At 68.1% G+C, this 53,501-nt stretch carries 63 protein-coding genes and 1 pseudogene (1 of these 64 cut by a window edge); 37 read left to right on the top strand and 27 right to left on the bottom strand.

Annotated features, from left to right (window positions below):
* The 3 genes in view from QFW77_RS02720 to QFW77_RS02710 are tightly spaced (at most 2 nt apart) and all read right to left on the bottom strand, a layout consistent with a single transcriptional unit that may run on beyond the window.
* A protein-coding gene (locus QFW77_RS02720; protein ID WP_280572714.1) for a hypothetical protein crosses the window boundary here: on the bottom strand, window positions 1-332 show its 5' portion. The gene continues 4 nt to the left of window position 1, outside the view; only the first 332 of its 336 coding nucleotides appear in the window; it begins with the start codon at window positions 330-332; the stop codon falls past the left edge of the window.
* Complete coding sequence (locus tag QFW77_RS02715) at window positions 332-802, bottom strand: DUF4123 domain-containing protein (RefSeq protein WP_280572712.1); 471 nt, start codon at window positions 800-802, stop codon at window positions 332-334. Before QFW77_RS02715 ends, QFW77_RS02720 begins: the two co-directional genes overlap by 1 nt.
* A gap of 2 nt (window positions 803-804) precedes the next feature.
* A complete protein-coding gene (locus tag QFW77_RS02710) occupies window positions 805-1,272 on the bottom strand; it encodes a PAAR domain-containing protein (protein WP_280572710.1) in 468 nt (155 codons plus the stop codon).
* A gap of 1,733 nt (window positions 1,273-3,005) precedes the next feature.
* Between QFW77_RS02710 and QFW77_RS02705 the strand changes: the two genes are divergently transcribed.
* The 3 genes from QFW77_RS02705 (at window position 3,006) to QFW77_RS02695 (ending at window position 4,957) form a co-directional block, all read left to right on the top strand.
* Window positions 3,006-3,335 carry a hypothetical protein gene (locus QFW77_RS02705; RefSeq protein ID WP_280572709.1) on the top strand — a complete coding sequence of 110 codons (330 nt, stop codon included), beginning with the start codon at window positions 3,006-3,008 and terminating at the stop codon, window positions 3,333-3,335.
* A gap of 348 nt (window positions 3,336-3,683) precedes the next feature.
* A complete protein-coding gene (locus QFW77_RS02700; protein ID WP_280572708.1) occupies window positions 3,684-4,601 on the top strand; it encodes an RHS repeat-associated core domain-containing protein in 918 nt (305 codons plus the stop codon).
* Entirely contained in the window at window positions 4,601-4,957 is a 357-nt protein-coding gene (locus tag QFW77_RS02695) for a hypothetical protein (RefSeq protein WP_280572706.1), read from the top strand. Before QFW77_RS02700 ends, QFW77_RS02695 begins: the two co-directional genes overlap by 1 nt.
* Before the next feature lie 50 nt (window positions 4,958-5,007).
* Here QFW77_RS02695 and QFW77_RS02690 read toward each other — a convergent pair whose 3' ends face one another.
* On the bottom strand, window positions 5,008-5,208 hold the full coding sequence (locus QFW77_RS02690; protein ID WP_280572705.1) for a hypothetical protein: 201 nt from the start codon (window positions 5,206-5,208) through the stop codon (window positions 5,008-5,010).
* Between the two features lie 94 nt (window positions 5,209-5,302).
* The gene (locus tag QFW77_RS02685) at window positions 5,303-6,175 is read right to left on the bottom strand and encodes a hypothetical protein (RefSeq protein WP_280572704.1); all 873 of its coding nucleotides are present in this window, start codon (window positions 6,173-6,175) and stop codon (window positions 5,303-5,305) included.
* A 328-nt stretch (window positions 6,176-6,503) separates the two neighbouring features.
* Here QFW77_RS02685 and QFW77_RS02680 point away from each other — a divergent pair, with 328 nt between their 5' ends.
* The 7 genes from QFW77_RS02680 to QFW77_RS02650 all read left to right on the top strand — a co-directional run bounded on the left by QFW77_RS02680 (window position 6,504) and on the right by QFW77_RS02650 (window position 17,046).
* Window positions 6,504-8,288 carry a hypothetical protein gene (locus QFW77_RS02680; RefSeq protein WP_280572703.1) on the top strand — a complete coding sequence of 595 codons (1,785 nt, stop codon included), beginning with the start codon at window positions 6,504-6,506 and terminating at the stop codon, window positions 8,286-8,288.
* Window positions 8,285-12,355, top strand: a complete 4,071-nt coding sequence (locus QFW77_RS02675) for a wall-associated protein (RefSeq protein WP_280572701.1) — start codon at window positions 8,285-8,287, stop codon at window positions 12,353-12,355. Before QFW77_RS02680 ends, QFW77_RS02675 begins: the two co-directional genes overlap by 4 nt.
* Window positions 12,352-13,278 (top strand): peptidoglycan DD-metalloendopeptidase family protein, encoded by a 927-nt coding sequence (locus tag QFW77_RS19015; RefSeq protein ID WP_331487846.1) that lies wholly within the window; start codon window positions 12,352-12,354, stop codon window positions 13,276-13,278. The genes QFW77_RS02675 and QFW77_RS19015 overlap by 4 nt, the downstream gene beginning before the upstream one ends.
* On the top strand, window positions 13,275-13,772 hold the full coding sequence (locus QFW77_RS02665; protein ID WP_280572699.1) for a hypothetical protein: 498 nt from the start codon (window positions 13,275-13,277) through the stop codon (window positions 13,770-13,772). The genes QFW77_RS19015 and QFW77_RS02665 overlap by 4 nt, the downstream gene beginning before the upstream one ends.
* A gap of 2,040 nt (window positions 13,773-15,812) precedes the next feature.
* Window positions 15,813-16,277, top strand: a complete 465-nt coding sequence (locus tag QFW77_RS02660) for a YciI family protein (RefSeq protein WP_280572697.1) — start codon at window positions 15,813-15,815, stop codon at window positions 16,275-16,277.
* Between the two features lie 70 nt (window positions 16,278-16,347).
* Window positions 16,348-16,713, top strand: coding sequence for a nuclear transport factor 2 family protein (locus tag QFW77_RS02655; RefSeq protein WP_280572696.1), 366 nt, complete (start codon window positions 16,348-16,350; stop codon window positions 16,711-16,713).
* Window positions 16,714-16,758: 45 nt separating this feature from the next.
* A complete protein-coding gene (locus QFW77_RS02650) occupies window positions 16,759-17,046 on the top strand; it encodes a hypothetical protein (RefSeq protein WP_280572694.1) in 288 nt (95 codons plus the stop codon).
* An 89-nt stretch (window positions 17,047-17,135) separates the two neighbouring features.
* On the opposite strand, the gene QFW77_RS02645 is transcribed toward QFW77_RS02650, so the two are convergent.
* On the bottom strand, window positions 17,136-18,053 hold the full coding sequence (locus QFW77_RS02645; RefSeq protein WP_280572693.1) for a dienelactone hydrolase family protein: 918 nt from the start codon (window positions 18,051-18,053) through the stop codon (window positions 17,136-17,138).
* A 528-nt stretch (window positions 18,054-18,581) separates the two neighbouring features.
* On the opposite strand from QFW77_RS02645, the gene QFW77_RS02640 reads away from it, so the two are divergent.
* From QFW77_RS02640 to QFW77_RS02580, 13 genes are all read left to right on the top strand, one after another.
* Complete coding sequence (locus QFW77_RS02640; RefSeq protein ID WP_280572692.1) at window positions 18,582-18,818, top strand: hypothetical protein; 237 nt, start codon at window positions 18,582-18,584, stop codon at window positions 18,816-18,818.
* Between the two features lie 62 nt (window positions 18,819-18,880).
* Window positions 18,881-19,192 (top strand): hypothetical protein, encoded by a 312-nt coding sequence (locus tag QFW77_RS02635; protein ID WP_280572691.1) that lies wholly within the window; start codon window positions 18,881-18,883, stop codon window positions 19,190-19,192.
* 58 nt (window positions 19,193-19,250) lie between these two features.
* Window positions 19,251-19,691 (top strand): hypothetical protein, encoded by a 441-nt coding sequence (locus tag QFW77_RS02630; RefSeq protein WP_280572690.1) that lies wholly within the window; start codon window positions 19,251-19,253, stop codon window positions 19,689-19,691.
* A gap of 269 nt (window positions 19,692-19,960) precedes the next feature.
* Window positions 19,961-20,326, top strand: a complete 366-nt coding sequence (locus tag QFW77_RS02625; RefSeq protein WP_280572689.1) for a hypothetical protein — start codon at window positions 19,961-19,963, stop codon at window positions 20,324-20,326.
* 295 nt (window positions 20,327-20,621) lie between these two features.
* Window positions 20,622-21,077, top strand: coding sequence for a hypothetical protein (locus QFW77_RS02620; RefSeq protein ID WP_280572688.1), 456 nt, complete (start codon window positions 20,622-20,624; stop codon window positions 21,075-21,077).
* A gap of 54 nt (window positions 21,078-21,131) precedes the next feature.
* Window positions 21,132-21,470 (top strand): hypothetical protein, encoded by a 339-nt coding sequence (locus tag QFW77_RS02615; RefSeq protein ID WP_280572687.1) that lies wholly within the window; start codon window positions 21,132-21,134, stop codon window positions 21,468-21,470.
* Entirely contained in the window at window positions 21,467-21,886 is a 420-nt protein-coding gene (locus tag QFW77_RS02610; protein ID WP_280572685.1) for a hypothetical protein, read from the top strand. Before QFW77_RS02615 ends, QFW77_RS02610 begins: the two co-directional genes overlap by 4 nt.
* Before the next feature lie 209 nt (window positions 21,887-22,095).
* Complete coding sequence (locus tag QFW77_RS02605) at window positions 22,096-22,440, top strand: hypothetical protein (protein WP_280572683.1); 345 nt, start codon at window positions 22,096-22,098, stop codon at window positions 22,438-22,440.
* Between the two features lie 74 nt (window positions 22,441-22,514).
* Window positions 22,515-22,736, top strand: coding sequence for a hypothetical protein (locus QFW77_RS02600; protein WP_280572682.1), 222 nt, complete (start codon window positions 22,515-22,517; stop codon window positions 22,734-22,736).
* A 198-nt stretch (window positions 22,737-22,934) separates the two neighbouring features.
* On the top strand, window positions 22,935-23,963 hold the full coding sequence (locus tag QFW77_RS02595) for an RICIN domain-containing protein (protein WP_280572680.1): 1,029 nt from the start codon (window positions 22,935-22,937) through the stop codon (window positions 23,961-23,963).
* 247 nt (window positions 23,964-24,210) lie between these two features.
* Window positions 24,211-25,344, top strand: a complete 1,134-nt coding sequence (locus QFW77_RS02590; protein WP_280572679.1) for a serine hydrolase domain-containing protein — start codon at window positions 24,211-24,213, stop codon at window positions 25,342-25,344.
* Window positions 25,345-25,432: 88 nt separating this feature from the next.
* Complete coding sequence (locus QFW77_RS02585) at window positions 25,433-25,843, top strand: hypothetical protein (protein WP_280572678.1); 411 nt, start codon at window positions 25,433-25,435, stop codon at window positions 25,841-25,843.
* A gap of 24 nt (window positions 25,844-25,867) precedes the next feature.
* A complete protein-coding gene (locus tag QFW77_RS02580; protein WP_280572677.1) occupies window positions 25,868-26,473 on the top strand; it encodes a GyrI-like domain-containing protein in 606 nt (201 codons plus the stop codon).
* Window positions 26,474-26,523: 50 nt separating this feature from the next.
* Here QFW77_RS02580 and yjjJ read toward each other — a convergent pair whose 3' ends face one another.
* Window positions 26,524-27,924: a type II toxin-antitoxin system HipA family toxin YjjJ gene (yjjJ, locus tag QFW77_RS02575; RefSeq protein WP_280572676.1), complete on the bottom strand. Its 1,401-nt coding sequence runs from the start codon at window positions 27,922-27,924 to the stop codon at window positions 26,524-26,526.
* Between the two features lie 270 nt (window positions 27,925-28,194).
* Here yjjJ and QFW77_RS02570 point away from each other — a divergent pair, with 270 nt between their 5' ends.
* The 3 genes from QFW77_RS02570 (at window position 28,195) to QFW77_RS02560 (ending at window position 29,374) form a co-directional block, all read left to right on the top strand.
* Window positions 28,195-28,566 (top strand): VOC family protein, encoded by a 372-nt coding sequence (locus tag QFW77_RS02570; RefSeq protein WP_280572674.1) that lies wholly within the window; start codon window positions 28,195-28,197, stop codon window positions 28,564-28,566.
* Between the two features lie 128 nt (window positions 28,567-28,694).
* Window positions 28,695-28,997, top strand: a complete 303-nt coding sequence (locus tag QFW77_RS02565; protein WP_280572673.1) for an autorepressor SdpR family transcription factor — start codon at window positions 28,695-28,697, stop codon at window positions 28,995-28,997.
* Complete coding sequence (locus QFW77_RS02560) at window positions 28,994-29,374, top strand: hypothetical protein (RefSeq protein ID WP_280572671.1); 381 nt, start codon at window positions 28,994-28,996, stop codon at window positions 29,372-29,374. The genes QFW77_RS02565 and QFW77_RS02560 overlap by 4 nt, the downstream gene beginning before the upstream one ends.
* A gap of 101 nt (window positions 29,375-29,475) precedes the next feature.
* On the opposite strand, the gene QFW77_RS02555 is transcribed toward QFW77_RS02560, so the two are convergent.
* The 5 genes from QFW77_RS02555 to QFW77_RS02535 all read right to left on the bottom strand — a co-directional run bounded on the left by QFW77_RS02555 (window position 29,476) and on the right by QFW77_RS02535 (window position 34,520).
* Window positions 29,476-30,594 (bottom strand): SDR family oxidoreductase, encoded by a 1,119-nt coding sequence (locus tag QFW77_RS02555; RefSeq protein WP_280572670.1) that lies wholly within the window; start codon window positions 30,592-30,594, stop codon window positions 29,476-29,478.
* Window positions 30,595-30,733: 139 nt separating this feature from the next.
* Window positions 30,734-31,546 carry a MipA/OmpV family protein gene (locus QFW77_RS02550; protein ID WP_280572668.1) on the bottom strand — a complete coding sequence of 271 codons (813 nt, stop codon included), beginning with the start codon at window positions 31,544-31,546 and terminating at the stop codon, window positions 30,734-30,736.
* Window positions 31,543-32,916, bottom strand: coding sequence for an NTP/NDP exchange transporter (locus QFW77_RS02545; RefSeq protein ID WP_280572667.1), 1,374 nt, complete (start codon window positions 32,914-32,916; stop codon window positions 31,543-31,545). The genes QFW77_RS02550 and QFW77_RS02545 overlap by 4 nt, the downstream gene beginning before the upstream one ends.
* 388 nt (window positions 32,917-33,304) lie before the next feature.
* The gene (locus QFW77_RS02540; protein WP_280572664.1) at window positions 33,305-33,955 is read right to left on the bottom strand and encodes an NrsF family protein; all 651 of its coding nucleotides are present in this window, start codon (window positions 33,953-33,955) and stop codon (window positions 33,305-33,307) included.
* 1 nt (window position 33,956) lies between these two features.
* Entirely contained in the window at window positions 33,957-34,520 is a 564-nt protein-coding gene (locus QFW77_RS02535; RefSeq protein ID WP_280572663.1) for a sigma-70 family RNA polymerase sigma factor, read from the bottom strand.
* 123 nt (window positions 34,521-34,643) lie between these two features.
* On the opposite strand from QFW77_RS02535, the gene QFW77_RS02530 reads away from it, so the two are divergent.
* Complete coding sequence (locus QFW77_RS02530) at window positions 34,644-35,411, top strand: alpha/beta fold hydrolase (protein ID WP_280572662.1); 768 nt, start codon at window positions 34,644-34,646, stop codon at window positions 35,409-35,411.
* On the opposite strand, the gene QFW77_RS02525 is transcribed toward QFW77_RS02530, so the two are convergent.
* From QFW77_RS02525 to QFW77_RS02515, 3 genes are all read right to left on the bottom strand, one after another.
* Window positions 35,408-35,719, bottom strand: a complete 312-nt coding sequence (locus QFW77_RS02525) for a nuclear transport factor 2-like protein (protein ID WP_280572661.1) — start codon at window positions 35,717-35,719, stop codon at window positions 35,408-35,410. The two genes, QFW77_RS02530 and QFW77_RS02525, sit on opposite strands and share 4 nt — an antisense overlap.
* A complete protein-coding gene (locus tag QFW77_RS02520; RefSeq protein ID WP_280572659.1) occupies window positions 35,716-36,450 on the bottom strand; it encodes an SDR family oxidoreductase in 735 nt (244 codons plus the stop codon). The genes QFW77_RS02525 and QFW77_RS02520 overlap by 4 nt, the downstream gene beginning before the upstream one ends.
* 168 nt (window positions 36,451-36,618) lie before the next feature.
* Window positions 36,619-36,987: an Atu4866 domain-containing protein gene (locus QFW77_RS02515; RefSeq protein WP_331487845.1), complete on the bottom strand. Its 369-nt coding sequence runs from the start codon at window positions 36,985-36,987 to the stop codon at window positions 36,619-36,621.
* 100 nt (window positions 36,988-37,087) lie between these two features.
* Between QFW77_RS02515 and QFW77_RS02510 the strand changes: the two genes are divergently transcribed.
* On the top strand, window positions 37,088-37,984 hold the full coding sequence (locus tag QFW77_RS02510; RefSeq protein ID WP_280572658.1) for a LysR family transcriptional regulator: 897 nt from the start codon (window positions 37,088-37,090) through the stop codon (window positions 37,982-37,984).
* A 209-nt stretch (window positions 37,985-38,193) separates the two neighbouring features.
* Here the strand turns inward: QFW77_RS02510 and QFW77_RS02505 are convergent, their stop codons facing one another.
* Window positions 38,194-39,042: a type II toxin-antitoxin system RelE/ParE family toxin gene (locus QFW77_RS02505; protein ID WP_280572656.1), complete on the bottom strand. Its 849-nt coding sequence runs from the start codon at window positions 39,040-39,042 to the stop codon at window positions 38,194-38,196.
* Window positions 39,043-39,233: 191 nt separating this feature from the next.
* On the opposite strand from QFW77_RS02505, the gene QFW77_RS02500 reads away from it, so the two are divergent.
* A complete protein-coding gene (locus tag QFW77_RS02500) occupies window positions 39,234-39,569 on the top strand; it encodes a YciI family protein (protein WP_280572655.1) in 336 nt (111 codons plus the stop codon).
* Between the two features lie 24 nt (window positions 39,570-39,593).
* On the opposite strand, the gene QFW77_RS02495 is transcribed toward QFW77_RS02500, so the two are convergent.
* Window positions 39,594-40,502, bottom strand: coding sequence for an AraC family transcriptional regulator (locus tag QFW77_RS02495; protein ID WP_280572654.1), 909 nt, complete (start codon window positions 40,500-40,502; stop codon window positions 39,594-39,596).
* A gap of 101 nt (window positions 40,503-40,603) precedes the next feature.
* Here QFW77_RS02495 and QFW77_RS02490 point away from each other — a divergent pair, with 101 nt between their 5' ends.
* Entirely contained in the window at window positions 40,604-41,347 is a 744-nt protein-coding gene (locus tag QFW77_RS02490) for an SDR family oxidoreductase (protein WP_280572653.1), read from the top strand.
* 192 nt (window positions 41,348-41,539) lie between these two features.
* On the opposite strand, the gene QFW77_RS02485 is transcribed toward QFW77_RS02490, so the two are convergent.
* From QFW77_RS02485 to QFW77_RS02455, 7 genes are all read right to left on the bottom strand, one after another.
* Window positions 41,540-41,725, bottom strand: a complete 186-nt coding sequence (locus QFW77_RS02485; protein WP_280572651.1) for a CsbD family protein — start codon at window positions 41,723-41,725, stop codon at window positions 41,540-41,542.
* A gap of 76 nt (window positions 41,726-41,801) precedes the next feature.
* A complete protein-coding gene (locus tag QFW77_RS02480) occupies window positions 41,802-42,563 on the bottom strand; it encodes a DUF3618 domain-containing protein (RefSeq protein ID WP_280572650.1) in 762 nt (253 codons plus the stop codon).
* Window positions 42,560-43,027, bottom strand: coding sequence for a phage holin family protein (locus tag QFW77_RS02475; RefSeq protein WP_280572649.1), 468 nt, complete (start codon window positions 43,025-43,027; stop codon window positions 42,560-42,562). The genes QFW77_RS02480 and QFW77_RS02475 overlap by 4 nt, the downstream gene beginning before the upstream one ends.
* Complete coding sequence (locus QFW77_RS02470; protein WP_280572648.1) at window positions 43,024-43,653, bottom strand: hypothetical protein; 630 nt, start codon at window positions 43,651-43,653, stop codon at window positions 43,024-43,026. The genes QFW77_RS02475 and QFW77_RS02470 overlap by 4 nt, the downstream gene beginning before the upstream one ends.
* A 273-nt stretch (window positions 43,654-43,926) precedes the next feature.
* Entirely contained in the window at window positions 43,927-44,112 is a 186-nt protein-coding gene (locus QFW77_RS02465) for a hypothetical protein (RefSeq protein ID WP_280572647.1), read from the bottom strand.
* Window positions 44,113-44,239: 127 nt separating this feature from the next.
* A complete protein-coding gene (locus QFW77_RS02460; RefSeq protein ID WP_280572646.1) occupies window positions 44,240-44,467 on the bottom strand; it encodes a DUF378 domain-containing protein in 228 nt (75 codons plus the stop codon).
* Between the two features lie 50 nt (window positions 44,468-44,517).
* Window positions 44,518-45,063 (bottom strand): fasciclin domain-containing protein, encoded by a 546-nt coding sequence (locus QFW77_RS02455; RefSeq protein ID WP_280572644.1) that lies wholly within the window; start codon window positions 45,061-45,063, stop codon window positions 44,518-44,520.
* Window positions 45,064-45,162: 99 nt separating this feature from the next.
* On the opposite strand from QFW77_RS02455, the gene QFW77_RS02450 reads away from it, so the two are divergent.
* On the top strand, window positions 45,163-46,059 hold the full coding sequence (locus QFW77_RS02450) for a MerR family transcriptional regulator (protein ID WP_280572643.1): 897 nt from the start codon (window positions 45,163-45,165) through the stop codon (window positions 46,057-46,059).
* Between the two features lie 66 nt (window positions 46,060-46,125).
* Window positions 46,126-46,515 carry a DUF1801 domain-containing protein gene (locus QFW77_RS02445; protein WP_280572642.1) on the top strand — a complete coding sequence of 130 codons (390 nt, stop codon included), beginning with the start codon at window positions 46,126-46,128 and terminating at the stop codon, window positions 46,513-46,515.
* Between the two features lie 180 nt (window positions 46,516-46,695).
* On the opposite strand, the gene QFW77_RS02440 is transcribed toward QFW77_RS02445, so the two are convergent.
* Together QFW77_RS02440 and QFW77_RS02435 are read right to left on the bottom strand one after the other, a co-directional pair.
* Window positions 46,696-47,823 (bottom strand): Gfo/Idh/MocA family protein, encoded by a 1,128-nt coding sequence (locus QFW77_RS02440; RefSeq protein ID WP_280572641.1) that lies wholly within the window; start codon window positions 47,821-47,823, stop codon window positions 46,696-46,698.
* Window positions 47,824-47,903: 80 nt separating this feature from the next.
* Window positions 47,904-48,497, bottom strand: coding sequence for a hypothetical protein (locus QFW77_RS02435; RefSeq protein WP_280572640.1), 594 nt, complete (start codon window positions 48,495-48,497; stop codon window positions 47,904-47,906).
* Window positions 48,498-48,671: 174 nt separating this feature from the next.
* Here QFW77_RS02435 and QFW77_RS02430 point away from each other — a divergent pair, with 174 nt between their 5' ends.
* The 4 genes from QFW77_RS02430 (at window position 48,672) to QFW77_RS02415 (ending at window position 51,648) form a co-directional block, all read left to right on the top strand.
* Window positions 48,672-49,094: a VOC family protein gene (locus tag QFW77_RS02430; RefSeq protein ID WP_280572639.1), complete on the top strand. Its 423-nt coding sequence runs from the start codon at window positions 48,672-48,674 to the stop codon at window positions 49,092-49,094.
* Window positions 49,095-49,326: 232 nt separating this feature from the next.
* Window positions 49,327-49,644 carry a hypothetical protein gene (locus QFW77_RS02425; RefSeq protein ID WP_280572638.1) on the top strand — a complete coding sequence of 106 codons (318 nt, stop codon included), beginning with the start codon at window positions 49,327-49,329 and terminating at the stop codon, window positions 49,642-49,644.
* On the top strand, window positions 49,637-50,167 hold the full coding sequence (locus tag QFW77_RS02420; protein WP_280572637.1) for a GNAT family N-acetyltransferase: 531 nt from the start codon (window positions 49,637-49,639) through the stop codon (window positions 50,165-50,167). The genes QFW77_RS02425 and QFW77_RS02420 overlap by 8 nt, the downstream gene beginning before the upstream one ends.
* 110 nt (window positions 50,168-50,277) lie before the next feature.
* Window positions 50,278-51,648, top strand: a complete 1,371-nt coding sequence (locus QFW77_RS02415) for a serine hydrolase domain-containing protein (RefSeq protein WP_280572636.1) — start codon at window positions 50,278-50,280, stop codon at window positions 51,646-51,648.
* A 77-nt stretch (window positions 51,649-51,725) separates the two neighbouring features.
* Here QFW77_RS02415 and QFW77_RS19080 read toward each other — a convergent pair.
* Window positions 51,726-51,998: pseudogene (locus QFW77_RS19080) on the bottom strand (ATP-binding protein); the annotation flags it as partial.
* 57 nt (window positions 51,999-52,055) lie between these two features.
* Here QFW77_RS19080 and QFW77_RS02410 point away from each other — a divergent pair.
* On the top strand, window positions 52,056-53,462 hold the full coding sequence (locus tag QFW77_RS02410) for a hypothetical protein (RefSeq protein ID WP_280572635.1): 1,407 nt from the start codon (window positions 52,056-52,058) through the stop codon (window positions 53,460-53,462).
* The last annotated feature ends 39 nt before the right edge of the window (window positions 53,463-53,501 follow it).

Below are 53,501 nucleotides of genomic sequence, written 5' to 3'. Positions count from 1 at the left end.
TGGCCGGCGAGGTTGGACAGCAGATCCGCTGCTGCCAGGTTCTTGTTCTTCGCGTTGCGCATCCACACGTCCGCGCCGGGGTTGGCGCGCAGCCCCTTCGCCCAGGCCACGTCGGCCTTGATCCAGCGCACCAGCACCGGAAGAGACGTGATGCGCAGCTCATAGGCCGCATGGTCGTGGCTCCTGACCACTTCATCCATGAGCGCCTGGTCGTTCAAGTGCCCGACGCGGCCCGGGTACTCCTGCCGGATCTCCTGCACCAGTTTGGGAAAGAACGTGGTGGGGTCGGGCAGGCGCAGCAGGGCTTCCTGCTCCTTCGTGATTTCGAGCATCAGGCGGCCTCCTTGCCTTCGAGATTGGCGCGGTCGAGGGTGTAGGGCTGGCCCAGGATGCGGAAACGCCACTGGTCGATCGGCCCCATCAGCTGGCGCCGCTGATCCGGAGTGAACGCCCGCTGCAGCCGCAGGAACACCCTGCCGTCCCAGTAGCGCAGCAGCGCGAGCTTGCCGTTGGGCCGGCGCAGATCCAGGCAGCGCTCCAGATGGTCGAACAGGTGTTCGAAGTCGGCGTTGCTGGTAAGCCACGCCACAACCGGTTTCTCGAGCTCCAGGGCGCGCAGCCAGCCGTCTACCTGGGTGTGCGGATGGTCGGGCAGCTGCACCAGCCACGGGCCCTTGTCGGCGAGTTTGGCCTCTGGCTGGCGCTCGAACAGCGAGCGGCGCGGGAGGTCCCGGGTGTAGTAGTGGAGGGCCCGGGGCGTGTCGTCGTAGGCCGCGGCGTCGACGATGACGAACCTGCTCATCGTCAGCGACCCAGGAAGGCCGCGCCCTTGCTGGCGCCGGCCATCAGGCATTCTTCGCACACGGCGGGCTTGTCATTGCTCGCCACGATGTTCACGGGTTCGACCGGGCTCCCTACTGCCCTGCCCGGTGCACCGGCCGAGGGCCCGGCGTCGACGAAGACGCGCATCTGCTTGGCCGACAGCACCTTGCAGCCGCAGGCGAGGGAACTGCCATGGAGCGCGACCGGCTGGCCATCGATGATGAGCGTCGGGTCGCCGTCGACGATCGGGAAGGGTCCCTTGTGGAGCGGGCACATCGCCATGTCGTTGACGCGTGCCACCGGGCTGTCGTCGATGTCGGTAAACGGGGAGCCCGTGAGTACCCGGCCCCCACTGCTGGTCGGGTCCCCGACCACGATCCAGTTCCGTGTCATGGTTGGCTGATCCTTAGCCGTTTCCTGGGGAAAGCCTACCACCAGGAAAATCGACACGGAATCCAGGGCGCGTGTTCAGCATGGAGGCCGCCGCCGCCGCCGCCCAGATGGCGCGGAAAACATCGCGGCCGGCTGCCAGGCCGTCGCCGAGATGCTGGGCGGGGTGGTCGAGGGCCTGGAAAGCGGTTCGACGTAATTCCGGAGGACGCAAGCGCCGGCCGGTAGGCAGCGGGCAGCGACGGGCCGGCGCGGCGGCCCAAGGTGCATTCGTCCGATCGAGGTGCCACCCCGGGCCGCCCAGCTGCTGGCAGAGGCCTCGGCCCCGCGACCGAGACCGCAACCGCAAGGTAGCCTGTCGGCTATGGCCTCGGCACTCCAGCGACCGGCCATGGGGGGGCACCGTCCAATCGCTTGTCCGAACGCGATTTGACGACCCAAGGAACGCAGAGCAGAGTTCGTGCTATGCCCCATCTAGGGGTCTAACCGTAGTTAGAGCTCACTCATGCTTGACCGGTTGCTAATGCGCATCTTCGGATGGGAGAAAGCGGGATTTCTCGGCTCCCGACGTTGGTGGGTTCTGGTTTTCAGTATTCTAGCAGCATCATCGGCTGCTGCTATTTACGCATCCATCCAGCTGCTGGATGGTTGGGAGCAATCAACGGTACGTAGACTTTGCGTTCGGCGTCGCCGTTTCTGTAACCCGGAGGAGCAAGTCGTTGCCTCAGCGGATCCCACGCTGTACTGGTCCTACATGAGTATGTGGGCCTTCTCGGTTGTATGCTGCGTTGGATTGGCGGCTTTCTGTGTCTGGATATGGGCTCGCCGCAGTGAGCTCTAACAATTCATTCAAGCCGAACCCGCTTCGCGGGTCGGCTTAATTCAGGCGCTAGCCCGAAGGTGCAACTATCCTATGAACTTAAAAAGGATAACAATCCTCAGCACGGCACTCATATGCTTGAGCTCCACCGCTGTCTTCGGCACCGCGTTCTTTGTGGAGCGACAGGCTAGGCATGACAGTTGCCTTTTTCGAGGAGGAGCCGGCGATGAGGTCTTAGAACTGGCATGCCGCTACATTGGGTCATTCCCAAGGTCAACGCCGCAGCAACAGCTTGATGATGCGCAAACTGATTTTCTGAGCGGCTTTTCAGAGGGCCTAGCCGGACACCATTCTTCCGCGGTAACGGCGTCAGAACGTGATGGGTTTCTAGCGGGACAGGCAAATCGTTTAAGCAATCCTAAGAAAGCGAGTGCGGCAATGCCTGGCCTCGGTTATCGACCTATCAACATCGAAGGATACTTTTCTGTTGACGAGTCTGGTGCATACGCTGACGGATGGTTAGTCCGCTACGCATCTGATCCCTTCACATCGGATGATATCCCCGCTGGCTGCTCGTTCGTGCGGATCAGAGGATACATTGCGACCTCTTGCACGGACTTGGACAAGTATGGAGTAAGCAAGTGCATACTTGTTTCTCAGATAAAGTGCCTACGAGCCAACAATGTGGTTCTCTTTGATCGGGATCCTGTGGGCTAACAACCCATTCAAGCGGACCCGCCCACCGGCCTCGTTCAAAGGTCTCGCCGTTGTGGCATCCTCGCCTCTTCGTCGGCCCGCGGCGGGTCGGCTTAATTCAAGTGTTAGGCCTGGTGAACTAACGCCCGAAGTGCAACGCCCCTGAGAGCACTTGCATGCTCGATCAGGCACTTATAGCCAATCGTAAACTTCCGCGTCGAGCCTGCTTCGAACGATCAACGCCACTGGCGACGTCATCGCGATCGGCACCGCCCCCTTGGATGACCACAGCCTGCCTGCGCTTGGGGAGGTCATCTTCAGCGCGGCTCGCGAGGTGCGCGGCCTCCTAGATCAGGTCTATGCGCAGCGGCTCGCGCCGGCCGCCGCCGTGGCCGCGCCTGCCGTGCCGCAGGCGGACCGCCCGGCATTCGCCAGCGAGCTGCATGCCCGCCTGCTGCATGCGCGTTCGCTCCTGCAGGTGATGAAGGCCGCCGCCGCCCATCGCGCCGATGGCGCGGAAGACATCGCGGCCGGCTGCCAGGCCGCCGCCGAGATGCTGGGCGGGGTGATCGAGGTGCTGGAAACCCTGTCCGACGCTCATCCTTAGGACGACCCAAGCTGTATTCGACGCTACGCGTTGAACGTGAAGCGTTCATCCCGGGCTTGGCCGATGGAGTCTGTCTGGGGAGGGGGCGGCCAGCGGGCTGTCCGATCTTCCGCCGGGGTTGGGTCGGCAGGTGTTGGCGGAAGGGAAAGGGTGCGTAAGCTAGCAGCTGGGGCGTACGACAGGCGGGGCTGGGCAGGCGACACGAGCTGATCTATATTCCGGACGGACCAGGGAGGACTCAGGGGGAGTCGTATGGACATCGACCAATGCCGCGAGTCTAGCGGTGGGCGTCACGCCTTCAAGATGGGCGGGGTGGTGTCCACGTTCGCAGATCAGCGCAGCAGCCGAATGAAGGATCTCGTGGCCTGCGGTGCGACATTGCTACTCGTCGTGCTGGCGCTATGCCTGATGCCCGTCGGCGCGGCATTCGCGCAAACCACGGTGAAGTACATCCACACCGATGCGCTCGGCTCGGTGGTCGCGGTCACCGACCAGAACCGCAACGTACTGGAACGCCGCGAGTACGAGCCGTACGGCCCGCAGCTGACGCCAGCACTAGCTGACGGACCCGGGTACACCGGGCATGTACAGGATGCGGCGACCGGGCTGACGTACATGCAGCAGCGCTACTACGATCCCGCGCTAGGCGTGCTCCTCAGCGTTGATCCGGTGACTGCTTACGACACCGGAGACATGCGGCTCTTCAGCCGCTATGCCTACGCTGCGAACAATCCCTACAAATTCACTGACCCGGATGGGCGGCTCTTCGATGTATTCCTCGATATCGGATTCGCAGCCTATAGCGCCTATGTACTAGCGAAGGATCCGAGTTGGACCAATGCTGCAGCGCTAGGCGCGGATGTTGGTGCGGCCGTTGTTCCCGGGGTTACAGGCGCTGGTGTCGCCGTGCGCGCAGGAGCAGACGCGGCTTCCGCCGCGGCCCCGATCCTAGGAAGGGCGCAAGTAACAAAAGCTGGTGGCCAAGAAACGGCTCATGCTTCGACAAGTCAACGCATTGCAAGCGAGCAGTCTGCGCGAACGGATGCGGTCAGCGTTCACTTGAACCAGCGGGTCAGCACCGTCACGGGTGGAGAAGCTCAATCGGCTGTTCGGCCGGATGTTGCAACGCTTCGGCAAGATGGAAAGGTCGATGTCATGGAGGTATTGTCACCAGGGCAGAATGCCGGAGCTTCAGCACAGAAGTACTCGGATGCTCTTGGTGATAGAGCGGGAACCATACAATGCGTACCACAGGATAGTTGTTGATGGGTGATGAGACCTACCAGATTGACCATGATCACCCCATACCGGATCTTGGAGTGATCGATGTCAACACCGTAAAAAATGGCGGAGGATCGGATCTGTTCATCGTGATCGCAGATCCGCTATCAGGAGATCGCCGCTCGCTGGAGCGATTGCTTCGCAAAGTAGAGGTGTACCTGGAGTTCATTAAGACCGATCAGTTCAGGCGCGAAAGCGGTGTGCCAACGCCGAAGAACACCAGCATCATCGTCAAGATCAATCGCGACTCGGATCGCCTTGCCTTCGACCTGTTGGAGCGCAATAAGCCCTGGGTGAAGAACAACGGCGCGACACTTGTGGTCGACACCGATCTGAAATAACAGTTCGAGGTTCCCCTCTTGAGCGGCCGTGAACGCTTTGGGGGTCACCTTCAGCTCGGCACCGCGAGATGCGCGGCCTGCTGGATCAGGTCTATGCACAGCCGCTCGCGCCGGCCGCGGCCGTGGACGCGCCTGCCGTGCCGCAGGCGGACCGCCCGGCATTCGCCAGCGAGCTGCATGCCCGCCTGCTGCATAGTGGCTGCCGCGGTCGTAATGAAGGACCACGACTCCGAGGGCAGTGCGTCGCACATGATGCAAACGGTGGGGGGTAGCTGTGTGTGCTATGTCAACGACTCGTTCGGCCGCACCGGAACGCTATGGGAAGGGCTGGATCGTTACAGGCACCTATTTGAGATCCAGATCCAAATCAGAGGAAAAAACAGATTCGAAGCCAGAATACGGCAGTGGCTGCGCCATCAGCGCTGCTGCTTCGAGTTGATTCTTCTGAGCGGAGTCGAGCTCACATCCTGAGGCTTGCGCCTCGAGGACTGCGCCTCCAGGTTCGAGTCGCAGCGACAGCACGCAGTTCGATGGCAGGGACGTACCCGAAAGATCTTCCCACACTGCCCCAATGCGGGATCGCACGGCCGATCTGTAGCGAGCTGCTAGATCCTGGTCACTGCCGATGCTGCCGGAATTGGGTGTCGCTGCTGCACCCTCATCGTGAACTGAAACGCCAGTGCTGTCAGCGGCGATCAAGTCGGAACCTTCGCCGAGATCGGCGGGAGGTGGCTCATCGATCGGTGGTACGAACTCGTTCGATGGGTTCTCATCTGCATCTTCATGCTCCTGTGGCTCGACATCCACGTCGCTGATGGCACTGGGCCGCGTGATCGTGGTGATGTACTGAACGACGAGCGGCTCACCGAGTCCCTGCAATTCGCCATCAGCGGGTCCGCGTTTGGCTTGGTAGAGCATGGCTCCAATCAACAACGCATGCGCAAGGATCGAGGTCAGCGCAGATGCTGCCTCAAGCCGCCAAGACTCATCCATCGTTTTCAGTTTCAAGGCGTGCGATTTGCGGAGTCCGAAGGGGAAGTATAGTGGCGTCAAGAGGCGGCGGCCTTGCCGACGCGAGAATGCCTTCCGGTGGCGCCCGAGCGTCTGGCGACGGCGATCGCCGGCCTGGCGCGGGTCCTGTTGCCGCTGCTGGAAGAGCAGGAGGGCGGTTGGCGCTGGCGGCCGCGTGAAGGCCGGACCAGGGATGCCGATCTTCATGACCCACCGCTCTTGCCGAACGCCTCCAACTGGCGGCTTCCCGCGCCCGCCGAGATTAGTCGCCACCTGCTTCGCTTCCCAACCCAAGGCCGAATCCACCAGCTCTGGCCGTGCTTGACTCGGAGCAGAGAAGGCCGTCAACGACCCGTCACGTCGGGGTCGATCGGCGTTGTCAGGAAACTCCTACACACGGCCACGTCTTTTCCTGCTGACGCGACCCTCATTTCGGTGTATACAGCTTCCGGGGAAGTGGAATTGCATTGCATCCAGCGTCGCGGGCTGCCGCCGCGACATGGGCGCGCGCGGCTGGCTCAGGGAAGGAGGGGATATGTCGCTTCGACCAACGTCGACCGTACTGTGGTTCGTGCTGTGCGCCTGCGCGGCGCCTGGGTTCGCGCAGGAGGGAAAGTTGCCCTGGCAGGAGTATTCGCGCCTCGTCGAGGAGGGTCGCCAGATCGCGCCCCTCGATGTGGACAGCATGTTCGGGGACAACGTCGACCTGTATTCGGGCGCGCTGTCATTCTCGACGACGGACGTATCGATTCCTGGCAACAACGCCCTGCCGGTGGCCGTCACCCGCAAGCTCGACATCCATGATCGCTACAGGTACGGCACGAGCGGTCGCGGACGGGCATTCGCCGACTGGGATATCGACATTCCGAACATCAGCGGAGTGTTCGCCACGACCTGGCACGACAATCGCTGCAGCCAGGCTGCGCCGCCGGTCGTCCACACCCGGGTCATTGCCGACGAATACTGGGCCGGCAACCATGCCGATCTTCCCGGGGGCGGGGAGATGCTCAGGAACAGCAACCGCCCGATGCCGTCGACCGGAGGGCCCTATCTCTGGATCACGGAGGGGGGCATCTATTTCAGCTGCCTGGCCACCATCAACAACGGATCCGGCCAGGGGTTCCTGGCGATCGACACGAGCGGCAACAAGTACTGGCTTGACCACATGGCCCAGTACGGGGAGCCGAACTACGTCTCCGTGGTCAAAGGCGCCTCGCCGGAACGGGTGGTCGTCTCCCGGCGCAAGAACGTTCTCTACGCCACCCGCGTCGAGGACCGCTTCGGCAACTGGGTCACCTACACCTACAGCAATACTGCCACCCAGCCCGTGCGGTTGACGGCCATCAGCTCCAGCGACAACCGCAGCCTGACGCTGCAGTACAACGCCAGCGGTTACGTCGCGTCCGTCAGCGACGGTACCCGGACCTGGACCTATCAATACACCGGACACAACCTGACGGGCGTGTTGCTGCCGGATGGCAGCAGCTGGGGCATGAATCTGTCGGGCCTGTCCAATGCCGTCATGCAGAGGTCCAATGATCCCAACGACATGCGGAGCTGCTTCAGCCCGGATGACATCCTCTCGGGCGACGTGTCCGGCAGCATCACGCATCCCGCGGGCGCCACGGCCACATTCGTGGTCGGACCCCGCGAGCTAGGTCGCAGCAACGTGCCGGGGATCTGCAGGAACTACCAGTCGATCGGTTCGGGGGGGAACGATACCCGCGACGATTTCCCGGTGTTCCCGGTCAACTGGGTATCGCTGGTCCTCAAGAGCAAGCAGATCCAGGGGCCAGGCGTCCCGGCGGCCTCGTGGAGCTACGGCTTGGGCAGCTCATGGAGCTGGCGGTACCCGCCAGGGCAAACCGAACCCATCTGCAACACGTCGACCTGCGCCGACCCGGTCTGCCTGAGCGACAGCTGTGCGGGCAGCCGCGTGATGGAAATCAGCGGACCAGACGGCACCTGGGAGCGCTATACCTTCGGCAACAGCTACCGCTACAACGAAGGCAAGCTGCTCCAGCACGAGAAGGGCACCGGCCACCTCGACGTGCTGCGCACCGTCACCCACACCTACAACTACGCCGCCAGCGGGCAGGCGTACGCGGCGAAGATCGGCAGCAGCCCGCAGCCGCGCGGCGCGGGATTCACCGCGGAATACACCCGCCCGCTGGTCAAGACCGCGACGGTGCAGGATGGCGGGCTGTTCGTGTGGGAAGTCGCCAAGGGTTGCATCACGTCCGGTGTTTACTGCCTGGATGTATGGGCGCGACCGACCAAGGTCATCCGGACGGGGAACATGACGGGAGGCGGCCCGTGATCGGCGGCAGCGACTCGGGTAGCCGGAACTACGGGAGCGCTCGTGCGCAGACGCAGTTCGATTCCGCCACAGGGGTGCGGACCAGGCGATGGGCGGCCTGGCTGCTGGCGGCCCTGTCCCTGTTGCCGCTCGCGGCGCAGGCGCAGGCGCAGGGAGCCTACAGCCGGACGGAAGTGATCGTCTACGAGGACAACCCGTCCAAATGGGTGCTCGGCCAGGTCGCGCAGGTGACGTGCACCGCTTCGACGCCTTCCAGCACATACTGCAATGGCGGTACGAACTCGGTGATGTCGCAGACCAGCTTCGATGCGACCTGGTCGCTGCCCGTGACCACCAAGTCGTTCGGCCGCACCGTGCAGACGCTGGGATACGACACCACTTCCTCGATCACCAGTGGCCAGCGCGGCACGGTTACGTCGGTGACCGACGGCAACAACAAGGTCACCACGCTGGGCAGCTGGAAGCGGGGCATCCCGCAGTCGATCCGTTATCCGGCCACGCCCGAGGCGACGGCCGGTGCGACCCAGACGGCGGTAGTCAATGGCCATGGCTGGATCACGTCGACCACCGACGAGAACGGCTTCACGACCAGCTACGGCTACGACGACTTGGGCCGGATCGAGCTGATCGATTACCCGGACGGCGACAGCGTCGCCTGGCTCGACACGACGCTGGCGTTCGAACCGGTCGCCGGCACCGAGTACGGCATCGGCGCCGGCCACTGGCGCCAGACCATCGGCACCGGCAATGCCCGCAAGGTGAGCTACTTCGATGCGCTCTGGCGCCCGCTGGTGGTGCGCGAGTACGACACCGCCAACGTGTCGGCAACCCAGCGCTTCTCCCGGTTCACCTACGACCACGAAGGACGGGTGACCTTCGCGTCCTATCCCGGCACGAGCGATGCGCTGACCGCCGGGACCTGGACCTGGTACGACGCGCTCGGCCGGCCCACCCAGGTCACGCAGGACTCGGAGCTGGGCGCGTTGACGACCACGACCGAGTACCTGACCGGCTTCAAGACGCGGGTCACCCCGCCACGCGGGCAAAGCGCGGGCACCACGTTCCAGACCACGACCAGCTACCTGGCCTGGGACCAGCCCACGACCGAGCTGCCGGTGACGATCGCACATCCCGCCGGCGCTTTCACCGACATCGGCCGCGACGTCTTCGGCAAGCCGACCTCGATCACGCGCCGCAACAGCACCGGTTCGGTCGCGTTGAACCGCAGCTACGTCTACGACGCGTACCAGCAGCTGTGCAAATCCGTGGAGCCGGAGACCGGCGCCACAATCATGGCCTACGACGCTGCTGGCAACCTGGCTTGGAGCAAGTCGGGCGCCACCCAGACCGCCACCAACAGTTGCAGCACGGCCGACATCCCGGCCGCGCAGCGCACGACCCGCACCTACGACGGCCGCAACTGGCTGCGGACGCTGAGCTTCCCGGACGGGCGCGGCAACCAGAGCTGGACGTACACCCGCGACGGCCTGCCGGCCACCATCAACACCCAGAACAGCGGCAGCGGCGATGTCGTCACCAACACCTACGCCTACAACAAGCGCCGCCTCATTGAAGGCGAGACATTCGCGGTCGGCAGCCAGTTGTGGGCGCTGGACTATAACTACAATCCGCACGGCCACCTGGCCGACCATGCCTCCCTGGGTGTCGCGGTCGATCTGGCGCCCAATGCGCTGGGCCAGCCGACCAAGGCGGGCATCTATGCCGCGGCGGTGAGCTACTACCCTAACGGTGGGATCAAGCAGTTCACCTACGGCAACGGGATCAAGCACACGCTGACCCAGAACGCCCGCGGCCTGCCAGTGACCAGCTGCGACTTCGCCGGGTCCAGCTGCACGGCCAGCGCGGTCCTGCGCGACAGCTACGACTACGACCAGCACGGCAACGTGGCGGCGATCAGCGATGGCCGCACGGGCAATCGCGGCGACCGCGACATGGCCTACGACGCGCTCGACCGGCTTACCCAGGCCGTCTCGCCCATGTTCGGCACGGCCAACTACACCTACACCGTGCTCGACAACCTGCAGACCGTGCAGGTGACCGCTGGGCCGAAGGCACGCAACCACACCTACGTCTACGACGCCCGCAACCAACTGGCCAACGTCACCAACACCTCGGGCGGGGCCACGGTGATAGGCCTGAGCTACGACGCCCAGGGCAACCTCACCAACAAGAATGGCGTTTTGTACGCGTTCGACCAGGGCAATCGCCTGCGCCAGGGCGCAAGCGAGCAGTACCGCTACGACGGACATGGTCGCCGCGTCCTGTCGATGCGCGATGGCCGCAACCTGTACTCGGTCTACGGCCAGGACGGCACATTGCGGTTCCAGCGCGACGAGCACACCGGCAAGACGATCGACTACGTCCACCTCGGCGGCAGTCTGGTGGCGCAGGTGGAGAACGCCATCGCGCTGTCGACGCCGACGCTGACCGTGCCGGGCTCGAGCATGACCGGCAGCTACACCATCAGCTGGGGCACCTCGTCACTGGCGACCAAGTACCAGGTCCAGGAACGCCTGGGCACTGGCAGCTGGGTCACCATCCACGATGCGGCCGGCAACAGCAGGTCGGTCAGCGGCAAGGCCGCCGGTACGTGGGGCTACCGCGTCCGGGCGTGCAGCCCGGCGACCTGCGGCAGCTGGAGCGCGGAGAAGACGGTGGCCGTGCAACTGTCGCCCACCGGCGTGCCGACGCTGATCGTCCCGACGAGCGGACCCAACGGCGGGTTCACGGTCAGCTGGACGGCAGTACCCGCGGCGGACACGTACCAGTTGCAGGAGCGACAGGGGAACGGCAGCTGGACAAGTTATCCGGACAGTTCGGCGCTGACCCGTGCGATCAGTGGGAAGGCCGCAGGCAGCTGGAGCTATCAGGTGCGCGCCTGTAACGGCGCCGGTTGTGGGGGATGGTCGACGATCAAGAGCGTGAATGTGCTGTATCCGCCGGCAGGACCGCCGACGCTCATGGTGCCGGCCGCCAGCAATTCAGGTGGCTATACGGTCAGTTGGAACAGCGTCGCAACCGCAGACCGCTATGAGCTGGAGGAACGGCCCGGGGCCGCTGCCTGGACGCAGATCCACAATGCCGCAGGCACCAGCAAGGTGCTCAGCGGCCAGACTGCCGGCCAGTGGAGCTACCGGGTCCGTGCTTGCAACCTGGCCGGCTGTTCGGCGTACAGCGCCATCGCGACCACCGCGGTGGTCACAGGCGTTCCGACGCTGACGGCCCCGGCCAGCAGCACGTCGGGCAGCTACACCGTCAGCTGGACGGCAGTGACGGCGGCGGCCCGCTATGAGCTCGCGCAGCGCCAGGATGGGGGGTCCTGGAGCAAGGTCCACGACGCGGCGGCGATCAGCAAGGCGTTCTCCGGTCTGGCGAACGCCACCTACGAGTATCGAGTGCGGGGATGCGTATCCACGGTCTGCGCCGGCTACTCGGTCATCAAGCCGACGGTCGTGATCGCCGGAGTCCCGGACGTCACGGCGCCTGCCACCAACGCGACGGGCAACTACACGGTCAGCTGGACGAGCGTGGCCACCGCCACACGCTATGAGCTGGAGCAGCGGAAAAACGCGGGCGCGTGGAGCAAGATCCACGATGCGGCAGCCAGGAGCAGGGCGCTGTCGGGGCAGCTGTCCGGGACGTACGATTATCGCGCGCGCGCCTGCAAGGGCACGACCTGCGGAGGCTGGTCGGCCGTTGACACGACCGCGGTCAGCGCCCCACCGGCGGTGCCGACGCTGACTGGGCCGAGCTTTTCATACCGAAACGAGTCGTACACGCTCCTCTGGAGCGCTTCGGCGGGTGCCACCAGCTACCAGCTGCAGGAAGATCAGCGCGGGCAGGGATTCGCGACGATCTATACCGGTACCCTTACCGCCACGACGCTCCAGCGAAACGTGTTGGGCACATATACTTACCGCGTGCGTGCCTGCAACGCCGCAGGCTGCAGTGCGTACTCTGTGGTGCACGTGCTGGCGCTCGAACCAGGGTGTACTTTTTGCCGATCCGCGCTGGAACCGGAACCTGATCCGGGGGACGATGAATGAATACGCGGACGGCCCGGACCGGGCTGCCACACCTGTGCGGCCTGCTGCTTGTTGCAGCGCTCCTTACCCCAATAGGGGCTGCGGCCCAGACTACGGTTAAGTATGTCCATACCGACGCGCTGGGAAGCGTGGTGGCGATGACGGATGCATCCGGTGCCGTCGTCGAGGGGCGTCGGGAGTACGAAGCGTACGGACAGCAACTCACGCCTGCGGTGCAGGACGGACCGGGGTACACCGGTCACGTCCAGGATGCGGCGACCGGCCTGACGTACATGCAGCAGCGCTATTACGATCCGGGGATCGGCGGCTTCCTCAGCGTGGATCCGGTGACGGCTTACGATCAGCCATTGGTGGCGTTCAATCGGTACCGATACGGAAACAGCAATCCCTATAAGTTCACCGATCCGGATGGGCGGCAGAGCGTCCTCCGTGAGGCAGAGCGTCATGCTCAGTCAGTAAGTGTTGCACCCATAAATCCCTACACGGGCCCAGTCCTGCCAACAGAAAGCGGGACTGTTACAAGCGGGTATGGTGAGCGCGTACATCCCGTAACAGGGCAAGTAAGGCTACACAACGGGACAGATTTCAGGGCGCCCGTCGGAGCAGAAATCAGGTCGACTCAGCCAGGTGAAGTTGTATCAATAGCTTCGGGAGGATCCGGGGGGAATCAGATAATGGTTCAGAACAATGACGGAAGTCTATCTGGCTATGCGCATACGGCCCCAGCGGAGGGAGTTAGCAAAGGAACCAGAGTGGAAGCAGGTTATCCGATTGGTAGCTCTGACGGCAGTGGTCGAATAACGGGGCCGCACTTGCACTACACCTATCGCCCTGGTACGAGTGATACACCAGCCACGACCGCAACCAAGCCGGTAGACCCGGTTCAAACGCAGTTGAAAGATAGGGAGATCGAGCAGAGATGAAACAATTTTCGTTCTTCTTGTTTGGGTGCATATTGGCTGGATGCACTTGGCAGCCGGTAGCCCAAGCAGCTCAACCATGCATTGAGGATCTGGCCAGCGATCTGCTTGAAGCCGTTATGTTGCGAGATGAGCAAGCGCTGAAAGCAATAGCTAATAACCCTGATGTATTTGATGATGTGACGATCGAGTACATGATTGGTGACGCGAGCACTCCCTTTCATGGGCGTGCTGATCTGAGGTCAGCATATTCCGTCTTGGAAGGAGGGCGGGTGCTAACAAAGGTAGCTGTTACCGAGTCCCAGGATGGTTCAAAAATGGTGGAAGTAATTTATCTACCTACGAGCACCGCACCGGACTTTGTAGCGCTTACCAAGATGGCTACGACAAACCGGGCGATTCCATTCCGAGACTATGTGATGTGCAGCATTGTGGTCAGGGACGGCTCCGCATCTATGCCACATGCCTGTTACGCTGAAACCGACGCTCTGGATTGAGGGAGGATCTCGCAGGGATCTCGATCCGCGCCGCATGACAAGGCCCGGAAGTGGGCCTTGTCGTTAGTAAAGTGTGACCGCTGCGGTCAGCGTCCGGCCTGCGCGAGTAGCGAGTCGAGCACTTCGCTGACGGTGCGTTGCCTTACCTTGGGCAACTGCTGGATACGTTCAAGCTGCTGCTGCAGCTTCGGCGCCGGCCCGCGCTTGCCCGGCTTGAGAAGATTCGGGTCGAAGAACAGGGGTCACTCCACTCTGACCCTCGTTTTATTCCCCGTTTTATCTGTTCGCAGTGCGGGAAGGATCGCAATGTTGATGGCACGCAATCGGCTGCTACGTTGCTATCGGTCCGCTGCAACCACCGGTGCGGGAGCCGCAATGCTGGTTCTGTCGCTGGCGCTGGGTGCGTGGGCGTGGGCCACCAGGGGCAGCCTCTTGCACGGGCTTGTCTCGACGCTGCTCCTGTATGCGCTTCTGGTATCGGCTCTTGCGATCAGTAGGTGGCGGGGCGAGGGGGCATAGACGGGTGGCGTCGAGTGTCAGATGGCCCCCCCCGCCTAGTGGCCTAAGCCGCAATCTCAAGCCGGGTATGACGCCCGTAGCGCTGACGGCACTAGGTACCAAATCAAGGGTCGTAGACTCACGTCCCACAACAAGTCAACTCAGCTAAGCGCCCTTCGCAACTTGGCCGATCGTCCTTTTGACACTTTGGCGGCTGTCGCATACTCGCAAGACCTTTCTGTTCTCTATGGCGCCCTAATCCCTATTGAGGTTGTTACGGAGTTGAGCCGCTTCTCAACCCACAGCAACAGTCACATCTTCATGTTTCGGCGCAATGTTCTGGAAGACGCCCGTGTCACCGACATCACTGCCGAGCTGTCCAGCACCTAAAAATTCGTTGAAGCCGAACCCGCTTCGCAGCTCGGCTTATTTCCGAGGTTGGATCTCGTGTCGGGCATTCATGCGCATCGGGCAATACAAGTCATTGCGAAGGGGGTGCTGGCTGACCTGGCGAGCACGATCACTTCCGGCGGCACGGAGGAGAACATCGCTCAGCGAGCCACGCAGATGATCGCCAGGCGTGGCGCTCATCACACTTGGTACTACAACTGCCGCGCGCTCGTCCTGCTGGGCTCGCGGAGCTGCCTTTCAGTCTCTGGGTGCCGGTTGGAAATTCAACCCGGGCCGTGGACGTGCCTGCGCCTGGAAGCGGAATGCTGACCACGCTGCCGGGCAGCATTTGACGGCCCGGAGCACGAGGCGCAGAGTGCCGGCGGGGGCCCGCCGGGGCCGAATCGCAGTTCGACGTATCAGTGAAGCGCGAACTCCATTTCGCCTTGAGTATCCTCAAGGTCGGCATGCCGGCCTATCTGATCCTGTTGCCAGCCATGGCTGTGTGCGGGCGGTTCGCGCCGTGGCCGTCCGGCGTGGCCTGGCAGCTCGTCCAGGACCAAGCCGCTGCCCTAGGGCCAGGTTGGGTGCCAGCGGAATGAGGCCACCACTCCTCGGACTGCTGGTTGTGGTGCTTGTCGCCATCGCGCATGCCTTTGCATTCGTCTATGCAATGGCCTTCCTTGGCGCCGGGGTAGGGGCCAAGGCCGTCGGCGCCACGGGCTCGCTCCTGGCGTTCCTGTTCGCAGCTTCGATCGCGGCGGCTGCCATCTCCAGCGCCCCATTGGCCTTCCTGACATGCTTTCTGGGCGGCAGGCGATTGAACACCGCGACCGTCCTGCTATTCGTTGGCGTTTGGGCGATCTTCCAGCTTCATCTTCACGGCGCTGCCGTCGCTCGGCCATCGACTGCGATCTCGCTACCAATCGAGCTTGTGACCATCGCAATCGTCAGCGGCGCAGCTGGGTGGCTGGGGGCGAGCATGGCTTCCCGTCGGAGCACCACCTGGTGGCGATCGAGGCCAAGGGCGACCGGAGGCTGAGTGCCAAGCCCGGCGTGGCCTTCCTTTCTTGAAGGGCGTGGTCCTGTCGATTCGACTAGCCCTCGCTCGTCATAGCCGTATCCAGAGCACCTACATTCGGGGAACAAGCGATGCGATTCATCATTACGGCGCAGTCGAGCGCGGAGAAGACGGCAGCCGACCAGCGCCCCGAGTTCGACGTAGAACTCTTCAAGGCCTACATGCGCTTCAACGAAGAGATGCACCAGGCCGGAGTGCTTGTCGCCTCAGAGGGGCTCAACCCTGCGGCGAAAGCGGCCCGCGTCGCGGTCGATGGAGGCAAACGCTGCATTGTTGATGGCCCCTTCGCCGAGTCCAAGGAACTGGTGGGAGGCTTCTATCTCATTGAGGTGGGATCGCTCGACGAGGCTGTTCAATGGGCCCTCCGCGCTCCGTCCGGTTCCGGGACGGACGACATTCTGGAAATTCGTCAACTGACAGGCTCAGGAGACCTGCCGCCTGAAATTCTCCAACTCGTCAGGGAGGCCGCGCCGACGTGGAGTGCGGCTTGGCGGGCTCTCAACGCTAACAAGTCCCAAGCAAAAGGTGCATGCTGACGCCTCAAGATTCATGCAAGCCGACGCCGTTCGCGGCGTGGCCTGGTTCAGGCGCTGCAAGAGGAAGAACATGGAATCCGTGATCCGCAATCTGGAAGAGTCCCTCCGGCTGGCAATGCTCAATGGCGATGTGCCGACGCTCGAGAGGCTGATCTCAGACAGCTTGCTGTTCGTTGGCCCCGATGGGACAACCTTTCGGAAGCAGGATGACCTGGATCTTCATCGATCCAAACGACAAAAGTTGGACCGAGCTGACTGGGAAGAGGTCAAGGTAGAGACCTACGGGTCTGCTGCCGTGTCGGTTGTCACGGCGTACTTGGCAGGATCGTTCGACGGCGCTGCCTTCTCGGGCAGGTTCAGGTACATCCGCATGTGGGCAAGCCTGGGAGGCTCCTGGAAGGTCATTGGTGGCAGCGTCACTGCGGTTGCGTCCTGACGATTCGTTCGAGTTGATTCCTTTGGCGCAGGTTGGGGCGAGGGGTTGGACATCTGGTACGCCATCTCGATCCTTCTCGCGCTGATGCTCGGCACTTTGCTGGTACGCCGTCGCAAGCGTCGCCAGAAGGCCGAACTGGCGCTTCGCGCTTTGTTCGAGCCGGGCAGTGACTTCATCGGCAAGGACATCGAATACGTCGTCAGTAAAGCAGGGCCGTACACCTTCTTTGGCAGCATGGATCATGGCCGAGAGGTGGCCCAATGGAAGGCGGGGCGGCTGGTTGCCGAAGTCTGGCTCCAGAGTGGCGCCTGCACTGAAGTCCAGGTCCGCTGAGGGCGAAGTGGCTATCACCACACCCCGTGTAGACGTATGTAGAAACACGGGACCGCCAAATCCACGGCCAGACCACTTGGTGGAGCGATTCAGGTGCTGGGCTTCTCTTTGTGCCGATCGGATACGCGGCCAACGATCCACTCGACGATCGCATCGAACCTCTCCTGATCGAGCGCGTGTCCGCGGTCGACCCGGAGTTCGGTGATGAAGTCGCCGGCGACCTTGGCCACCACCTGGTCCGCGTCCCGCGAGTACTTGTCCTGGGCGCCCGACACCACCATGGTCGGCCGGGGGCCGATGGCCGAAAGCACATCGTGCGTGTCGATCAGGCGGGCGAGCCCGGGCACGGCCTCGAAGAGGGTGACCCCGGTCCCTTCCCGGCGGCGCGTCCCGAAGCTGCACACGGCACCGCTGATGCAGGCGAACCTGCAGCGCGCATCGACTGCCGCGTGGTAGAGCGCCGTGTAGCCACCGTACGAGTGCCCCGCCACGCCAACCAGCCGCTGGTCCAACGCAGTGGCCTGGAGCAGCACGCTCAGGGCCCGTTGGGCGTCATCCAGGCACTTCCTCATCAGCACGTCGCCATCCAGCAAGCGGTAGCTCATGGCGTTGTAGTGCTGAAGCCAATCGTAGTAGTCCGGTTCCACCCCCCGCACCGCGGCTCGTCGATCCTCGAAGGTGATGGCGTCCGGGGCCAGGACTGCGAGGCCCCTACGCGCAAGCGCCGGCCCGAAGGCCTGGAGCGCGTCGCCCACCAAACCGGCGACCTCGCTCTTGCCGAAATGGAACTCGCCATTGTGCTGGTGAAAGACCACCACGCCGCCGAGCGGATTGCAGCCCCGCGGCGTGAACAGGAAAGCCGGTATGAGGTCGCCTTCGAGCCCCCGATACTCGATCCGTTCCCGGGCGAAGCCGTCGGCCTCTTCGACCTCGCCCCGTTCGAACCCGACCGGCACAGGGTCAGCGAGCCCCAGGCGTTCTCGAAGGGTCGTGGGGAGATCGGTCATCGTCTGCAATGGTAGCCCGCGATCGGGATGGCACGGGAGTCGGCCCGTGCCCGCAGGCTTGAGTTCAATGGCCCGGCCGTGTGGCATCCTCGGCTCCCAGCTTCCTCGTTTCGGGGCGGCTTACCTCGAGCGCTAGGTCGCGATGCCACTTTTCACCTACATCGTTGCGTATAGAGGCGCCACCCATGTGGCGCAAGGCAGCCATAGCAACTTCACGGGCTTCATATCAACGTGGGCGTCGAACATGCCCAAGAGCGCTCTTCCGGGCCCCACGCCGCCGCTTCACAAGCAGCTGTCCGCACGGGCATATGAGGGAACATTCGTTCCAGTCCCGGGCGCTAGGCATGTCTGGCGCAAGTCCATCGATCTTGGCGGGTCCGCCTTAACCGTTATCGCGATACAGACTCAACAATAGTCGAGCAGCCAGTCACCAGGGCTTGCGACAAGCCTGTGGCGGCGGAACAATTCATTCAAGCCGAACCCGCTTCGGGTCGGCCTAGTTCGAGCGTTCGGCACCTGGAGGCACAGATGAAGGACTCGGAGGCGAAGCCACGATTTCCCCTCACGCTGGCGGTCCTTTCTTGGTCGGGCGGCCTGGTCGGTGCGTTCCTTGGCCTCAGGTACGCCGGCGCGTTGAACACCACACCTGCCTGGTTGGGTCCGGCCATCCTGGTGGGCTCGCTTGCCTTGGTGCTCGCCGGGGTGCTGGCGCTGCCGGCGGCCATCCGAGCGTTGCGGCACAGGCGCTCGGGGCCGGCGCCTTGATGTCTCGTCCAGGCCGGATGCGCTCCTTGCTTCAACCCGGCTCAGGCGGTCGGCGTCGCATCATGCATCCCACGCTCTGCCCACATTGCGGCCAGCGCTGCATGGACTTCTGGTCGAAAATCGCGCTCGGTCCAGCCAGGAAGAAGAAGTGCCAAACCTGCGGGAACATGGTGGGTGTGCCGTGGCTGCAAAGTTCCCTGCATTTGCTGGGCATGGGACTCATCCCGCTTCTCATCTGCGTGATGGCCATTGCCATGCGCGATTCCTCAGGCTGGCTTTCCCTGGCGCTGCCGGCGGGCGGCATACTTGCCGGCGTCGCCGTCGAGCTATGGCTGTACTGCCGCTTCGTTCCGCTCGTGGCCCGCGCCCCCTGACCTAGTTCCCACGCCAGATCGAGGCATCAACCGAGTGCCATCCTTGCCACGGACTGCAATGAACTCGCTCAAGAGAACCATCGTACGTATCCTCCTACTTGTCATCGTTGCTGCATCAGGCACCAGCTGTGGCCTCTTCGATTCCGGCACCAGCTGGGAGTCCGATCAGTTTCGGATCGGCTGGATAGACACGCACTCCACCAGCGATTTGTCCTATCGTCTAGATGATTACAGCTCCATCGGTATCGTCGATGCGTGCGTGTTCGCCGCTGGAGCCAACGACCAGTACGTTGTGGTCAAGCAGAGGCCGGTATCGGCTCCTGGCATCATCAATTACTACGTCCTGTCCAGGGTCGAATACGATCCGCTAGGAGACCTCCGTCGAGCGCTCACGGGCCCTATTTCAGAGGCGGCGTATCGCGAGCTGTCTTTGCGCTTCTCGTTACCTACCGTCGCGCCAGTCGTTCCAGAGGTGGTGTGTGGAGGGGAGACGGCGTAGCAATCATTCAAGCCGAAACCGCGTCGGGGATCGGTTTGATCCAGGAACCAAGGGCCCTTGGCCCGTGCCGAAATAAAAGAATCACCTCAATTCGAGCATATTCGACGTCTTGCTTTGTCGTCCATTTGACGACCGGCGGTACGCATTGCACAGTTCGTGCGACGTCCGTCAAGGGACAGACCGCAGCCAGGCACACACCTCTGAACATTCTGGTCAGAAACAGAAGCGTCAGCACTCCGCCGGGCTACCTGGAAAGGGAGTGTTGTCTCGTGTCGTACGCGATGCCCTTGTGCAAGCATTGCTTCGTACTTTGCCACGAGCCGGCAGATCCGGACCATCCGAGCATCGACCTGTCGGTCATGAGCTTCTTCGTGTCAGAAGCGCACGAGCTTTCTGCCAAGGTCACAGGCAATGCGCACTCGTTCGTCATCATTCATAGCGGCGGCTTCGTCAGAAAGCGAGACAACTTGCATCTGCACGTCTTTGTGATCCGCCGTCGCTGGCAGAAGGCATGGCTCTACACGCTTCTCGCAACGATTCACACCTCATCCGCGATCAGGCGCGCGGCGCTCAGGCTCATCGGCCGTGCGCCCAGCAGTTCGTTTAGGCCGAAGCCGGTCCGCAGTTCCACATAGCCCGGCATCAGCCGTTGTGTGATGATCGGTGAGTCAGCAAGGCGGGAGGTTCGGATCTACGAATCGGTCACCCAACGCCAGGGCCCTATCAAGATGAAAGCTCGGGACAGACAAACTCGACAACGTGGTGCGCGCTGGGGACTGCTTTTTGGACCCGCCTACCTGGTCGACCGCAATGTGAAAGAAAGGGGCGGGTTGTCGTTGCGAGAGAGCCGGGGGATTCTGTTCGTGTGCGCTCTTGTGATCCTTGCGCTTGCTGCCTTCTTGATGATGGCGCCACCCGTGCACTAGGCCAATGGAAGAATTCCTCGCACCCGACGTCTGGCCCTTGATCGCCATCGCCATGGTGTGGTGGCTTTTGTCGCTGTTTCCGGTTCTCTACCCGGCGCTGGTGTCGTTTCGTCGCAGGGCGACGATGCCGCAAAAGTGCCTGTTCACCTGCGTTGTCGCCTGCCTGAGCTACGGGCTGCTCGCTTTCCTGCTCGTTGTCGGCATCGCGCTTCGCGCTCTTGCCGTCTACATCGCGCCTCAGCTCGAGGTGGCCGGGGACCTGCCTGCGGCTGGCCGTTGGCTGGCTCAGGCATCGGGCTTGATCTCAGCTTGGTGGTGGGTGGCCGTGCCCTTGGTTCTCGCGATGTGTTCGTTCCTGCTGACCCGCTACTTGGCGCCGCGGTGGCCGCCGATCGCAGCCGCCCTGGGGCCCACGCCGCACTTCAAGGGCGTCGTGTCCGGCCGCGGGAGCGATCGGTGAATTTTTGTCATCATTCAGCGGTCTGCTGGCAGCAATAGTCGAAGGAAGGTATCCATGGCAATCCTGAGGGAATGGCGGGCGGAGATCCGCCGCGAACTCGCCGATGAGTACGTGACGTACGTGGAGCGCACCGGGATCGCGGCTTACCGCGAAACGCCCGGCAACCTGTGGGCGGGCATCGCCGTCCGCGATCTCGATGACCAGCGCACCGAGATCGTGACGCTGAGCCTGTGGGTGTCGCTGGACGCCATCGCGGCGTTCGCGGGCGAGCCGATCGACCGCGCCCGCTACTTTCCCGAGGACGACCGATTCCTGCTCACGCGGCCCGAGCGGGTCCAGCACTACCGCTACCGGGGCACCGCCGTGCCGCCGGCGGGGAATGCGCAGGGATGACCGATTCCCAACCATGCGACACGTGGATCGAGTACGCAAAACGCAAGCGAGCCGAGCGGCTGTGCGAAGCCGAGCAGGTCTGGAGCGCGCTGGTCGCGGGCGGCGGCGGGGACGAAACCGTACTGGCGGTCGACTTCACGCACTTCGGTCCTTCCCAGGGGGATGTGGAGAGCCTGGGTCGACAACTTTCCGAGCACTACACGGTGAAGGCCGAGCGTGGCCCGGACGCCTATTGGCGGCTCGAAGGCACCACCCGCCCATACGGCATCACCCTGTCGGCAGCGGATCACATCAGCTGGGTCGGTTTCATGTGCGACGTCGCGCAGAGCCATGGCTGCGTGTTTTCGACCTGGTCGCTCAGCGCCCCTGCGCTGGCGCTCACCGTTCGCAGCGAGCCGTTCGAGCGTGACAGCTGATCTTCGAGCCGAGGTCGGCGTTGCGCTGGCGGCGGGGATCGGACGTGATGCTCGGCCAACCCGGCTGGGAGCGGCTGCCAGGCTGTCCCGGAAGCTGGATTGACGGCCGCCGGCATGGAGCGCAGAGTTCTGCAGAGGCCATCGCGCCGGCTGTGGGTTGGGGAGGGACGCAGCATCGAAGTTGCGCAATCAGAACCCGGGGGTGCCGCATGAACGAGTTCGCTTCGATCTTCGCCGCGTTGTCCAAGGTGCTGCGCAAGCATGCCGCCGGCATGTCCATCAGGACCGACGAGCCCGGCCACCTGTACGTGGAACTGCCCCCGGCCAGTCCGAAGGGCAAGCCCAGGTTCTTCGGCGCCGTGCAGACCAAGAAGTCCTACGTCAGCTATCACCTCATGCCGGTCTACGAAGACCCAGGCTTGCTGGCCGGCACCAGCGACGCGCTCCGCAAGCGGATGCAGGGCAAGTCCTGCTTCAACTTCTCGACCGGGGATCCGCAGCTCTTCAAGGAGCTGGACGCGCTGACCGGGCGGTGTGCGGCGGCAGCCAGGTGACCGCGCGCTCCGCATCTCCTGTGTCGCAGGGAATGCGGGCGCTACTCCTCGCGACGAGTTCGTGCGCCGTAGGGTTGGCTTGGTTCGTCTACCTAGGCGCCCAGCAGTTCCCGCCCGACCTCGCGCGGCTCGTTCCCATCGCGTGGCTGGCCGGGGCCGTGGTGGCGGGGGTCCTGGCGGTACGCGCGCTGCGCGGCAGCGATGGGCGGCCGGCGGCCGGCCTGGCCCTGGCTGTGAGCGTCCCCAGCGCGGTGTTCGCAGCCGTGTTCTCGCTGGCCGCGCTCATGGGCGACTAGCCAGGCGCGGTTCGAGGGGGGTGCGGTTGCCCCGGGTCTGTCCGGCCGGGCCCGCTGCGGCCGTTGTCTTCCGGCACGGCGATCTTGCAGCCGGGTCAACAGGCGCCAAGGCAGGCCTTCGACCGGTCACCCTGGCCAACATCCCACGCGGAGAATGGTATGAGACACCGTGCATCAGAGATCCTTCGGTGCGCCGCTGTGCTGGCGGCGCTGGTCGCGGCGCCGGCCAGCGCCCTGGCCGTGGAGCCGACCATCGATGCCTACCCCACATCGCCGGGGGGCGTGTCGGTTTCGTATGCGCATCCGGGTGGCGACGGCGTCCTCAATTTCCATCTCGAACAGCAGGGAAGCGGCACGGTCCGGACCAGCGCCAATCTTGCCGACACCTTCCCGGTGCTGGGGTTGTCGGCCGCCACGTCCTACGACTTTCGCGTCTGCGCGAACTACGAAGACAGTTCCGATTGCACCGGCTTCGTCTCGGTGACGACCATGCCCGCCCCTTTCGAGCCGGCCGCACCGGCCATGGACGGTGCGCCGATCGTCACCGGGGTGGGCTCGTCGGGCAACTCCGTCTCCATCGCCTGGGCCAGCCGCAACGGGCCGTACACCAGGCTCGTCCTCCGGCTGGAGGATCAACTGGGCAATGTCGACCAGAGAACCATCGATGCCCGGGACGGCGGCAGCTTCGTTTTTCCGGGCATGCGCAGCGGGGCGACCTACTACCTGACGATGAAAGGCTGCTCCAACAACTGGTTGTTCGGCATCGGCGGGGTGCGCTGCGGGCCGTGGAGCGAAAGGCGCGAGGCCCGGATCGCGGTAGCGCCGCCGCCGTCGCGGGCCCAGTCGGTCTCGCTCCGCAACGGCGGAGGCCTGTGCCTGGACGTTCACCAGGCGGACATGCGCCGCAACGGGGGGCGGGTGCAGGCCTGGGCCTGCAACGGTCAGGACCAGCAGCGCTGGGTGTTCGCCGAAGGCGCCGTTCGCAACGTCGGGGGGCTGTGCCTGGACGTGCACGCGCCGGACATGCGGACCAACGGCGGCCGCATGCAGGTCTGGGAGTGCAACGGCACGCGCCAGCAGCAGTGGAAGCTCTCCGGTGGCAGACTCGTAGGCCCGTACGGCCGTTGCCTGGATGTCCACCACCCCGACATGCGCGACAACGGCGCCCGCGTGCAGATCTGGAGCTGCAACGGCGCCGAGCAGCAGAAGTGGCAGGCCGTGCGCTGAATCGCGGGCGAGTGGGGGTTCTGGAACAGGATGCGCCAGGGTGCACGGCTGAGCCTCGCGGCATCGTCGCCTTCAGGTCCGGCCAGTTCGCGGCGGTGCTCGCGACAGGCCTCGTATTCGAAGGTTATCCTCGTACAACGCATTCGCTCGGCGGTGGGGGCAACGCCTCGATGACCGATGCGACCTGGCACTGGGTGCCGGATGGCGCGGCCTGACGATGCGGAACCGCTTCTGCAAAGGAGATTTCATGAAGGACCTCATGCTCCTCGTACTTGGCCTGGCGGCATGCGCCGGCGCATCGGCAGCCCAGGAACCGCTTCCCGATGGTGCCACGCCCCCGGAGATTCCCGCCTTCGTCGAGCGCCTCGAATCCCTGCGCAAGTCCGCCGATATCCCGGGGCTGTCCGTCGCCGTGGTGAGGGATCGAGCGATCGTGCTCGCCCTGGGCCTGGGCTACGCCGACCTCGAGCGCCGCATCCCGGCCACCGCCGAGACGCCCTACGACATCGCTTCGGTCGCCAAGCCGCTCTCGGCGGTCGTCGCGCTCCGGCTCGCCGAGCAGGGCACGCTCGACCTCGACCGGCCCATGGCCGAGTACAGCGACTGGGCCGGGTTCTGTAACGATTTCAGCCAGCAGCCGTCGATCTTCGCCCGCGGGCTCCGCTGCCAGCCGGCGGTCCACACGCTCCGGCACCTGCTCTCGCATACGGCGACGGCCACGCCCGGCAGCCGGTTCTCCTACAATCCGGTGCTGTACTCCTGGGCATCGCGGCCCATCATGGCCGCTGCCGACGCGCCCTTCTCGGCGCTCGTCGAACGCCATGTGTTCGCGCCCGCCGGCATGAAGCAATCGGCCCGCAAGCATCGGGATCTGCCCTTGCCGGAAGACCTCGCCAGGCGCCTCGCGCCGCCCCACCGGCTCGGGGCCTCGGGCGAGATCGAACCCGCCCCGGCGCCGTCGCCGCAGGGCGACGGGGCGGCCGGGGGCGTGGTGGCGACCGTGCTCGACCTCGCCCGCTTCGACGTGGCGCTGGATCAGGGCCTGTTGCTGTCGGCGGCGTCGCGGGAGGCCATGGTGGCGCCGGGCCGGTCGAGCCGCGGCGAGCCGCTCCCGTACGGCCTCGGCTGGTACGTCCAGGAACACCGGGGCCACACCCTCGTCTGGCATTCGGGATGGTGGGAGGACGCCTACTCGGCGCTCTATCTGAAGGTGCCGGCGCTGGACCTCAGCTTCATCGTGCTGGCGAACAGCGAGGGCGTCTGGTGGGACAACCCGCTCGACCAGGCGCAGGTGCAGCGCTCCGAATTCGCGCAGGCATTCCTGGAGGCGTTCGTCGAAGGCCGCCCGCCCCCGGGGGTCGACCTGGACACGGCGCCGTGATGTGATTCGTACCGTTGCACGACGCGAGGGCGAGGGCGATGCCGTTTCGCGGCATGGCTTGACCCGAGCGCATGGCCGAAGGATGTTCATGAACCGTCTGTTGGTCGCCCTGTGCCTTGGAGCCCTTGCCATGACCTGCGACGCGGTCGCTCCGCTGACGCCGCGGCTCTCCTCGGACACCCGCGCGGAGCTGCTCGCCGGCCTGGCCGGCGCCGGGCTTCCCGAGGTGGCGCACAACAGCATCGTCGTGGCCATCACCGGGGCGCTCGGCTTGCAGCCGGCCGATGCCGTGATCGACTACGCGGTGCCCTATCCGCATCTGCCCGCGGTGCGCGGCCGCGTGGTGCGGGTCTCGGACCGGTGCGCCAGCGTGGAGGCGCGGGCCTGGCTGCCCGCTGCGGCCCGGGGCGGGGCCGTGCTGATCCGCGGCACCTATTGCCTGGTCGGCCGGGCGGAATGGTCCGCCGCCAACCAGGTCGTCGAACCCTCGCCGCCCTGACCAGGGGCGCCGGCATCGCGGAACATGAGCAAGCTCGACCTCAAGAAAAACCTCGGCGGCCTTTACCGCGCGTCCGCGAACGAGATCGCCGAGATCGACGCGCCCGCCTTCGATTTCCTGATGATCGACGGCAGCGGCGACCCGAACACCTCCGCTGCCTACCGGGAGGCGGTCGAGGCGCTGTTCTCGGTGGCGTACAAGGTGAAGTTCGCGATCAAGCAGGGCGGCGGACGGGACTACGTGGTGATGCCGCTCGAGGGGCTGTGGTGGGCGGACGACATGGCCACCTTCCACGCCGGCGACAAGGCGCGGTGGCAGTGGACGATGATGATCATGCAGCCGCCGTTCGTGACCGCCAGCGACGTGCCGGCGGCGATCGCGGCGGTGCGGCGCAAGAACGACCTGCCCGGGCTGGCGAAGCTGCGATTCGAGACCTTTCAGGAAGGCCGCTGCGCGCAGATCCTGCACATCGGGCCGTTCTCGGAGGAAGGGCCGACGATTCAAAAGGTGCACGACTACATCCTGAGCCGCGGCGCATTGCGCGGAAAGCACCACGAGATCTACCTGAGCGACCCCAGGCGGGCCGCGCCGCAGAAGCTTCGAACGATCATTCGGCAGCCGATGGGGTAGCGCGTGGAAATCGAGCCAGGATCGTTTCCGGCGGATTCGGATGCCCGCGATCAGCCCCCGAACCGTTGCGCGAACGCCACCACCGCATCGCGATTGCGCGCGGCCAGCGCGCGAAGTTCGTCCGAGCCGATGCGCGGGTCCTCGGCCACCTGCTCCCAGAAGTCGCTCGCAACCGTGGCCGCGCGCGCGATGTGATCCCGCTGGCCGGTCCGCTCCGGCACCCCGGGCTCGACTGGAGCGGCCGGGCGCAATACCCCCGCGCGGGAGGGTGCCAGGGACATCGGCAGCATGTCGTAGGCGGGCGCCAGCGCGAGCGGGCCTTCGTCGACCAGGCGAAAGCCGAGGTTGCCCGGGTGCATGTCGCTGTTGCCGATCAGGCGCCCGAACCAGTAGAGCGCCGCCATCCGCGCTGCGGTTGCGGGGTCGATCCAGCGTTGGGCGGCTAGCTGTTCGCCGGCCAGGCTCCAGTCGCGGCCGTCGCCGCCGACGAATGCGGCGTTGAGCGCCAGCAGCGAGACGAAGCCGTGGCGGCCGAGGATGTCGGGCGACCGGTCGAAGCGCCGGACCTCGAGGAAGCGGTGGCCGCCGCTCTCGATCAGCTCGGCCTGCGCGGCGGGGATTCCGGCTGCGCGCAGACTCTGCAGCGCCAGGTGTTCGCTCACCAGCAGGTCGGCCCGGCGCCGCGCCGGCGGGTCGTCGCCGGCCATGGCGAACTTCACCAGCGCGGCGTAGCGCCCGCCGGTAGTGGCGACGGTGGCGGTGAACTTGGGCTGCTCGCCGCCCGGCGAAGACCCGATCTCCTCGCCGGCAAGCGCGGCCTCGGCCCACTGCGGGTAGCGGGCGGCGCGGTCGGCGGCCGGCACGGCATCGGGGGGTGCGTCCAGCTCCGCCAGGGCCTGCTCGACGGCGCGGCCGCCCAACAGCAGGTCGCCGATGGCGGTGCCGCCGGTGACGGTCATGGCCAGCATGTTGTCGCGCAGCTGCCAGCGGTTGAGATCCACCGGCACCCCCAGCAGCGGGCCGCGCCGATGGGCCAGGCTGCGACCGAGGAACCCCTGCGGACGCAGGTCGTCCAGGAACCAGGGCAGGCCGGGGAAGTGGCCGGGGACCGCCTCGACCGGCCGGGTCAGGTTCGGCCGCTCGCCTTCGGGCAGGAACTGGAAGCGTTCGCCGCGCAGCAGGTACAGCGTGCCCAGTTCCTCCAGGGTGGCATCGGGCCGCATCCGCCACAGCGGCCAGGCGCCGCCAGCGGCGGTGCTGGTGCGCGCAACGTAGGCCGTGGCGCGCGCGCGGCCGATCCGCAACACCTGCTCGCCGGCTTCCCCGACCAGTCGCGCAAGCACGGGCCGGGTCACGCCCAGCGCCTGCACCAGGCGGGCGGCAGGCACCGGCTCGCCGCTGGCGAGCAGGGCCAGCAGGTCGGCGACGGTAGCGGACGGAGGGCGGGCCATGGGCAGCTGTTTCTTTACGATTATCGGACGATATCTGCCCTAGTGGCGCCCGTCAATCGACCGATTCGCTTCTCTTTCGCAAGCATCCTCCCTATTGTTTCATTACGATATAGAAACGATAGTTGGGAGGTCGAGGCCAGCGGCGCGCCGCCTCGGCGGCCTTCTCCCGTTCGGCGCATGTCGATTCGAGCCCTCGCGGTTCGTCTGCAAGTGAGGCCCGCCCTCGGGCCAACCACATCACCCTTCCACATGAGTCGATCCGCAATGGAAATGAACCCGGTCGGCTGGTTCGAGATCTACGTCCAGGACATGGCGCGCGCGCAGAAATTCTACGAAACGGTACTGGGCGTGAAGCTCGAGAAGCTGGGCAACCCGGATGCATCCCTGGAGATGATGGCGTTCCCGATGGGAATGGAGCGCCCGGGCGCGTCCGGTGCCCTGGCGAAGATGAGCGGCGTGCCCTCCGGCGGCAACAGCACGCTGGTGTACTTCATCTGTGAGGACTGTGCCGAAGAGGCGGGGCGCGTCGCAGCGGCCGGCGGCCGGATCGAGCGCGAGAAGATGTCCATCGGCGAGTACGGTTTCATCGTCCTGGCCATCGACACCGAAGGCAACATGTTCGGGCTGCACTCCATGAAGTAGCGGCCGCGGCGCTCGGCCCCCCGGCGGCAGGGCTTGGCGGAGGCGGGTGGCGCCGGCAAACGGCCACCACCGGGCCCCGGCGAGCCGTGCCACTTGACACAATTCGATATTTAGCTAAATATCGCACCATGAGCCAGGTGTTCAAAGCCCTCTCCGATCCCACCCGCCGCCGGGTGCTGCAGCTGCTGCGCGACGGGCCGATGAGCGCGGGCGAGCTGAGCGACCGGTTCGACGTGTCCAAGCCGACGATGTCGGCGCACTTCGCGGTGTTGAAAGAGGCCGACCTGGTGCATGCCGAGAAGGCCGGCAAGTCCGTCATCTACCACCTGAAGCTCTCGGTGCTCGAGGAAGCGCTGCTGGGCTTCGTCCATTCCGTCGGGCTGGGCGCGGAGGCGCCGAAACCCGGGGCCAAGCAGGAGACCGCACCATGAACAAGGAACTGATCGGCTATCTCGCCTGGGGCGTCGGCATCATCGCCCTGGCGCTCGTCGCCACCACCGCGCGCAAGCTCGGCTACATCGATGGCGACACCACCACCCGGGTGGTGATCGGCATGAACGGGCTGATGATCGCCTGGATCGGCAACCGCATGCCCAAGGCGGTGGCGCCGAGCGCCGCGGTCCGCCAGGTCAAGCGGGTGGGCGGCTGGTCGATGGTGCTGAGCGGCTTGATCTATGCCGGCCTCTGGGCGTTCGCCCCGATCCCGGTGGCGAAAGTGGTCGGCTCCGGCGCGATCATCGTCGGGATCGCGGTCACCTTCGGCTACTGCCTGTCGCTGCGGAACAGGGCGAAGGCCAGGGCCGCCTGACGCGCTTTCCTCCCGCAAGCCGGGGAGGGAGCGGCACCCGGCGCGCCGCTCCGCTCCAGCGGTCCATGGCGATGCTTCAGCGAGGGGAAGGAGCCCGGCCGTCAGCGCGCGGCCGCGGGGAAGCGGGTGCCGGTCAGCTGCTCGGTGACCGCCCACAGGCGCGCCGCGACCTCGGCGTCCTGCGCGGCCGGCGGCACGGTGGCCAGGCCGAGCGGGCCGCTGACTTCCTGCGGGCCGGTGGGGCCGTAGTACGTGCCGCCGACGGCTTCCGGCGCGGTGGCGGCGAACAGCGTCGGGATCGCGCCCTGCGCGGCGGTCTGCAGGTGTTCGCGGCGCGCGGCCCACTGCCGGCCCTGTTCGCTGTCGAGGCCCGGCCCGCGCGCGACCAGTTCGGTCACCGCCACGCCCGGGTGCGCGGCCAGGCTGCGGATGCCCCAGCCGGCGGCGTCGCTGCGCCGCTGCAGTTCGCGCGCGAACATCAGGCAGGCCAGCTTGGACTGCGCATAGGTCGCCATCGGCTCGTAGCTGCGCTCGGACTGCAGGTCGTCGAAGTCGATCCGGCCGCGGGCGGCGGCGATGCTGGACAGCGTGACCACGCGCGGCGCCTCGCTCCTGCGCAGCAGCGGCAGCAGCTCGGCGGTCAGCACGAAGTGGCCGGCGTAGTTGGTCGCGAACTGCGCTTCCAGGCCGTCGGGCGAGGTGCCGCGCTGCGGCGGCGCCATGATCGCGGCGTTGTTGATCAGGCCGTCGATGCGCGGCAGCGTTGCGCGCAGGCGTGCGGCCAGGGCGCGCACCGTGGCCAGGTCGGCCAGGTCGACGGGCTCGAACTGCACCTGCGCATCGGGGTCGGCGGCGCGGATCGTGGCGATGGTTGCGGCGCCGCGCTCCGGGTTGCGCGCGACGATGACCACGCGCGCCCCGGCGGCGGCGAGCGCCTTGGCGTCCTCGAAGCCCATGCCGCTGGTGCCGCCGGTGACGACGAAGATGCGGCCCGCCTGCGACGGCATGTCGGCCAGCGACCAGTCCGGCTTGGGTGCGGCCTGCGCCCGCGCGCCGTTGCTGGCGAAGGCGGCCACGGCCACCAGGCAGACCGCGGCCAGGCGCTGGCGCCAGGCGGCGCCGGCGTTGCGCGGATGCCGCGTGGCGAGGCGCTGGTGGGCGGTGGAGAGTGCGGGCGCGCGGCGCGCAATTGAGGGTGCGGTGAAGGTCTGGGCGTGCATGTCGATCTCCTCGGGGAAGGGGGCAGGCGGGGGCGCGGCGGGCCGCGTCAGGGGTCGAGGTGGAGGCGGAGGAACGGCGGTCGCCGTCTCGCCGTTGCGAAAGCTCGGCTCGCGCGCGTGCGCGGTTGCGGTGGCCATGTCAGAAGCGCCGGCTGAAGCCGAGGAAGAGCCGGCCGCTGCGGTCGCTGTCCGGCTCGAGCAGCGGGCTGTCCCGGAGTTCGTCGGGCAGGCGGCTGGCCTCGGCCGAGGCGACCAGGTGCCAGGCCTCGTCTAGCGGATGCATCCAGGTCATGCCGATGCGGTGCACGAGCGCCGAACCCGGCGCATACGCGGGGACACCGCGCGCGACCTCCGCTTCGAGGGTGCCGTAGTAGTAGCCGGCGAGATCGTCCGACAGCAGGCTGCTGCCCAGGTTCGCGGTCAGCGTGGAGCGGCCTAGCAGCCAGGTGTGGCGGTAGTCGAGCGCGAGTTCGTAGCCGTCGCTGGCGTCGGTGACGTCGTGCACCGCCTCCAGCGCCAGCGTGCCCCAGCCACCGCCGTAGCTGGCGCGGAATCCGGCGTCGAGGCCGTCGTCGCGGTCCTCGAGCAGCGCGGCGTCGACGCCGTTGGCGAGCAGTTCGTCGCGGCCGAGGTCGTCGATATCGACGCCGTCCAGGCGCACCGAGGCGATCGCGTCCAGCGTGAAGCCTTGCGACTGCAGCAGGTGCACGCCGGCCGCGGTGCCGCGCACGAAGGCGCGTTCGCCCTCGAAGCCGAGCAGCGGTACCGGCCGCAGCCGCGAGCCCTCGCCGGCATACGGGCTGTCGATGGCGACGGCGCCGACGCCGAGGGTCCACTCGCCGCGCGTGGAAGGATCGGCGACGCGCGGCGCGGATTGCGCGCCGGCGGCCGCGGACAGGGCGAGGAGGACGAGGCCGGCGCTGCCGGCGATTGCGTGTCGGATCGTGGTCATGGGGAATCCAGTGAGGGGGTCGCGACACCGCGGGCGCGGCGAGCGGGCGCGGCGGGCGGGGGAAGCGAACCGGGGGTCGATGGCGCCGCGCGCTGCGCATGCGCGCGCCCGAGCCAGAGACCGAGCGCAGCCCAGGCGAAGGCGAGCGGCACCACCACGCCCACCAGCCCGCCGAGCGCGAACCCGAGGCGGCCGAGCGCGCCCTCGACCTGCGCGCCGAGCACGTCGCCGCCGCGGTAGACGAAGGTGTCGACGGCGGCCTTGGCCTTGTAGGTGTCCTCGCGGCCGAGCACGGTGAACAGCGCCTCGCGCGCCGGCCGGGTGATGCCGCGCTGCACCGCGCGGTTGCCGGCCTCCAGCAGCACCAGCACCACGAACGAGCCGTAGGCCGCGAGCCCGGCGAAGCCGACCGCGGTCGCCACCGGCAGCACCGCCAGCGCGACCCCGAGGCCGAAGCGCTGGATGATCCGGCCGGTCAGCGTGACCTGCAGCGCCAGCACGGCGATCTGGGTCCACATGTCGATGTTGCCGAGCACCGCCGCGCGCGCATCGGTGTCGTCGGCGACCGCGGCGACCATCTGCAGCCGGGTGAAGTAGATGAAGGTCGCCATCACCGTCATCAGCAGCACGTAGCCGGCGATGCCGGCGAGGTAGGGCGAGCGGACCAGCGCGCGCAGCCCGGCCCAGGCGCTGCCGCCCACCGGGGCGTCGCGTTCGGCCGCCGGCGACGCGGCACGATCCGGCAACAGCCGCAACAGCCACCACCCCAGCGCCAGCGCCGCGAGCAGGAACCCGCCGGCGACCAGCAGCAGCGCGGGCGCGCCCACGACCTCGGCCAGGCGCGAGGTCAGCCACGGCCCGAAGATCGCGCCGAGGGTGCCGCCGACCGAGATCGGCGCGAACAGGCGCTTGCCCTGGTCGGCGTCGAAGCGCTCGGCCAGCAGCGCCCAGAACACCATCGTCGCGAACAGGTTGAATACGCTGAACCAGACGTAGAACACCTGGCCGCTGCGCTCGCCGACCGCGCCGGGGGCGAACTGCAGCAGCGCCCAGAACGTCGCCAGCCCGACCGCGAAGAACCCGTACGTCGCGCCCAGCAGCGGGAACCGGCGCAGCCGCGCTGCCAGCCAGGCGAACACCGGATTCACCGCCAGCGTGACCACCGCGGTGCCGACGAACAGCCACCGCACCTGGTCCATGCCCTGCGACATGCCCAGTGCGTCGCGCACCGGGCGCAGCAGCATCAGCGCGGTCAGCACGCAGAAGAAGAACAGCGCGGCGACGGCGACCGCGGCCCGCTCGCCCCGGCGGATGTTCGCCAGCGCCCGCAGCAGGCCGGAGCGGCCCCGCGGTGGCGGTAGCGCACCCATGTCAGCGCGACGCCCCGCGAGGAACGGCACCCGGCGCGGGACCCGCGGCACGGGAGGGCCGCGGCGCCATCGCCGGATCGGTGCGTGGGGTCATCGAAGTGCGCTCCTGGGTGCGGCGGCCGATGGGAGCGGCCGTGGCGTTGGGAGTGCATGCTCGGCGCCGGCGATTAATTCGGGTTTAAGCGATGCCCGCGGCGCAAGGCCGGCCTCGAGACCGTTTCAATGGGCGCGCCGGAAGAGGCCCGCACCTGCGCGAGAACTTCGCACGGCGCATCGATCGAATGCACGGACCGGTTCGTTCGCAGCGTCGACGCCCGGGGTCTGCGGCGGCAGCCGTGCGAAAGCCCGTGCAAGGCCGGCGAATCGCCGCGGCCGCGGCGCGGCGACCTCACCAGGCGAGCATGCGCCGCCCGACCAGCGCCCCGATCGCGGACGTCGCCACGATCGCCAGCGAGTACCAGACCGTGACGAACACGGCGCCGTCGTTCACGCACGACAGCGTGTACGCGAGCGCGCCGATCGATCCGGCGAGCAGGCCGGCCATGCCGCCGGCGAACGCCGGGCGGGTGGGCGTGGCGCGGCGCAGGGCAAGCAGCAGCAGCGCCAGCCCCGGCGTTGCCGCCAGCACGATGGCCAGCAGGCAGACCGAAACGGACACCGGGCTCGCCCCCGCCACTGGCACCCGGTCGTCGAGCAGCACGATCCCCGCGAACAGGATCAGCACGGCAGGCGCCAACGCCGCGGCCAGGCGCGTGGAGGCGCCGGGCGTGCCCGCCGCGCGGACCAGAACGAGCCCCGCCACGACCACGCAGGCCATGGCCACGGCCTTGTAGAGATACATCGGCGACGACACGTGCGCGGCAAGATCGCCGCGAACGCCGAACGCCACCGCGACCACCAGCGCCGCCAGGGCCACCGAGCCGCCGGCCGCGCCCAGCAGGCGCGGCAACAGCGCGCGATGCCTGCGCGGCAGGGCGCCTGCATCCCCGGCCAGGCGCCGGATCAACGCATCCGTCTGCAGCTGGTGATCGTGTTCCATCCTAGGCCCCTCCGCCTTGCGCCAGCTTCAGCAACCGCGCCAGCCCGCGATGGAACGCGACCCGCACCGTGCCTTCCTTCATCCCGGTGGCCTCGGCCGCCTGCCTCGGCGACAAGCCTTCCATGCCCACCTTCCGGACCACCGACTGTTCGACCCTCGGCAGCGTGGACACCATGTGCTCGACCCTGGCGCCCGAGTCGACCGCAGGCTCGCCTTCCGCCGCGAACAGGCTGGCCCATTCGCGATCGGAAAGGTCGATCCGCATGCGCCGTTCCGACCGACGGCGCCGTAGCGCATCGATGGTCTTGTAGCGGGAGATCGCCCCCAACCACGGCAGCAGGGGGCGGTTGCAGTCCCACTGGTCGCGTCGCTGGTGGATGGCCAGCAGCACTTCCTGCACGATGTCCTCCGCCTCCTGCGGGTCGAGGCCGGCGCTGGCCAGCCTGCCCCTGACCACGCGGCGCAGCACCGCGGAATACTCCTTCAGGAACCAGGCGTAGCGCGAGGCGTCGCCCGCCCGCTCGCGGCGCAAGGCGTCGGCCCAGGCCTGTTCCTGCATTGCCATGCGCATTCCCGAACCAGAAGAGGCCGGCGTCCGGCAGGCCGCGATGGCCTGGAATGTAACACCTGCCCATCGCGGGCGAATACCTACACCGAAGCGATCCCGCTTCCTTCCAGGAGCCCCTCCATGCGCAAGTTCTCCATATCCATCGCATCGCTGCTGATCGCGCTGCTGGCAGCCGCCTCCGGCACCACGTGCGCCGCCGAATCGCCGCAGCCGCAAGCCCGCAACGTCGTCCTCGTCCATGGTGCGTGGGCGGACGGATCGAGCTGGAACGAGGTGATCCCCCTGCTCCAGGGCGCGGGGCTCAACGTGGTCTCGGTGCAGAACCCGCTGACTTCGCTGTCCGACGACGTCGCCGCCACCCGGCGCGCGCTGGACCCCCTGGAAGGGCCCACGGTCCTGGTGGGCCATTCCTACGCAGGCACGGTGGTCAGCGAGGTCGGGGGCGATCCACGGGTCACCGGCCTGGTGTATCTCGCCGCGCGCGCGCCCGACGCGGGCGAGGATTTCGTGGAGCTCGCCAAGCGCTTCCCGACCATGCCGGTGCGCGCCGGCGTCGTGACCCGGGACGGCTTCTCGACCCTGCGCGAGGACGCGTTCCTGGCCCACTTCGCCGATGGCCTGCCGGCCGCGAAGGCGAAGGCCCTGTTCGCGGTGCAGCAACCGGTGGCGGCGGATCTCTTCGCCGGCCGGACCACCGTCGCGGCCTGGCGCAGCAAGCCGTCGTGGTATGCGGTTTCGACCGCGGACAACACGACCTCGCCGGATCTGCAGCGCTTCCTGGCGAAGCGGATGGGCGCGAACGTCGTAGAGCTCGAGAGCGGGCACCTGTCGCTGCTGACCCGCCCGCAGGAGGTCGCGCGGCTGATCCTCGCCGCCGCGGGGCGCTAACGCGCGCAGCGCCCCGTCCGCCGACGACCGCTGGGGCCAACGCGCGCGACCCGGCCCGCTTCCTGGCCGGCCATGAAGTCCCGCTTCGAGCGGTAGACGCCGGACACCGGCCTGCTGCCGGCCACCGTCCACTCCACATCCTCGGCCAGCAGGTCGAACACGCTGCCGGTGCCCGCGCGCCACTCGTCGAACGCCGCGCGCACCAGCGCGGCGTTGTCGCGCCCGGGCGGGGCCGCGGCCCCGCCCGCATGGGCAGGGCCCAGCAGCGCCAGACACAGCAGCCACGCACCGGCGCCGCGCCCGCTCACGCCGGGCTGCGCACGTGGCGCACCACGATGTCGGTGGTGTCCACGTCCGCCGGCTGCGCAATCGCATGGGCGATGGCGTTGGCGATCGCCTCCGGTTTCAGCGCGATCTGGCGGAACGCGTCGATCGCCTTCGCCGTCTCGACATGGGTGATGGTGTGCGCCAGTTCCGATTCCACCGCGCCCGGGTACACGCAGGTCACGCGCACCGTGTCGCTCTCCATGCGCAGGCCTTCGGAGATCGCGCGCACCGCGTACTTGGTGGCGCAGTACACCGCCGCACTGTGCATCACGAACAGCCCCGCGATCGAGGACACGTTCACCACGTGGCCGCTGCCCTGGCGCTCCATCAGCGGCAGCACCGAGGCGATGCCGTGCAGCACGCCGCGGATGTTCACGTCGATCATCGTGTCCCACTCGTCGGTCTTGAGCGCCGCCAGCGGCGCCAGCGGCATCACTCCGGCGTTGTTGACCAGCACGTCGACGCGGCCGTGGCGTGCGACCGCCTCGTCCACGAAGGCCTGCACGTCCTCGCGCGAGGTCACGTCCAGCGCGCGCGCATGCGCGCTGCCGCCGCGCGCGGCGATGTCGTCGACCAGCGCTTGCAGCCGGTCGATGCGGCGCGCGCCCAGCACCACGGTGGCGCCGCGTTCGGCCAGCGTGCGGGCGGTGGCTTCGCCGATGCCGCTGCTGGCGCCGGTGATCAGCACGATCTTGTCGTCGAGGTCTTTCATGGTCGGGTCTCCTGTTGCGTTGAAAAAAAGTGGCGGCGCACCCGGTGCGCGTCGCGCGGCGTATCGGCGCCGGTGTCGGGCGTGGCTCGGGGTTGCAGCCTTCCGCTGTGAACTGCACTCCTCGGGCGAACGCGCCGTCGGCATGCGCCAAAGGGAAGGACGTCGCGTTCAGCGCGCGTCGCGCGGCGTGCCGGTGCCGGCACCGGGCGTGACCCGGCGCAGCACCATTCCGCCGTGGTGCAGCACGTCCTCGTCGACGAACACGCCGTCGGCGGTGAACCCGGTGTCGTCCACGTAGTCGATGTGGTTGCCGCGCACCGTGTAGCGGCCCTGGTAGGCGCTCTCGCGGGTGCCGCGCGCCTCGTCGTAGCGGCCGTTGGGCAGCAGCTCATGGCGCACATGGCCGTCGTCGGTGACCCACATGCCCACGTAAGGGTGCGGGGCCGCGGGGGCGGCGGGTTCGGCCGCGGCCAGCGCCCCGGCCAGCAGGGCGGAGACCACGGCGGCGGGGGTCTGGAAGTGCGGGGTGTTCGACATGGGGTATCTCCGGTCCGTTCGGCGTGGAGATACGGTAGGGAGCCGGCGGTGTCGTGATAACCCGCCGAACGCTGGATGCATTGGTTAGACTCTCTAACCAATGAGCCCCGACCTCAACCTCCTGCGCATGTTCCTGGCGGTGGCCGAGGCCGCGAGCTTCCGCGCCGCGGCCGACGCGCTCGGCGTCACCCGCTCGGCGGTCAGCCAGGGCATCCGCCGGCTGGAGGACGCCCTGGGCGTGGCGCTGGTGCAGCGCTCCACCCGCAGCGTGCGCCTCACCGAAGCCGGCGAGCGCCTGCACCGGCAGGTCGCCGGGCCGCTGCGCACCGTGGGCGCGGCGCTGGAGGAAGCGGTGGACGAGGGCCCGCCGCGCGGCCTGCTCAGGGTCAACGTGTCCTCGATCGCCGAGCGCTTCCTGGCCGGGCCGTTCGTGGCCGGCTTCGCCGAGGCGCATCCGGGCATCACGCTGGATGTCACCGTCAGCGACGACCCGATCGACCTGGTCGCCGCCGGTTTCGACGCCGGCGTGCGCCTGGGCGAGGTGATCGAGCAGGACATGGTGGCGGTGCCGCTGACCGGCCCGCAGCGCCAGCTGGCGGTGGCCGCGCCCGGTTACGTGGAAGCGCACGGCGTGCCGAAACACCCGCGCGAGCTGGTGAACCACCGCTGCATCGGCTGGCGCCCCGCACCGGAAGTGGCGCCCTACCGCTGGGAGTTCAGCGAGGACGGGCGCGATTTCGAGGTCGACGTGAACGCCCAGGTCACCACCAACGACCTGCGCGTGATGCTGCGCACCGCGCTGGCCGGCGGCGGCATCACCTTCGGCCTGGAGGAGAACTACCGCCAGTGGGTGCAGGCCGGCCGGCTGGTGCCGATGCTGCAGGATTACCTGCCGCCGTTCGCCGGCTTCTTCCTGTACTTCCCAAGCCGCCACAACCAGCCGCGCAAGCTGCGCGCGCTGGTGGAGCACGTGCGCGCGTTCCGGGAGCTCGAATAGGCGGCGCACGCGGGTCGCGTGCTCGAGCCGGGCGCCGGGGCACGAGAGACGCGGCCATGCCCGCGGCGCCCGACACGGGCCCGGGCATTGCGCAACTCACCTCGAGCTTCTAGCTGGCCGACCCTCGGCGCGCTGCGCGTGGACGTGTTCGGCTTGCGCGCAATCTTCCGGCTGCCATTCTCGCCGCGACGTGGCAATGCGGACGCCGCTTACCGATAGGCACGCGGCCCCCGCCACACCAGCTCCCCGCGCCGGTAGACCTGCTGCACGGTGATCACTTCGCGCGCGTCGCCGATGGCCGCCATCTCCGGGTCGGCCGGGTCGAGCAGGCGGCAGGGGCCGGATTCGCGCTTGAGCGCGGTTTCCAGCGGGCAGACCATGTACTCCCGCGCGCCCGGCAGGGGCAGGAAGATCTCGGTGATGCCCTGGTCGCGCCAGGCGCGCAGGCGGGCTTCGCTGCGCTGCTCGTAGACGACCTGGAAGCCGCCCACTTCCAGGTTGGGTTCGGAACCGGACGCGCCGTAGCTGCGGCCGCGTTCGGCGGCGGGGCTGCGGACCGGCCCTGCGTTCACCGGCGCGGTGTCTTCGGCCAGCATGCCCGGCGGCTGCCCCCAGGTGCGCGCGCGGCGCTGGGTGGGCGGGGGCGTGGCGGGGGCCGGCGGTGTCGGCTGCTGCACGGGGCGGGGCACGGGGGACGGGGCCGGTGCGCTCGACGCGGCGGTCGCATCGGCGGGCAGCGGCTCCTCGGCCTCGACGACCCGGGTGGACCGGACGCGCGGCGTCGCGGCGGACGATTCGGCCGGTTCGCTGGCGGGCGCGGCGTCTTCCGGTGTCACCGGCTCGGGCTGCGGCGGACTTTCGCCGATGAACGTGACCTCCACCCGGCTGCCGCCGGCGGCCTCGCCCTGCGGCCGGGACATGGTGATCGGCGGCGCCAGCATCGCCACGAGCAGGATCAGCAGATGCAGCAGTACGCTGCCGAGCGCGGCGAGCCACGGCTGCAGGCGTTCGATCCGGTGTTGCGCCCCGGCACCCTTCCGGGTCGGCGCCCGGCTCATGCCATCGGGACTGGGTCGAGGCTGCGGGACTGCATGGGGGATCGACAGCGTGCGCGACGTGGGGTGCGGCATCGTACCGCGATCGGCCAAACAGGCGGGTCGGAACGCGCGCTCCATTCGCTTTGCGGACACGGCCCAGTTCAGGCGCCAGGCCGCACATTGGGCGTCTCTACCGTTTCCGGAGAGCCCGAATGCCGACCTTCCTCGCGATAGGCTACGGCGACCGCGCAGGCTACGACCGCACCGCGCAAAGCGTTCGGGATGCGGCCCACGCCCATGACGAAGCGTTGAGACAAGGTGGCGCCCTGATGGGGATCGCAGGCCATCCCGTGCAGGTCCGCAACCCCGGAGCGGCCGGGCAGGTCCAGACCACGCAGGGCCCCTATCTGGCCTCGGCACTCCCCGTCGCCGGATTCAGCGTCATCGAGGCGACCGGCATGGCCGAGGCGATCGAGATGGCGGCGAAGACGCCCTGCGCCGTCGCCCATGGCGTGGTCGAGGTCTGGCCCCTGGAGCAGCCTCAATGAGCGTTCGACCAGGACCGGGCCCGGTCATCCGTCGCTCGCGTTCGCCCGCACGTACCCGGACGGTGCCACGCCGACGCGGCGCCGAAACGCCACGCTGAACGCACTGGTGGACCCATAGCCCACGCGCTCGGCGATCTCGGCGACGCGCAGGCCGCCCTCGCGCAGCAGCTGCCTGGCGATCTGCATGCGCCAGGCCAGCAGGTATTCCATCGGGGCGGCGCCCACGGTGCGGGTGAAGCGCTCGAAGAAGCTCGAGCGCGACAGCGCGGCGGCGTCGGCCAGCTGCGCCACGGACCAGGGCCGGTCGATGTGCGCGTGCATCAGGGTCAGCGCCGCGGCGAGGCGATCGTCGCCCAGGCCCCGGAGCAGGCCCGGCGGCGCGTCGCCCGCCGTGGTGGCGCGCATGGCCTCGATCAGCAGCAGTTCGACCAGCCGCGACAGCGCGGCTTCGCCGCCGGGGCGCGGATGGGTGGTCTCCTCGGCCACCATCGCCACCAGTTGCGCGAGCCGCGCGGCGCCGCGCACGTGCACCACCGCGGGCAGCAGCGAGACCAGCAGCGCCGGGTCGGCGTTGCCGAACAGGAAAGCGCCGCCGAGCGAGCGCATGTCGGGGGCGCCGCCCGGGTCGCCGTAGCGCACCTCGCTGCCGTCGCTGGGCAGGGCGTCGGGGTCTAGCGGCACCGGCGCGGGCGGGTCCTCGCTGGACAGGGTGAAGGCGGGGGTGGTGGGCAGCAGGATGAAGTCGCCGGCGCCGATGACGAACGGGGCGTGGCCGTCCACGGCCAGGCGGCAGCCGCCGTCCAGCACGATGCAGAAGCTGGGCCTGCCGTATTCGACGTAGCGGACCGCCCAGCGGCCCTTGCCGCTGATCACGTTGGCGAAGGCCGCCCGCGGATGCAGCAGGCCGACGACCTGGGAGAGCGGATCGGTCATATTCGGACGTTTACTAAACGAATGCGGACATTCGAGTATCGATCATCCGGCGATCCTGGCCCACGCTGACCTCCCCGTCAAACCAACCAGGGAGTCACCCCATGAAGACCGCACTGATCACCGGCTGCTCGTCCGGCTACGGCCTGGCCACCGCCCGTCACTTCCATGCGCAGGGCTGGCAGGTCGTCGCCACCATGCGCCGCCCACGCGCCGAGCTGTTCGCGGATTCGCCCGGCGTCCGCGTGCTGCCGCTCGACGTCACCGATGCCGACAGCATCGCCCGGGCGCTGGATGCCGCCGGGCCCCTCGACGTGCTGGTGAACAACGCCGGCCTCGGCCTGTTCGGCGCGTTCGAGGCCACGCCGATGGCTTCGGTGCGCGAGATCTTCGACACCAACACCTTCGGCACGATGGCGATGTGCCAGGCGGCGATTCCGCGGTTCCGCGAACGCGGTGCGGGGGCGATCGTCAACGTCACATCGAGCGCTGCGCTCGCGCCGTTCGCGCTGGTCGCGGCCTACACCGCCAGCAAGACCGCGATCGAGGGCTTCACCGGATCGCTGGCGCTGGAGCTGGCCGAGTTCGGGGTGCGCGCGAAGCTGGTCGAGCCCGGCTACTGCCCCGAGACGCGCTTCGCCGACAACGGCGCCGAACGCATGCAGGGCCTGGTGACCGAACCCTACGCGCCGTTCGCCCGCAAGGTGTTCGAGGGCCTCGCGCAGCTCGACGCCGCCACCCGGCCGGTCGACGTGGCCGAGACCGTGTTGCGGGCCGCCACCGACACCAGCGCGCGCCTGCGCTTCGCAGCCGGCGCCGATGCGCTGGCGCTGGAACGAGCGGACTAGGCAAAAAAAAACGCGCCGCGTCGCGCGAGGAAGCGGGTTCCTCGTGAGCGATCCCGACAAGCAGGTTGCACCTTCCCGCCGCGCGAGCGCAAACGAAAAACGCCCGGACCGTAGCCCTGCCGTGCATGGGCTGCGGTCCGGGCGCGTGTCGCCCATCAATCAGATGGGCCGATCGGCCATTCGTTCGGCCGATCAGTCGCTGCGCTTCGTGTCGCGCGCGCTGTCGGCGGCCTTGCCGACTTCACGCTGCGCCTTGCCGGTGTTCTTCTCCACCTTGCCGGCGACTTCCTTCGAGCGGTCGCCGGTGGCCTTGCCGACGCCTTCCTTCAGTGCGCCGCTGGCCTGGTTCTTCGCGCCTTCTTTGCGGTTCTTGTCCATCTCGTGCTCCTGTAGATCCCGCCGGGGGGCGGGGTGTGGGGTGACGCGCCATGGATCGATGATCAGGTCTGCATGATCAGATCGGCGCGTTCGGTTGATTGCGGCCGCCATGCTGGGGGGTGCTGACCTCGCGGCCGGCCTCGGCGGCGCGGTCGTAGCCGCGCTTGGCGAGCGACTTGGCATCGTCGGTCAGCCGGTCGCTGGTCTTGCCCAGCAGCTCGTCTTCCTTGCGGGTGGAAGGCAGCATCGCGCCGAGCAGGGCGCCCACCGCGATGCCCATCGCGCCGACCGCCATCGGGTTGTCCTCGAGCATGTGCTGGAAACCGTCGTTGGCCTGCCGCGCGCGCTGGCGTGCCGAATCCATGGCGTTGTGGGCGGCGCCGCTGGCGCGGTCCTTGGCGTGCCCCATCTTCTCGGACACCCCGTCGCGCGCCTCTCGGGCGCGTTCGCGCATGCTGGGATGGTCGTCGTCCGCGTTCCAGTCCGCACCGTCCAAGCCGGCACCGGCGAACCCGGAGTGCTGCGGGCCTGTGTGCGGCGGGCGCTGTGGAGCGTCCTTGTTGGCGTAGAGCCACATCAGGCCGGCGGCGGCGAGCAGCGTGGGCACCGGGTTGGCCTTGACCGTGCCGCCCAGGTTGCTGGCGAACTCGCGACCGCCGCCCTTGCTGTAGTTGAGCACGCGCTCGAACATCTCGCCGGGCGAGAGCTTGTTCTCGAGCGCATCCACCAGGCCGCCGATATGTTCGCGCTGGCGGTCGATGTCGCGTTCCAGCTGCGCGGGGCTGGCGTTCGACGCGGGCTGCCCCGTCGGGGAATGGTTGGTGTGTTGGCTGATCATCGCGTTCTCTCCTGGAGTGCGGCCTTGTCCTTGTGCAGTGCGTCCATCGTGCGGTCGGGCTTGAGCGACTGCGCCTCGAACTTCTTCTTGCCCGAGCCCACCATGGCCAGGCCGATCAGGAAGGTGATGCCGCCCACGATCAGCGCCGCAAGCCATGGCTGGACCACGTTGCTGAGGGCGTACACCGCCGACAGCAGGAGCACGATGAAGCCGCCGAGCGTCACCGCGCCTCCAGTGGAAACCGCGGCCAGGCCCTGCTTGGTGGCGTCCAGGTTCTCGCGCAGCTCGCTCTTGGCGAGCGCGACTTCCTTGCGCAGCAGGGAAGGCACCTCATGCGCCAGTTCCTTCAGTAGGGCGCCGACCGATGCGTCCTTGGCCGGGGGCGTGGCTGGCGCTGCCGGCCCGCCCGGGATCTCCGCGCCGGAGCGGAGCCCGTCGTTGCGTTCGTCGATTCGAGCGTTCATGAGCGCACTCCTGGTTGCTGCGGACCGGTGTTGCCGGCGGTCGGGGTCCGGGTTGGGGTTTGCGCGCCATAGGGCGGGGTGGTGCCGGAGCCGGTCGCATACGTCGATGCGTCCCCGCTCGCGCCCGTCGCGCTGCGGCCCGTCGAGTCCTGCTGCGGCTGGTCTGAATCGCGATCGCGATCGTGCCTCGAGCTGGAGCCGGATGTGCTCGCCGAGGCCTTGGCGAACCGGGACAGACCGAATCCGATCGCGATACTGCCGGTCACGAACAGCGCCGGGTTGTCGCGTGCGAGCTGGCTGACTTCGCGAAGCAGCTCGTCGCCGGACTTCTCGCGCATGCTGCTGGACAGCTTGCCCAGGCTTTGCGCCAGCTCGGTGACGTAGTCGGACATATGGCCGATATCGTCGCCCTCGAGCTCCGATGCCGCGGCCTTGGCGCTGTCGGCCAGGGTGTCGATCTTGTCGGCGGCATTGCCGCGCATCTCCTCGACCTTGGCCTGGCCTTCGGCCTTGGCCTCGCCGGCGAGTGCGCTGGCCTTGTCCTTGGTGTCGCCGCCGCCCGGATGGTTGGCGGAGGAGGGGCTGCCTTTGTCGGCGCCCGGTGGATTCTGCGAAGGGGTGACCATGGAGAGTGCTCCTGTTGTGGTGCCGAGTGCCGGATGCGAACCGCGACAACGAATCCGCGGGATCCGGGGAGTTCACGGTGGTTCGCAGGTGCGTTGTCGCACTCATCCACCGATGAGTCCGGGAAGCTCCGATCGAGTCCCCGAGCGTGCGGCTACCGGCGGGGAAGCGTTTCGATCCGGGCGCGGTCTCGACCTGGTGATCCCCGGTACAAGAGTGCGCCTGGTGCGAAACCCGTCGTGCTTCGCCTTCAGAGAGAAATCACCGCAGGCCGATCACGACTTCGGGCCAATCGAGAACCCGGATGGTTTCGCCAGCGATTCGAGCGGTGCACTGTCCACGTCGCTGGCGAATGTGTAGGACAACACTAGCGTGTGCGAGGGGTAGGCTTCGTGAAGTTCAGGCCTGTTTTCCCGATGAATGCGCACGACACGACGGGCGCGGCTGAACCAGTCAGACATCCTTCGGATGCGACATCCGGGCGACCGAGCGATCACAAAAAAAAGCCCGCTCCGCGACACCACCAGTGTGGCGCGCGGCGCGGGCAGCTCCGCGGGTGCGGGACGCAACCGAAGCAGAAGCGGACGGTCAGCGATGCGCCTGGGCGTGCACTTCGCCGACGCTGCCGGCGCGCAACAGCGGCACGATCTGCCACAGCGCCGACAGGCCGACCAGCACGTAGACCAGGCGGGCCAGCATGGCGTCCTGGCCGCCGAAGATCGCGGCCACCAGGTCGAACTGGGCCGCGCCCACCAGGCCCCAGTTGATGCCGCCGACGATCACCAGCGCGAGGGTGACGAGATTGAGAGCTTTCATGGGTGTCTCCGGGTCGTGGGGGAATGTTTTCGAAAGGGCGGGAGCGGCGCTCAGCCGCCCGGCATCAGCACCTTGTCGATCACGTGGATCACGCCGTTGCTGGCGGCCACGTCGGCGGTGACGACGTTCGCGTCATCCACCTTGACCGAACCGCCGGTCGCGTCGATGTCGACCGCACCGCCCTGCACGGTGGTGGCTTGTTCGAGCGTGACCACGCGCGAGGCGGGGTAGCGGCCCGGAACCACGTGGTAGGTGAGGATCGCGACCAGCTTGTCCTTGTTCTCGGGCTTGAGCAGCTCGTCCACGGTGCCGGCCGGCAGCGCGGCGAAGGCCGCGTCGGTGGGCGCGAATACGGTGAACGGTCCGGTGCCCTTGAGGGTGTCGACCAGGCCCGCCGCGGTGAGCGCGGCGGCCAGGGTGTTGAACTGGCCCGCGGCCACCGCGGTGTCGACGATGTCGCCGCGGCCCTGGGTGGCGGCGGCGCTGGTGGCGGCAGGCTCGCCGGCGAACACGAGCGGGGCGGCCAGGCCGAGGGCCAGGGCGGCGACCAGGGTGCGGACGGGGGAGGCGTTGCGGGATTGGGCGGTGCGGGTCATCTGGACGCTTCCGGATCGGGGTAGGGCGGCCAGTCTCGGGAAGCCGCCGTTAGCCGGTTGTCCAATCCAGTCCTGTACGTTTGTTGTACATTCGCCGGTATGTTCCCGGTCAAGGCCGCCGCCGAACTCAGCGGGCTCACTCCCGAGACCCTGCGCGCCTGGGAGCGGCGCCACGCGGCGGTGGCACCGCACCGCGACGGCAGGGGGCGGCGGCTGTACGACGCCGCGATGGTGGAGCGGCTCGGCCGCCTGCACCGGCTGACCGACCGCGGCCATCCGATCCGCGATCTGGCCGGCCTGGAGGACGCCGCCCTCGACCGGTTGCTCGAGGAGAGCCGGCATGCCGGCTACGGCGGTGTCGAGACCCTGCCGGAGCGGATGCTGGACGCGATCGCCGACTACCGGGTGGACGTGTTCGACCGCGATCTCTCGGTGGCGATCGCCACCCTGCCGCTGACGGTGCTGATGGCGCGCGTGGTGACGCCGCTGCTACGCGAGGTCGGCGTGCGCTGGGCCGACGGGCGCCTGGCGATCGCGCAGGAACGGCTGATCAGCAGCCTGCTGCGGGCGCGGCTGCTGTCGGTGCTCAACCAGCACCCGCGCGAGCGGCGCCCGCGGGTCCTGTTCGCCACCCTGCCGGGCGAGCCGCACGAGCTGGGCCTGCTGGGCGCGGCGCTGCACGCCTACGAGGGCGGCGCCCCGGTGCTGTACCTGGGCACCGAGCTGCCGGCCGTGGAGCTGGCGCGGGTGGCCAACCGGCTCGCCGCCGCGGCGGTGGCGCTGAGCTCGGTCGATCCGGGGCAGGCTCCGGCCGCGCTGGCGGAACTGCGCTGCCTCGATGCCGAACTCGCGCCCGGCGTGCCGGTATGGCTCGGCGGCGCGAACGCGCGCTACCTGGCCGAGGAGCTGCAGATCGAACGGCTGCAGGCGGTGACCGATCCGGCGGCGCTGACGCGGTTGATCAAGGGCCGCACCCTTGCCGAGGGGGCGCGCTGATCGCAGCGTGAGGGCCGGCCGGGTGGCCTCGACGAACCCGCACGAGCCCGCAGCAGGAGGAGTCCCATGCACCCAGAGATCCTGAAGTACAACGCGCGGCAGACCACCGACCACGGCAGGGTCTGCGACCTGCTTGCCCGTGAAATCGACAGGCACCTGCCGGAAGCCGAAAACAGGATCTGGCACGCGCATCCGGTCTGGTTCCTGGAGGGCAATCCGATCGTCGGCTACAGCAGGCAGAAGCCTGGCATACGGCTGATGTTCTGGAGCGGCGCGGACTTCGAGGAACCAGGATTGAACGTGGTCGGCAAGAAATTCAAGGACGCCTCGGTGTTCTACAACGACGTCTCGGAAGTGGACGAGGCGGACCTGGGCCGATGGCTGGCGAAGGCGCGCAGGATCCAGTGGGACTACAAGAACCTCGTGCGCCGCAAGGCGCTGCACCGGATCGAATAGCATCCGCGCATCGCACTGCTGGTGGGCGGCCGACTGATCCCGGTATCGCGCGAGGCGCGCCCCGATCCCTGGCGCAGATCGACCGGCAACCCTGGAAGCGGGCGCCCGGCGTGGGCGCTCGCCGGCAGTCGGGGCGGACGCCACCCCGGCGGTCGCGGTGGCCACCGCCTCGTGGACGGCTCAGCCGCCGATCGCCACCTTGCCGTTGTCCGCGCGCGCCGAGGCGAAGGCGGCGTCGAGCACGCGCATGTCGCGCACGCCCTCCTCGCCCGGTGCGCGCGGCGGGGAGCCGTTGAGGATGGCAAGCGCATCCTGGTCCATCTGCTCGGCTTGCATCCGCGGCCGTTCGCCCAGCTGCGCCGGGAACACCGTGCCGTCGCTGGCGCGGCCGGCGTTGCCCTCGTACGCCTGGAACGGCGACAGCGCGTACCAGCCGCGCTCGCAGTCGACCTGCAGGGTGTTGAGGTTGCGGCCGAAGCTGGTGACGCACTTGGCGACGATATCGCCAGGGAACTCCAGCTCGAAGCGCATGGTCTCGTCGACCTCGCCGAACACGTCGCGGCGCGCGGTCTCGTTCCAGGCGCGGATCGCGGTGGGCTCCAGACCGGTGCTGTAGCGCGCGGCGTTGACGCAGTACACGCCCATGTCGTACATCGCGCCGCCGCCGCGCGCCGGGTCGAGCCGCCAGGCATCGTCGGCGCCGTCGCGCCAGCCGAACCAGCCGGCGTCGGCGCGCAGCTTGACGATCCTGCCGAACGGCCGCTCCTCGGCCATCGCCATGAAGCGGCGCGTGTTCGGCTCGTGCTGCATCCGATAGCCGATGGTCAGCTGCACCCGGTTGTCGCGGCAGGCCTTCACCATCGCCTCGCCCTCGGCCGCGTCCATCGCCATCGGCTTCTCGCACCAGACGTGCTTGCCGGCGTTCGCCGCGAGGAGCGTCTGCGGCATGTGCAGGTGGTTGGGCGTGACCACGTAGACGACGTCGATATCGTCGTTGTCGGCGATGCGATGGAAGTCGTCGTAACCGTAGACGTTGGCATCGGGAATGCCGTAGCTGCCCTGCCACTCGGCGATCTTGTGCGGCGATCCGGTGACGATGCCGGCCAGCCGGCAGTGCCGGGTGAGCTGCAGCGCCGGCGCCAGCAGATCGCGGCTGTAGCCGCCCAGGCCGACCAGCGCCACGCCGAGCCGGCGCGCCGGTGCCGGACCCGCGAACGCGCCTGGCAGCGCGGCCGCCGCGCCACCCAGCGCCAGTGTCTGCAGCATCTCGCGCCGCGAGATGCCGCGGGGACCACGGTTCGCGTGCATCGCGTCCTCCAGGTCGGGCCTGTGCCGCATGTTAGCAGCGGCGGCGCCACGCGATCGTGTCGCGGAGCGCGTGCGGTCGCTCAGCGGCGCGAAGGCGGATCGGGCGCCTCGGCCGGCAGGTGGCTCACCAGCAGCTTGAGATAGAACGCAGGGAGGAACCACTCGAGCCCGATCGGCCGGGCAACGGCATAGGTGGCGAGCAGCAGCGCACCCAGGTAGGCGGTCGTCGCGGCAGGCCGCTGCAGGTACTTCGGGACGGTCAGGACGACCGCTGCGGCGCCCAGCAGGTACGCCGCCGTCAGCGCGAGCCACCAGCCATCGAACGACAGGAACAGCCAGGACACCACGGCCAGGTGCAGCACGTGGATCGAAACGAATGCCATGTGGTGCCGGAATCCCCGTCCCGGGCGGTGATACCAGCGCTTCGCGGTGGAGGTCGAGCCGGTGACGATCCCGCCCGCCACATCGAAGGCGAGTACGCAACACGCCGCGTACTGAAGCAACGACCAGTGCTCGACCGCACCGTAGGCGTAGAACGGCGCCGCGACGGCAGCGACCGCCGACACGCCGAACTGCAGCGCCAGTTCGGCCCTGGTGGCCCCCGGCCCGACCAGCCTGTCCAGCACCCCACCGGGGCCGGGCCGCGGGCGGCGAATGTTCGAATCGGCGCTCATGGCTCCTGTACCATCGCAAACCCCGCGGCGGCAGAAGGGTAAACGCTTGAATGCGTGGCCCCAGCCTAGGGGATGAACGCGACACAAGCCAATCGATCGGGCCACCGAGGCCACGGTCGTGGTGCTGCGGAACCGGTCCGCGAGCCCTGGCCGCCCCACAATGTGGAGATCCTGATGAACCAATCGCTCGGCCTCGTTTCCCTCGTCGTGCGCGACTACGACGAGGCGCTCGCGTTCTTCGTCGGCACGCTGGGCTTCCGGCTGGTCGAGGACACGCCGGTGCCCGAGCAGTCCAAGCGCTGGGTGGTGGTGTCGCCGCCGGGCACCGGCGCGTGCCAGCTGCTGCTGGCGCGGGCGTCCGGCCCGGAACAGGAAAGCCGCATCGGCGGCCAGACCGGCGGCAGGGTGTTCCTGTTCCTCTACACCGACGACTTCTGGCGCGACTACGAGGCATACCGGTCCCGCGGCGTGGTGTTCGTGCGCGAGCCGAAGCAGGAGCCGTACGGCACCGTTGCGGTGTTTCGCGACCTGTACGGCAATCTGTGGGATCTCCTGCAGCCCACAGCCTCGCATCTCGCGCGGCGTGGCGCCGCCTAGCATCGTTGACCGGAGGCCGATGCGCCTGCGAACCTGACCGCAGCCGCGGGTGCGCGGCGAACTGGACACCCCTTCGATGCAAGACTCGACGTCCGTCGCTTCGCAGCGGTCTTCCGGAACCGGGCGGATCGGCCTGCCGGCGTCCTCGCCGGACTCATCGGCAAGCGGGTCCGGGAACGAGGCTCGATGCGATCTGGATAGCCACGTCTCCAGCGCACGGCATTGGGTCCGCATGAATGCCGATCTCCCGGCGAGCCGGCATCGGCGCGGGGGTCGGCTCGGGGCGCCCGGCCAATTCCTGCCGCCGGTGGCGCTGGCCATCGTCCTGTCCGCATCGCCGGCGCTGGCCGAGGAGCCTGGCGCGGTGCCGTGCGTGGCCGACGGCGACGCGCACTACGTCTGCGGCTTCGTCAACCCCGAAGACGTGGCGCCGCTGCAGGACGGCGCGATGGTGCTCGTCGGCAAACTGGGGCCGGGACGCGCCGGCGGTGGCGGCCCTTACCTGGTCGACGGCACGGCGCCGGTAGTGGAGGCGATTCCCCTTGAGTGACGATGCATCGATCCGGCGCGCCCGGGCTGGCGACGAGGCCGCCCTGGCCCTGGTGGGCCAGGCCAGCTTTCTCGAGACGTTTTCCGGGGTGCTTGATGGCGCCGCGATCGTGGAACACTGCCTCCGTGCCCATTCCGCTGCGAAGTACGAACAGTGGCTCGCGGACCCCGGCACCGCGGTCTGGATCGCCGAGTCCGCTTCCGGCAATGCCCCGGTCGGGTACGCGGTCGTCGCCAGGCCCGACCTGCCGGGTGCCGATCCGGCGACCGACCTGGAGCTCAAGCGGATCTACCTGCTGGGCCGGTACCAGGGCGGGGGCACCGGACGAAAGCTCCTGGGCTGGGCGGTCGAACACGCGACCGCCGCCGGCGCCGCGCGCCTGCTGCTGGGCGTCTACGCCGGCAACGACCGGGCCATCGGCTTCTACCGGCGGCAGGGCTTCGTCGATTTCACCGAGCGGAAGTTCAACGTCGGCGGCCGCGACTACGACGACCGGGTGATGAGCCTGCCGCTCGGGGTGTGAGCATCAGCCGATCCCGGGCCTGGAAGCGGACCGGCGGCTGATCCGTTGCCGGTCTGTCGCTGTCCTACACTCCGGGTCGCCCTTCGCCCGCGGGAAACCCGATGCGCCCTTTGCTGTTGTCCCTCCTGCTGCTCGCCGCCTTGCCCGCATCCGCCCGGCAGGCTCCGGCCGACGACGCGCATGCGCGCGCCGTGGCCGCAGGCTACAAGGCGCTGACCCTGTGCAGCGCGCACTTCAACGCGGGCCGCGGGCGGGCCGCGGTGGAGGCGCTGGAGTTGCGCGGCGTCTATCCGGAATACGACGCCCTGGTGCGCGCGCTGCCGGCACGCATCGACCCGCAAGGCCGCACCGTCGCGGTGCCGTTCGACCCGGCGCTGCCGCCGCGGATCGCCGCCTGGCGCCCGAATCTCGGCTGCGCGCAGCTGCCGATCGGTGCCGATGCCGCGGCGGTGGCGGCGCTGCCGCGTTTCGATGCACAGGCCCCCGATCTGGACGGTCGGCCTTGGCCGCTGGGCGAGCGCGACGCCACCGCGGTCGCGGCGGGCGACGCGCAGGCGCTGGAGCGGGCAGTGGCCGCGGCGTTCGACCCGGCGCGATTCGGCGAGGGCCACGCGACCACCGCGGTGCTGGTGCTGCAGCATGGAAAGATCGTCGCCGAGCGCTACCGCGACGGCTTCGGCCCGCACGTGGCGCAGCGCACCTGGTCGGTCGCCAAGAGCATCGCCGGCACCCTGGTCGGCGTGGCCGCGGCCGACGGGCTGCTGGATCCCGACGCGCCGGCCCCGGTGCCCGAGTGGCAGCGTCCCGGAGATCCGCGCGCCGCCATCACCACCGACCAGCTGCTGCGGATGGCCAGCGGCCTGCACAGCGACACCGCCGGCAACCGCACCGACGCGCTGTACTTCGGCGGCGCCACCGTGGCCGAGGCCGCCACCGGCTGGCCGCTGCGGGCGCCGCCGGGCAGCGCGTTCCGCTATGCCAACAACGACATCGTGCTGGCCATCCACGCGCTGCGCGCGGCGACCGGCGACGATGCCCGCGCCCTGTCCCGCCCCTACACCGATCTGTTCTGGCCACTGGGCATGACCCGCACCCATGCCGAGACCGACTGGCAGGGCGGTTTCGTGCTCTCGAGCCAGGTGTGGTCGACCGCGCGCGACCTCGCGCGCTTCGGGCTGCTCCACCAGCACGACGGCGTGTTCGCCGGCCGCCGGCTGCTGCCGGAGGGCTGGGTGCAGGACGCGACCACGGCCTCGGGCCCGCAGCCGGATGGCGAGTTCGGTTACGGCGCCACGTGGTGGCTGTTGCAGCGCTCGGCCGGCGTGCCGGCCGATGCCTTCGCCGCGTTCGGCAACCGCGGCCAGTACGTGGTGGTGGTGCCATCGCGCGAGGTGGTGATCGTGCGCCGCGGCGAGGACCCGGCCGGCCACCGCTTCGACATCGCCGGCTTCGCCGCACAGGTGCTGGCGGCGCTGGATTGAAGCGGCCGGGCCGCGCGGCCGCCACGCGTCAGCGTCCGTTGCGCCGCAGCGCGATCCGCGCCGGTGTGAACCACGAACCGGGCTCCGGAGCGGTGAGGGGAAGGGTCGGTCCGGATGCTCCAGCCATGCGCCGGGCAGATCTCCTTGCAGATGGAGAGGCCGAGCCTGGCGCCTTCGCCGTCCTTCGGGTTGCCGCGCCAGAACCGTTCGAACAGGCGCGGGCGCAGGTCCGCAGGGACACCGGGGCCCTGGTCTTCGACGCTGAAGCCGGGCGGATCGTTGACGACGCGTATCTCGCCGCCCGACGGCGAATGGAGAATGGCATTTTCCAGCAGGTTCTCGACCAGCACCTTCGCCGCCGCGCCGGCGAGGTACGATGGCCGGCGGGCTTCGGGAGGTCCGACACGATGCGAGTGCTGCTGCTGTTGCCGCTGGTTGCCGCGATGCTCGGCTGCGAGCGGCCTCCGCCCGTCTCCGCCGATGCGGCCGGCACGAGCGACGAAGCCGCCGCTCCGGGCCGCGCGCGGCAGCGGCCGTTCGCCGCCGTCGACCTGGAGCGCGAGGTCGCCAGGCTCGCCGCCCAGCACGGTGAGGACGGCCTCTGGCCGGGCTTCGATCCGCTGGCGGTGCCGCTGGCGGTGTACGACGGAGAGCGTACCTTCCTGTTCCGCCATCCGTCGCCGCCCGACGGCTTCGCGCCGGTGCCCGGGCACGGCCCGGGCGTGCATGCGAGCGAAGGCCGCCACGAGGCCGTCGCGGCCAATACCAGCGTCGAGCTGGGCGGGGCCGCGACCGCCACCATGCTGCTGGACCGCCCGGCGCCGGACCGCAACCCCATCGAGCTGGCGGCGGTCGCCATCCACGAGGCGTTCCACGCCCATCAGCGCGCGCATCACCAGGATTGGGTGGCGAACGAGGCCGACCTGTTCGCCTATCCGACCGGCTCGGCGGAACTGCTCGCGCTGCAGCGCCTGGAAGCGGCGGCGCTGCGCGAGGCGCTGGCGGCGGACGCGGACGATGCGGCCGCCTGCTGGGCGCGCCACGCGCTGGCGCTGCGCGCAGAGCGCCATGCCGCCATCGAACCGGCCTTCGCCGCCTACGAACGCGGCACCGAACTCAACGAGGGCCTGGCCACCTACATCGAGATGCGCGCGGCGGGACGGGCCGCGCAGACCCTGCCGGCCGCCTTCGGGCCGGCCGACGTGCGCCGCCGCGCCTACACCAGCGGCGCGTCGCTGGCGCTGCTGCTGGACCGGTTGCAGCCGGACTGGCGGGCGACGCTGGCCGATGCCGAGGCTCCATCGCTGCACGCGGCGCTCGCGGCCGCGCTCGGCCCGGGCCAGACCTGCCGGTTCGGCGACGAACGGTTCGCCGCCGCGCACGCGAGGGCGGAAGAAGACGTGGCCGAACTGGCGGCCGAGCGAACCCGCCGCCTGGCCGTGTTCCACACCGAACCCGGATGGCGGGTGGTCGTCGAGGCCGCGCGCGACGACCGGCTGCTATGGCCGCAGGGGTTCGATCCCCTGAACGTCGAACCGCTCGACGGCCAGCGTGCGCTGCATACCCGCTTCGTGCGGCTGGGCAACGACAGCGGCCGGCTCGAGGTGATGGACGAAACCGCGTTGACCGAAGGCGCGGGCGCCCACCCGCTGTTCGAGGGGGTGCGGCGCGTCACCCTGACCGGGCTGGCCGAGCCCCACATCCGGCAGGACGGCGGCGGCGTCGCCCTGCGCGCGCCGGGACTGGCGCTCGAGTTCGAAGACGCGGTCATCCAGCGGGAGAAGGGCACGGTCACGATCCGTCTCGGCGGCTGACCGGTTCCCCGCGTGCGTCCGCCGCCCGGCACCGGGCGG

Source organism: Luteimonas endophytica, from assembly GCF_029887875.1.
GTDB lineage: Bacteria > Pseudomonadota > Gammaproteobacteria > Xanthomonadales > Xanthomonadaceae > Luteimonas > Luteimonas endophytica.
This window is presented reverse-complemented; position numbering and strand designations above follow the sequence as displayed.

Bases quoted from the DNA above. Each gene is read 5' to 3' on its own strand.
- QFW77_RS02500 (WP_280572655.1), top strand. From the start codon at position 39,234: ATGCCGACCTTCCTCGCGATAGGCTACGGCGACCGCGCAGGCTACGAC.
- QFW77_RS02685 (WP_280572704.1), bottom strand. From the start codon at position 6,175: ATGAAGATCGGCATCCCTGGTCCGGCCTTCACGCGGCCGCCAGCGCCA.
- QFW77_RS02645 (WP_280572693.1), bottom strand. From the start codon at position 18,053: ATGACCGATCTCCCCACGACCCTTCGAGAACGCCTGGGGCTCGCTGAC.
- QFW77_RS19015 (WP_331487846.1), top strand. From the start codon at position 12,352: ATGAATACGCGGACGGCCCGGACCGGGCTGCCACACCTGTGCGGCCTG.
- QFW77_RS02535 (WP_280572663.1), bottom strand. From the start codon at position 34,520: ATGGCAATGCAGGAACAGGCCTGGGCCGACGCCTTGCGCCGCGAGCGG.
- QFW77_RS02465 (WP_280572647.1), bottom strand. From the start codon at position 44,112: ATGTCTGACTGGTTCAGCCGCGCCCGTCGTGTCGTGCGCATTCATCGG.
- QFW77_RS02590 (WP_280572679.1), top strand. From the start codon at position 24,211: ATGAAGGACCTCATGCTCCTCGTACTTGGCCTGGCGGCATGCGCCGGC.
- QFW77_RS02615 (WP_280572687.1), top strand. From the start codon at position 21,132: ATGGCAATCCTGAGGGAATGGCGGGCGGAGATCCGCCGCGAACTCGCC.
- QFW77_RS02455 (WP_280572644.1), bottom strand. From the start codon at position 45,063: ATGACCCGCACCGCCCAATCCCGCAACGCCTCCCCCGTCCGCACCCTG.
- QFW77_RS02690 (WP_280572705.1), bottom strand. From the start codon at position 5,208: ATGTGCGACGCACTGCCCTCGGAGTCGTGGTCCTTCATTACGACCGCG.
- QFW77_RS02560 (WP_280572671.1), top strand. From the start codon at position 28,994: ATGAACAAGGAACTGATCGGCTATCTCGCCTGGGGCGTCGGCATCATC.
- QFW77_RS02430 (WP_280572639.1), top strand. From the start codon at position 48,672: ATGAACCAATCGCTCGGCCTCGTTTCCCTCGTCGTGCGCGACTACGAC.
- QFW77_RS02515 (WP_331487845.1), bottom strand. From the start codon at position 36,987: ATGTCGAACACCCCGCACTTCCAGACCCCCGCCGCCGTGGTCTCCGCC.
- QFW77_RS02635 (WP_280572691.1), top strand. From the start codon at position 18,881: ATGCATCCCACGCTCTGCCCACATTGCGGCCAGCGCTGCATGGACTTC.
- QFW77_RS02680 (WP_280572703.1), top strand. From the start codon at position 6,504: ATGTCGCTTCGACCAACGTCGACCGTACTGTGGTTCGTGCTGTGCGCC.
- QFW77_RS02495 (WP_280572654.1), bottom strand. From the start codon at position 40,502: ATGACCGATCCGCTCTCCCAGGTCGTCGGCCTGCTGCATCCGCGGGCG.
- QFW77_RS02440 (WP_280572641.1), bottom strand. From the start codon at position 47,823: ATGCACGCGAACCGTGGTCCCCGCGGCATCTCGCGGCGCGAGATGCTG.
- QFW77_RS02425 (WP_280572638.1), top strand. From the start codon at position 49,327: ATGAATGCCGATCTCCCGGCGAGCCGGCATCGGCGCGGGGGTCGGCTC.
- QFW77_RS02700 (WP_280572708.1), top strand. From the start codon at position 3,684: ATGAAGGATCTCGTGGCCTGCGGTGCGACATTGCTACTCGTCGTGCTG.
- QFW77_RS02475 (WP_280572649.1), bottom strand. From the start codon at position 43,027: ATGAACGCTCGAATCGACGAACGCAACGACGGGCTCCGCTCCGGCGCG.
- QFW77_RS02580 (WP_280572677.1), top strand. From the start codon at position 25,868: ATGAGCAAGCTCGACCTCAAGAAAAACCTCGGCGGCCTTTACCGCGCG.
- QFW77_RS02505 (WP_280572656.1), bottom strand. From the start codon at position 39,042: ATGAGCCGGGCGCCGACCCGGAAGGGTGCCGGGGCGCAACACCGGATC.
- QFW77_RS02715 (WP_280572712.1), bottom strand. From the start codon at position 802: ATGAGCAGGTTCGTCATCGTCGACGCCGCGGCCTACGACGACACGCCC.
- QFW77_RS02445 (WP_280572642.1), top strand. From the start codon at position 46,126: ATGCACCCAGAGATCCTGAAGTACAACGCGCGGCAGACCACCGACCAC.
- QFW77_RS02640 (WP_280572692.1), top strand. From the start codon at position 18,582: ATGAAGGACTCGGAGGCGAAGCCACGATTTCCCCTCACGCTGGCGGTC.
- QFW77_RS02460 (WP_280572646.1), bottom strand. From the start codon at position 44,467: ATGAAAGCTCTCAATCTCGTCACCCTCGCGCTGGTGATCGTCGGCGGC.
- QFW77_RS02485 (WP_280572651.1), bottom strand. From the start codon at position 41,725: ATGGACAAGAACCGCAAAGAAGGCGCGAAGAACCAGGCCAGCGGCGCA.
- QFW77_RS02585 (WP_280572678.1), top strand. From the start codon at position 25,433: ATGAACCGTCTGTTGGTCGCCCTGTGCCTTGGAGCCCTTGCCATGACC.
- QFW77_RS02540 (WP_280572664.1), bottom strand. From the start codon at position 33,955: ATGGAACACGATCACCAGCTGCAGACGGATGCGTTGATCCGGCGCCTG.
- QFW77_RS02610 (WP_280572685.1), top strand. From the start codon at position 21,467: ATGACCGATTCCCAACCATGCGACACGTGGATCGAGTACGCAAAACGC.
- QFW77_RS02480 (WP_280572650.1), bottom strand. From the start codon at position 42,563: ATGATCAGCCAACACACCAACCATTCCCCGACGGGGCAGCCCGCGTCG.
- QFW77_RS02660 (WP_280572697.1), top strand. From the start codon at position 15,813: ATGCGATTCATCATTACGGCGCAGTCGAGCGCGGAGAAGACGGCAGCC.
- QFW77_RS02665 (WP_280572699.1), top strand. From the start codon at position 13,275: ATGAAACAATTTTCGTTCTTCTTGTTTGGGTGCATATTGGCTGGATGC.
- QFW77_RS02435 (WP_280572640.1), bottom strand. From the start codon at position 48,497: ATGAGCGCCGATTCGAACATTCGCCGCCCGCGGCCCGGCCCCGGTGGG.
- QFW77_RS02490 (WP_280572653.1), top strand. From the start codon at position 40,604: ATGAAGACCGCACTGATCACCGGCTGCTCGTCCGGCTACGGCCTGGCC.
- QFW77_RS02450 (WP_280572643.1), top strand. From the start codon at position 45,163: ATGTTCCCGGTCAAGGCCGCCGCCGAACTCAGCGGGCTCACTCCCGAG.
- yjjJ (WP_280572676.1), bottom strand. From the start codon at position 27,924: ATGGCCCGCCCTCCGTCCGCTACCGTCGCCGACCTGCTGGCCCTGCTC.
- QFW77_RS02510 (WP_280572658.1), top strand. From the start codon at position 37,088: ATGAGCCCCGACCTCAACCTCCTGCGCATGTTCCTGGCGGTGGCCGAG.
- QFW77_RS02565 (WP_280572673.1), top strand. From the start codon at position 28,695: ATGAGCCAGGTGTTCAAAGCCCTCTCCGATCCCACCCGCCGCCGGGTG.
- QFW77_RS02545 (WP_280572667.1), bottom strand. From the start codon at position 32,916: ATGGGTGCGCTACCGCCACCGCGGGGCCGCTCCGGCCTGCTGCGGGCG.
- QFW77_RS02470 (WP_280572648.1), bottom strand. From the start codon at position 43,653: ATGGTCACCCCTTCGCAGAATCCACCGGGCGCCGACAAAGGCAGCCCC.
- QFW77_RS02520 (WP_280572659.1), bottom strand. From the start codon at position 36,450: ATGAAAGACCTCGACGACAAGATCGTGCTGATCACCGGCGCCAGCAGC.
- QFW77_RS02655 (WP_280572696.1), top strand. From the start codon at position 16,348: ATGGAATCCGTGATCCGCAATCTGGAAGAGTCCCTCCGGCTGGCAATG.
- QFW77_RS02620 (WP_280572688.1), top strand. From the start codon at position 20,622: ATGGAAGAATTCCTCGCACCCGACGTCTGGCCCTTGATCGCCATCGCC.
- QFW77_RS02695 (WP_280572706.1), top strand. From the start codon at position 4,601: ATGGGTGATGAGACCTACCAGATTGACCATGATCACCCCATACCGGAT.
- QFW77_RS02555 (WP_280572670.1), bottom strand. From the start codon at position 30,594: ATGCACGCCCAGACCTTCACCGCACCCTCAATTGCGCGCCGCGCGCCC.
- QFW77_RS02605 (WP_280572683.1), top strand. From the start codon at position 22,096: ATGAACGAGTTCGCTTCGATCTTCGCCGCGTTGTCCAAGGTGCTGCGC.
- QFW77_RS02570 (WP_280572674.1), top strand. From the start codon at position 28,195: ATGAACCCGGTCGGCTGGTTCGAGATCTACGTCCAGGACATGGCGCGC.
- QFW77_RS02410 (WP_280572635.1), top strand. From the start codon at position 52,056: ATGCGAGTGCTGCTGCTGTTGCCGCTGGTTGCCGCGATGCTCGGCTGC.
- QFW77_RS02550 (WP_280572668.1), bottom strand. From the start codon at position 31,546: ATGACCACGATCCGACACGCAATCGCCGGCAGCGCCGGCCTCGTCCTC.
- QFW77_RS02530 (WP_280572662.1), top strand. From the start codon at position 34,644: ATGCGCAAGTTCTCCATATCCATCGCATCGCTGCTGATCGCGCTGCTG.
- QFW77_RS02630 (WP_280572690.1), top strand. From the start codon at position 19,251: ATGAACTCGCTCAAGAGAACCATCGTACGTATCCTCCTACTTGTCATC.